We start from the raw sequence: 57,364 nt of genomic DNA on the forward strand, positions 1-57,364 counted from the left end.
TTCGCCAAGACCATGCGGAATCCGGCCTCCGGGGTGCTTCCCCTGGAGGCCGCGGCCCTGGAGAAGCTGCGGGCGGTGGCACCCGAGGAGATCAGCGTTCCGGCCGTGCGCTTCGTGTCGGAGGAGGCCCTGGCGCTGGAGTGGATCGAGGAGGCGCACGGGGCTCCGGACCGGGCCACCGAACGCAGCCTCGGCATCGGGCTCGCGGCGGTCCACGCGGCTCCCGCTCCGCACGTGGGCTGGCTGGGCCCGGAGCTGCCGGAGCGCATCGGATCCGCGCCGGTGGACCTCACCCCCACGGACGACTGGGCGGACTTCCTGCTGGAGCGGCGCATCGAGCCCCTCCTGCGGCAGGCCGTGGACGCCGGGAACCTGGACCCGGCGGCGTCGGCGCTGCTGGAGGCGCTGGCTCCGCGCGCGGCCGAGCTGGCGGGTCCCCCCGAGCCCCCGAGCCTGCTGCACGGGGACCTGTGGGCCGGCAACCGCGTGGTGGACGCCTCCGGGGGCAACTGGCTGATCGACCCGTCCTCGTTCTACGGCCACCGCGAGTACGACCTCGCCATGATGCAGCTCTTCGGCGGTTTCGGCCGCGAGTGCTTCGCCGCGTACGACGACGCCCACCCCCTCGCGGACGGCTGGCAGCAACGGGTGCCGTGGTACCAGCTGCCCCCGCTGCTCATCCACGCGATCCGCTTCGGCGGCGGCTACGGGGCGTCCGTGATGAGCGCGCTGCGCCGTCTGGGGTGAGTGCCGCCTCGCGGGCGGGCCCCGTGGCGTTGGACACGGCTCCCGCCCGTACAGCATGATGCTTACTAGATTGTCTAGTTATCGGTGACGCGAGGTGGAGCATGGCGCAGAGTGCTGCGGGGTTGCTGGCCGCCGGGCCCGAGGCCCGTGCTCTGCGCCGGGTGATCACGCTCAACCACGAGATCGACCACCAGCTGCAGCGGATCATGGGCCTGAAGGAGACGGACTTCTCGGCCATGGCCCTTCTGATGCGCCGCCCCATGGGCCCCACGGAGCTGGCGCGGGCGCTGCACATCACCACGGCATCGGCCACGGCCATGGTGGACCGGCTGGTCCGGGCGGGGCACGTGGTGCGTGAACCCCATCCCGAGGACCGACGCCGCATGACAGTGCGGGCCGTTGAGCGGTCCACGGCGGAGGTGGCCGCGCAGGTCGCCCCCATGGTCGCCATGGTCGAGGAGGAGCTCGCGACCCTCGACGAGCCCGGCCGCCGCGCGGTGCTGCAGTTCCTCACGGGGACGGTCACCCGCATGGAGGACCACCTGGAGCGGCTGTGCGGGCGCCCGGCAGCGGCCGCGGAGGGTGGGTCCGTGTGTCCGGTCCACGCGGAGGAGTCCTCGTGACGGGCTCCGCGCGCGATCTTCCCGAGGTCCCCACGGGGGGCGCCCCCGTGACCGCAGGTCCCCGCACCGCCTCCGGCCACGACGCCGCATGGCTCCCTTTCCGCGCCGCCGTCCTGCGCGAGCTGGAGGACTTCTTCGCGTCGCCCGCCCACCGCGTGCCCCGCAGCCCCGGGTTCCCGCTGCTGTGGGAGCGGATCCGGGAGCAGCTGGCGGGCGGCAAGCTCATCCGCCCGCGTCTGACGCTCATCGCGTGGCGCTCCTTCGCCCGGGTTTCCGGCGGGGGCGCCGCCGCCGCGCAGGTTCCGGACGCGTACTGCGTGCGGCTGGCGGCGTCGTTCGAGATGCTGCACGCGGCGCTGCTGGTGCACGACGACGTGGTGGACCGGGACTGGCGCCGCCGGGGCCGCCCCACGGTGGGCGAGCTGTTCCGCCGGGACGCCGTGGCGGCCGGTGCGAGCGCGGAGGAGGCTGAGCACGCGGGGGAGTCCGCGGCGATCCTCGCCGGGGACCTGCTGCTCTCGGGTGCGCTGCGACTGGCCACCACGTGCACCGCCGACCCGCGGCGTTCCCGCGCCGTGGCGGACGTGGTGTTCGAGGCCGTGACCGCCTCCGCGGCCGGAGAGCTGGACGATCTGCTGCTGTCCCTGCGCCGCTACGGTGCGGGGCACCCGGGCGTGCAGGACATCCTGGACATGGAGCGTCTCAAGACCGCCACCTACTCGTTCGAGGCCCCGTTGCGTGCGGGTGCCCTGCTCGCGGGCGCGGCGGCGGAGGACGCGGAGCGGCTGGCCCGCGCGGGTGCGCTGCTGGGCGTGGGCTACCAGGTGGTCGACGACGTCCTGGGCACCTTCGGGGACCCGGAGGTCACGGGCAAGTCCGTGGACGCGGACCTGCGCTCGGGCAAGGCCACCGTGCTCACGGCCCACGGGATGCAGGTCCCGCAGGCCCGCCGGGTGCTCGAGCAGCTCGCGTCGGGCACCGCCACGGTGGAGCGTGCGCGGGAGGCGCTGGCGGCGTCGGGTGCGCGGGAGGCCGCCGTGGAGCTGGCCACCGACCTGGTGGGGCAGGCCCGCGAGCTCCTGGACGGGCTGGCCCTGCCGGAGGATGAACGCGCCCAGCTGGACAGCCTGTGCCACCACGTCCTGAACCGAGACTCGTAGTGAGGACCCCCATGACTGCTCCGGACGCGCAGGCGTTCGCGCCGCTGCGCCTGTACACCGGCACCGCCCTGACGGCCTCCGGGCGGGTGATCGGCGAGTACTCCACCTCGTTCTCCCTGGCCTGCCGCACCCTGCCGGGTCCGGTGCGCCGGGACATCGCCGGGATCTACGCGCTCGTGCGCGTGGCGGACGAGGTGGTGGACGGCACCGCCCGGGCCGCGGGCCTGGACGCCGCGCAGGTGCGCGCCGCGCTGGACGACTACGAGGCGGCCGTGGACCGGGCACTGGACACCGGGTTCGCCACGGACCTGGTGGTCCACGGCTTCGCGGACGTGGCCCGCCGCCACAGCTTCGGGCGCGAGCTGACCGCCCCGTTCTTCGCCTCGATGCGCGCGGACCTGGAGGTCGCGGAGCACGACGGCGCCTCCCTGGAGTCCTACATCTACGGTTCTGCGGAGGTGGTGGGCCTGATGTGCCTGGCCGTGTTCATGGACATGCCCGGAACCCTCGCGGACACCCCCGCCCAGCGCGAGCTGCTGACGGACTGCGCCCGTCGGCTGGGCGCGGCGTTCCAGAAGGTCAACTTCCTGCGGGACCTCGGCGCGGACCACGACCAGCTGGGGCGCACGTACTTCCCCGGTGCGGACCCCGAGCACCTCACCGAGGCGCAGAAGACCGAGCTGCTCGCGGACCTCACCGCGGACCTCGACGCCGCCGTGCCCGGCATCCTCGCCCTGGACCGGCGCGCTCGCCGCGCGGTGGCCATGGCCCACGGGCTGTTCGGGGAGCTCGCGCGCCGGATCGAGCGGGTTCCCGCGCACGAGCTGACGCGGCGCCGGATCAGCGTGCCCACCGCGGTGAAGCTGCGGATCGCCGCGCGCTCGCTCTCGGACACGGGGGTGACGGCGTGAACCGGAAAGACCACGAGCACCAGGGCGGAGCACACACGGCCATGACGAGCACGAACGAGACCACGAGCACGCGCACGGCTCACGGCGGCGGGGGTGCCCCGCGGACGGTCGTGGTCGGTGGCGGGTTCGCGGGGCTCGCCACCGCGGGACTGCTGGCCCGGGACGGGCACCGGGTGACCCTGCTGGAGCAGCGGGACACCCTGGGTGGGCGCTCCGGGCGCTGGTCCGCGGAGGGGTTCACGTTCGACACCGGCCCCAGCTGGTACCTCATGCCCGAGGTCATCGACCGGTGGTTCCGGCTCATGGGCTCGAGCGCCGCCGAGCAGATGGAGCTGCGCCGCCTGGACCCCGGCTACCGCACGTTCTTCGAGCAGCACCTGGACGAGCCGCCCACGGACGTGCGCGCCGGGCACGCGGAAGAGCTGTTCGAGCAGCTCGACCCCGGCTCCTCCGAGGCCCTGCGGGAGTACCTGGACTCGGGTGCGGAGGTGTACGAGCTGGCCAAGAAGCACTTCCTGTACACCAACTTCTCCCGCCCCGCGGACCTCGCGCGCACGGAGGTGATGCGCAACCTGCCGCGGTTGGGCGGGCTGCTGAGCTCGTCCATGAAGAGCTACGTGGCGGCCCGGTTCCGGGACCCGCGGCAGCGCCAGATCCTGGGCTACCCCGCCGTGTTCCTGGGCGCCTCCCCGGACACCGCCCCCGCGATGTACCACCTCATGAGCCACCTGGACCTCACGGACGGGGTGCAGTACCCGGTGGGCGGGTTCGCCGCGCTCGTGGACGCCATGGAACGACTCGTGCGCGCGGCCGGCGTGGAGATCGTCACCGGTGCCGCGGTCAGCGGCATCGAGGTCTCGTCCGCACGACCCTCGCCGCGGTCCCTCGCGCGTGCGGCCCGCGCACGACGCCGCTCGGCCGGCTCCGTGACCGGGGTGACCTACCGCGTGGGGGAGCCGGGCGGCGTCGGCGAGGTCAGGGTCCCCGCGGACGTGGTGATCGGTGCGGCGGACCTGCACCACCTGCAGACCCGGCTGCTGCCGGAGCGGTTCCGGGCACCGGAGTCCCGGTGGAAGCGTCGTGACCCCGGGCCCTCCGGGGTGCTCGTGTGCCTGGGCGTGCGGGGCAGGCTGCCGCAGCTCGTGCACCACAACCTGCTGTTCACCGCGGACTGGGACGACAACTTCGGGCGCATCGCGGACGGCACGCCGCTCGCGGAGCAGACCTCGATCTACGTGTCCATGACCTCGGCCACCGACCCGGGCACCGCCCCGGAGGGGGATGAGAACCTGTTCATCCTGGTGCCCTCGCCCGCCGTGCCGGAGTGGGGGCGGGGCGGGGTGCGCACCCCGGACACGGACGAGCCGGGCTCCCCGCAGGTGGAGCGGGTGGCGGACGCCGCCATCGCGCAGCTGGCGCGCTGGGCGGACATCCCGGACCTTGCCGAGCGGATCGTGGTGCGCCGCACGTACGGCCCCGAGGACTTCGAGGCGCAGTTCAACGCGTGGCGCGGCTCCATGCTGGGCCCGGGCCACACGCTGCGCCAGTCCGCGCTGTTCCGCCCCGGCGTCACGGACCCGGGGATCGCGGGTCTCTACTACGCGGGCTCGTCGGTGCGCCCGGGGATTGGCGTGCCCATGTGCCTGATCTCCTCCGAGGTGGTCCGGGACGCGGTCCGGGGACGCGGGGACCGCTGATGTACCTGGCCGTGCTGCTCGTGCTCCTGGGGTGCTTCGCGCTGATTGACCGGCGCTGGGGCTTGTTCTTCTGGTCCGGGCACCCGCTGCGCGCGTGGCTCGTGCTGCTCGCGGGGACGGTGTTCTTCCTCGCGTGGGACCTGGTGGGGATCGCCAACGGCCTGTTCTGGCACGGCGAGAACTCGCTGACGCTCGGTGTGTTCGTGGCTCCCGAGCTGCCCCTGGAGGAGGTCTTCTTCCTCGCGTTCCTGGGCTACCAGACCATGGTCTACGTGCTGGGCGCGCCCGTGCTGTGGCGCTGGCTGCGGTCCCGCGCGGCGGGGCACCCCAGCGCCGGGGACGCCGTGGCACGTGCGGCAGAGACGAGCCGCACACCACCGACGGGAGAACGCTCATGACGTACTGGGGTGTGAACGCGATCTTCCTGGGGATCGCCGTGGTGGTCCTCGCCGTGGCGGTGCTGCTGCGCCGTCCGGGACGACTGTTCTGGGGTTCGCTCGCGGGGGCCGCGGTGCTGCTCGTGGTCCTCACAGCGGTGTTCGACAACGTCATGATCGCCTCCGGGATCATGACGTACACGGAGCAGAACATCTCCGGGGTGCGGATCGGGCTCGCGCCGCTCGAGGACTTCGCCTACCCCGTGGCGGGTGTGCTGCTGCTGCCCGCGCTGTGGCTGCTGCTGGGCCGGGAACGGGCGGGGGCGGCGTCGTCCCCCGGGGCCCGAGGTGCCGAGGAGGGGAGGGGACGTGCTCACTAGGCTGTTCTGGGCCTCGCGGCCCCTGAGCTGGGTCAACACGGCCTACCCGTTCGCGGCGGCCGTGCTGCTGACCGGCGGGCTGCCGTGGTGGCTCGTGGTGCTGGGCAGCGTGTTCTTCCTGGTGCCCTACAACCTGGCGATGTACGGGATCAACGACGTCTTCGACTACGAGTCGGACCTGCGCAACCCCCGCAAGGGAGGCGTGGAGGGCGCGGTGGTGCACCGGGCGGCGCAGCGGCCCGTGCTGCTGGCGTCCTGCCTGCTGCCGGCGCCGTTCGTCCTGGTGCTCGCGGGCTGGGGCGTGGCCACGGGAAACTGGGTCTCACTCGCGGTGCTCGCGGTGTCCCTGTTCGCGGTGGTCGCCTACTCGTGGGCGGGGCTGCGGTTCAAGGAGCGCCCGTTCCTGGACGCGATGACCTCCGCCACGCACTTCGTCTCCCCGGCCGTGTTCGGGCTCACGCTCGCGGGCGCGGAGTTCACCGGCGGACTGTGGGCTCTGCTGGCCGGGTTCTTCCTGTGGGGCATGGCCTCGCAGATGTTCGGGGCGGTGCAGGACGTGGTCCCGGACCGCGAGGGCGGGCTGGGCTCCGTGGCCACCGTGCTGGGCGCCCGCCCCACGGTGTGGCTCTCCGCGGGGCTGTACGCGCTCGCCGGGATCCTGATGCTGTGCACCGAGTGGCCCGGTCAGCTGGCCGCGCTGCTCGCGGTGCCGTACCTGCTCAATGCCCTGCGCTTCCGCGGCGTCACGGACGCCGACTCCGGGCGCGCGAACGCCGGGTGGAGGACCTTCCTGTGGTTGAACTACCTCACGGGGTTCCTGGTGACCATGCTGCTGATCTGGTGGTCCCAGGTCCGCGGCTGAGAGCGGCCCGCGGCTGAGGACCGCCCGCTGGGCCGTGCAGGCCGTCAGCGCGTGCGGCGCTCCAGGCGCCGGAGCTGCTGCTCCTGGTGGTCGTGGCCGAACCACTCGTAGCCCACCACCGTGGGCAGCGTGGCGGCCGCGACTACCAGCAGGCACCAGCCCATGGGCACGCCCCACCACGCGAGCAGGGGGCCCGTGGCGGCGAGCGCGAGCGTGATCAGGATGAGCACGATGTGGCGCAGGTCCGCCTCCGGCACGAACACCGTGTACAGCCCGTAGAAGCCCAGGTAGAACACCAGCAGCGGCACCCCCACGAACAGCACGGCGAGTGCGGGGGAGGCCTCCTCCGGGTGGGCCAGTGCGGCGCCGGCCACGTGCAGACCGGCGCCCATGGCGGCGATGGCGCCCAGGATCACCAGGTGCAGGACAGTGAAGATCCCCGCCACCGACGGCCGGGCCGCGAGCGCCCTGCCGAAGTCCACACCGAAGTAGCTCCACCACACGCCGAACGTGAGACCGAGCCCGGCGGCGACCACCAGGACGGGCTGCAGCGTCCAGCCGCCCTCCTCGGGCAGGGCGGTCTGCAGCGCGGCAATGGTTCCCACGACGCTCTCGCCGAGGGTGATGATCGCGATGAGCCCGAAGCGCTCCGCGAGGTGGTGGGGGTGCCACGGGGCCTGCTGGCTGCCGCCGGGCAGCAGGTGGCCCAGGAACTCGAAACCCACGAGCACCAGGCCGGCGCCCACGAACACGGGCCACGTGGTGGGGAACACTGCGGTCAGGGTCCAGCCGATTTGAGCCACCACGGTCCAGAGGATCACCACGCCCGCGCGGTGCCGGTGCTCGGGAACCCTGAGGTAGACGCGCACCCACTGCGCCAGCAGCCCCAGGCGCATCACGATGTACCCGGCCACCATGGGTCCGTTGTGCACGTGCTCGTCGTGCAGGGACTCGAAGAACGGGGGGATCCCCAGGGCCAGGATCACCACACCGGCCATCTGCACCATGGTGGACAGCCGCTGCAGCCAGTCGTCGGTGTCGAACGCGGAGGAGAACCACGTGTTGCCCACCCACGCCCACACCACGGCGAACATGGCCACGCTGAACGCAAGCACCCCGCCCGCCACGTTGCCCGTCTCCACCTGGTGCGCGAGCGCCACACCGGCCTGGGAGAAGGCCGCCACGAACACGAGGTCGTACAGCAGCTCCAGGGGTGTTGCGGCCCGGTGGGACTCGGTGCGGTCCCGGGCAGTGATGCGTCGCAGGCCGTGGGGAGCGGGGGTGGTCCCCGCGGGGGTGTGGGTCATGGGAGCCATCGTAGGGTGCCCCGCAGGCGGGCGGGGAAGGCGGCGCAGCGGCGTCGTCGGGGCTGCGCGGCCCCGGGCCGTGCGGTGTGATGCGATGCCTCGAGGTGCGGTGCGGTGCGGTGCGGTGTCGCGCCGTGCGGTGGCGGCGTCGTGCGCGCAGAGCCCCGCCGCGCACGACGCCGCTCTCACGCGCTCGCCGGGCGGCCTCCCCTGGACGCGGGGTTCAGGACCAGTTCCGCGCGAGCAGCTCCATGGACTGCAGGACGTCCGGCTGGCGCGTGGACAGCGGGGAGACCATGAGCTCGTCCGCGTCCGCGTGGTCCGCGAAGCGGTGCAGGTAGTCCACCACGGTGTCCGGGGTGCCCACCCCCATGTAGCTGAGCATGTGCAGCACCTGGGACGCGGCGGGGGAGGCCATGACCATGTCCATCTCCTCGTCCGTGAACTCGCGTCCGCGGCCCACCATGGCCTTGACCCGGCCGCGCTGAGTGGCCTCGAGCTGGCGCGCGGCGTCCTGCGTGTCCTCGGAGACGATCACGTTCACCGCGGCGATCACGTACGGCTCCGCGAGCTGCTCGGAGGGCTGGAACTGGGAGCGGTAGGCGGCCACGGCGTCCACCAAGGCGTCCGGGGCGAAGTGCGAGGCGAACGCGTACGGCAGGCCGTAGGCCGCCGCGAGCTGGGCGCCGAACAGGGACGAGCCGAGGATGGTCAGGGGTACGTTCGTGCCCGCACCCGGCACCGCGCGCACCCCCGGGATGATGGACTCGTCCCGCAGGTAGCCCTGCAGCTCCTTGACGTCCTGCGGGAAGTTCTCCGCGGCCTCCGGGGAGCGGCGCAGCGCCCGCAGGGTGCGCGGGTCCGTGCCGGGGGCGCGTCCCAGTCCCAGGTCGATGCGTCCGGGGTGCAGCTCCGCCAGGGTGCCGAACTGCTCGGCGATCGTCAGGGGCGAGTGGTTGGGCAGCATCACGCCGCCGGAGCCCAACCGGATGCGTTCCGTGTGGGCAGCCACGTGCGCGATCAGCACGGCCGGGGCGGAGGATGCGATGGTGGGCATGTTGTGGTGCTCCGCGTACCAGACGCGGGAGTAGCCCAGCTTCTCGGCGTGCTGGGCGAGGGTCACGGAGTCCGCGAAGCTCTCCCCGAGGGACTGGTCTTTGCGCACGGTGGCGAAATCGATGACGGACAGGGGCAGGGCCATGCCGAATCCTTTCCAGACGAAAACTTGCTGTGGAAATAACGGGGTGGGCGGGCGTGGTATTCCGCAGGGCCGGGGCGGCTGGGTGCGGCCCGTGCAGTGGCGCCGCTGCGCCGCACCGTGGCGGCGCCGAGCGGCTGCAGTGCCTACGAACCGCCGCGCCGTCCCCGCCGTGCCGCCGATTGGCCGCGTGGTCCAGCCGTGCTCTCGAGCGCCCCGCGCTCGTCAGCGGTGATCTTCCCGGCAGGTCGTCGGGGAGTTCGGGTGTGGGTGTCGGAGCGCGGCTCTACGCTCGGGCCATGTCCGACTACGAGGTCGCGGAGCTCTTCACCGTCCCACGCTCACGCCGAGTGCTGGCACCCGGTGCGGTGCACCTGCCCAACTGGCTGGACCACGGGCAGCAGCAGGAGCTGGTGACGGTCTGCCGGGAGTGGGTACGAGCCGCTCCCATGAAGCACCAGGTCATGCCCGGTGGGGGCCGGATGTCCGTGCAGTCGGTCATGCTGGGCACGCGTGAGCCTTACCGCTACGGCGCTGCCGCGGGCCCGCGCCTGCCCGAGCTGCCGGAGTGGCTCATGGCGCTCGGCACGCGCGCGGTGGCGGAGGCCTATGCGCCGGGCACGGACGACGACGCCGCGGGGCCGGGTCGAGGCGCTCGGTCGGGTGGCCCGGCAGATCCGGGCACCGCTGCGGAGAGGGGCGCGACGGCGAGACCAGAGACCCCTGCGGCGCAGGATGCCGCTGCGCAACAGGGCGGACTCAGAGTGCCGAACGGCGCGGCGGGACAAGGCACCGCCGCGCGACCGGGCGGACTCAGGGGGCCGAACGGCACGGCTCCCGTGGACCGGGTGGCCGAGTCCACCCCGGACCCCGTGGCCTTCGACGGCATCGAACGGGTGGTGCGCGAGCACCGCCCGGACTCCGCGCTGGTCAACTTCTACGACGACGACGCCCACATGGGCATGCACCAGGACAAGGACGAGTTCTCTGCGGCGCCCATCGTCTCCCTCTCGCTCGGGGACACGTGCGTGTTCCGCTTCGGCAACACCGAGACCCGCACGGCGCCGTACCAGGACGTGGAGCTGCGGTCCGGGGACCTCTTCGTGTTCGGCGGACCGTCTCGTTACGCGTTCCACGGCGTGCCCAGGGTGCTGCCGGGCACAGGTGGGCGACAGCTGGGGCTCAAGAACGGCGGGCGGCTGAACATCACGCTGCGCATGACGGGTGGCCGCGGCGGCAGGTGACGGGACGCGGGCGCCGTCGTCGGGGAGACCGAGGGCTGGCGCAGGACGGTCGGCTGCGCGCGGACGTGACGAGCTCGACGCGGGATGGCGCGCGCGGTTGCCGGTCCCCGGCGTGGACCGGGCCGGGCGGCGTCGTGTGTGGCGGTGACACACTGGGCCCATGCAGAGCGAACCCGTGGATCCGAACCCCGCCGAGGCCCAGGTGGAGCGGTACCGCACCCTGGCCGCCGAGCACGCCTCGGGAGTGGGAGTGGTGTGCTCCCGGTACCGGGGCAAGGACCATGCGATCACCGTGACGGCCTTCGCGGACGTCTCCTACGACCCGCCCACCATGCTGGTGTGCCTGTACGACATGGGCAGGATGTGCGAGGCCGTGGAGAGCAGCGGCACGTGGACGCTGTCCCTGCTGGCCTCGGGTCAGCGCTCCGTGGCCAACTGGCTCGCGAGTCCCGGCAATCCCGTGGACGGGCTGCTGGACTCCGTCCCGTTCCACCGCACCGAGCGCACGGGCACCCCGGTGCTCGACGGCTGCCTGAGCTGGTTCGAGCTGGACACCGTCTCCGTACACACGGCGGCCACGCACCTGGTGGTGGTGGGCAGGGTCACCGCGATGGGCCGCGGCGCGGGGGCCGGTCCCACGGACCGTCCCCTGATCCACTACGCCAGGGAGTACAAGAGCATCGGATGACATGAAACCGAGCAGTGTCCCCCGACCGCCCGCCCCGGGCCGATCCTTGACAGCGCGCGGACGGAATGGCCCCGAGCGCGTGGCACCTGTGGGGCGAACGGCGGAGTTGCAGGTGCGAATCTGTCCCCCAAGGTGGCGCCGCTCTGCGCCGTGTGGCCCAGAATGTGGACCCTCGGGCGGTGTCATGCGGTGGCCGTCCCTGGCAGGATCGGAGGTGCAGGGAGAGACGAGGGCCGGGCCGACGACCCCGGAGCACCGCGGGAGAGGAACCCATGATCATGTCGGAGCGCGTCAGCGAGAGAACCCCCCAGGACACCACACCACAGAGCGGGGCGGAGTTGGAGGGTGTGCCCGCCACGGGGCGGGAGGCTGAAAGCGTGGCGGCGCACGCCGTGGATCTCGTGGCCCCCACGGAGGCGCTGCAGAGCGATCCCGGACTCACCGAGGGGTTCAAGTCCGCGTTCGGCCAGCACCCCGCGGGCATCGCCATCATCACGGTGGCCGGCCCGGAGGGCCCGGTGGGCCTCACGGCGTCCTCGGTGTCCTCGATCTCCGCGGACCCGCCCATCCTGGGGTTCTCCCTGCAGGCCAAGCGCGGCTCCGCCGCGGTGGTGGCCACCGCGGATTCGTTCATCGTCCACTTCCTGGACTCCGACAACGTGGAGCTGGCCCGTTCCTTCGCGATCTCCGGTGCCCCCCGCTTCGGGGAGGACATGGCCTGGGAGACCCTGCCCACAGGTGAACCCCGGCTCACGGGTGTGCGCCGCGTGCTGCGCGCCATTCCGCTGGCTCGCATCAAGGCCGGGCCCGCGCTGGTGTTCAACGCCGCGGTGGTGGACGTCCTGGGCGAGGAGGGCTCCGGCAGCCCCCTGGTGTACCACCAGCGCCAGTTCCACGGCCTGAGCCACAACTCGGTGCTGGACCTGCACCTCTAGTCCGGCCGGGGAGGTGCTGCGGCCCCTGCTGGGACCCGCGCAGAATGTTTCTGCAACATACATTGACGCATCATCAAAGTGTGCGTAATTTAGTTTCCGAAGCAAGCAAGTGGTCGGCGCAGCGCCGACCCACGAGACGCGGAGGAACGCACCCATGAACACACTCGACGGCATGACCACCGGAACCTGGACTCTCGACCCGGCGCACACCGAGGTGGGGTTCTCGGTCCGCCACGCCGGCATCTCCAAGGTCCGCGGCACGTTCGCAGGGGTCTCCGGCGAACTGACCGTGGCCGAGGACGCCGCCCGGTCCACCGGCCGGGTGGAGATCGAAATGGCCTCGGTGGACACCAAGAACGAGGCCCGCGACAACCACGTGCGCTCCGCGCAGTTCTTCGACGTGGAGACCTTCCCGCAGATGAGCTACGACATCAACGGCGTGCACCTGGACGGCGGGGAGGGCACGGTCACGGGCACCCTGACCCTGCGCGGGGTCTCCCGCGAGGTGGAGCTCGAGACGGAGTTCAACGGCGTGGCCGTGGACGCGTTCGGGACCACCCGGGCGGGCTTCACTGCCGCCACCACGATCTCCCGCAAGGAGTTCGGCATCACCTGGAACGCGGCCCTGGAGGGCGGCGGGGTCATGGTCTCGGACAAGGTCCGGATCGACCTGGACGTGGAGTTCATCGCTCCCGGCTCCGCGGCCTGAGACGCTCAGCAGTCTGAGCGGGTCCCCACCTCAGCGGCTCCGCCCCTGAGCGGTGCTCGTGATGTGCCGGTGCCCCCGATCCTCGACGGGGCGCCGGCACTGCTGCGTCCGGGAACCGCTGCGGTGCGCGGATGCCTCAGCCGTGTCCTGGTGCCGTGGCCCGTGCTCGGGATCGTGCGCCGTGCGAGCTGACGGGTCTCAGCGCAGCGACTGCATGATGAAGTAGATCAGGGGAACCAGTACGAGCCCCAGCAGCGCGATCCGGCGCACCCGCACTTCCATGCGCGCGGGGTTGATCCGAGGGGTGTGCTCGCGGGGGCCGGAACCGTTGTCGGTCTGAGAGCTGCCCTCGAGGTCATCGGCCTCCGTGAGGGGCCCCGGCGGCGTCGTCCCGGGTCCGTCGGGGTCGGAGCGGTCCCCGGGGCGCGGGCCCTGAGGCGTGCTCATCGCCACTGCGTGGTCATGATCAGCCCGGCGAGCATGAACCCGAGACCGATGAAGAGGTTCCACTCGCCGATCCCCGGGATGGGCACCAGGCCCTGGAACAGGTAGTAGGCGATGATCCACAGCAGCCCCACGATCATCAGGCCGATCATGATCACCTTGAACCACATGGGCGTGGGGCGGTACTCGGTGGCGCGGTGCTCGCGGGCCTCGGCCTTGGCGGCCTTCTCCTCGCGGCGCTTGGCCTGCCGGGCGGCCTTGATGCGGGCCTTGGCCTCCGCCGGGGTCTCCTCCGCGGTGTCCTCGGCGCCCACGGTGGCGGCCTGCGGGGCGGCGTCGCCCGCGCCGGTGGTGCTCGCCGCGTCCGACGACGCCGTGGCCGACGTCTGCGCGCTCGTCTTCTTCCTGCGCTTCCTGTGCTTCGTGGAAGGCGTGACAGCAGCGTCGGGCTCGTGGTCGGCCGCGGCGCCCGAGCCGGTTCCGGGGCCCTCGGCGAGCTCGGTGTCCGTCACCGCGTCCCGCGCCGAGACGGAGGTGGAACCGGTCTGGCGGGTGGCCGCACGCTCGAAGGAGGCCGCGGCGCTGTTGCGCGGCAGGATCTCCGCGGCGAGGGCGGCGAGCTCGCGGTCCTCCTCCGTGAGGCTGAACTGCTGTGTTTCGTCCTGGGCGTTGCGGGATCTACCGAAGCGCTTCTTGGGCTGCGACACTGCTGATCATTCCTCCTAGCGCGGGAGCGACCCGGCGCCGTGCGGGTGGGTCCGTGGCTCGCGCGGGCGCCCACCGGTGAACTCCGGGGCGGCGGCCCCGGCGTGACATCGCCGTTCAGTCTATCGCCCGCGCGGGCGTAGACTTGCGCGAGTTCTTTCAACCGGTGAACGCGCAGGAGTTCTTGAGTGTCTGTGAAGATCCTCGTCGTGGACAACTACGACAGCTTTGTCTACACGCTGGTGGGCTACCTCCAGCAGCTGGGTGCCCAGACCACCGTGGTGCGCAACGACGACCTCGACGTCCCCGCCGCCACCGCGCTAGCCGGTGAGCACCAGGGGGTCCTGCTGTCTCCCGGCCCCGGTGCTCCCGCGGACGCCGGGGTGTGCTCGGACCTCATCCTCTGGGCCGAACGCACCCGCACCCCGCTGCTCGGGGTCTGCCTGGGGCACCAGGCCCTGGGCGAGGTCTACGGCGCCCGGGTGGGCCACGCGCAGCAACTCATGCACGGCAAGACCTCCCAGCTGGTGCACCAGGGGGAGAGCGTCTTCGCCGGGGTCCCTTCACCGTTCACCGCCACCCGGTACCACTCGCTCGCCGTGGCCGCGGACACCGTCCCGGACTGCCTGGAGGTCACCGCCACCACGGACGACGGGCAGGTGGTCATGGGGCTGAGGCACCGCACCGCTCCGCTGCACGGCGTGCAGTTCCACCCGGAGTCCGTGCTCACCGAGGGAGGCTACCTCATGCTGGGCAACTGGCTCGAGGAGGTCGGCCAGGACGGTGCAGCCGCTGCTGCCGCGGGACTGTCCCCGCTCATGACGGCCTGACCCGCTGCGCCGAGCGGCGCTCCGTGCGAGAAGACCCGCGGTTCCCTGAGGGGCCGCGGGTCTTCTGCGTCTACCACCGTCTGCCGTTGCGACGAGCCCCCGCGGGAGCGGCCTCAGGGCTGGCAACCGTGGCCGGATGGAGAACAGTGCGACGGTGGAGGCGTCCCGCGGACGTCAGCGGCCGCTGCCGCTCGAGGCCGTGGGCCCGCCCGAGGGCTGCGCCTGGGTGGGCTTCGGAGTGGTCGTGGCTGTCTCCGCGGGCGCCGTGGGCTCCGTGGTCTCCTCCGGGGTCTGTGACGGCGTGGGGGACGGTTCGGTCTTCTTCGCCACCGTGAGCGTGATGGTAGAGCCCTGGCTCACTGACGAACCGGCGGGGGCGGACTGTGCGAGCACCGTTCCCGTCTCCGCGTCCTCCGTCTCGCGGATCTCCACGTTGGAGTTGAGCCGCACGTCCTCGGAGCGCAGGGCGTTCTCGGCGTCCGCGCGGCTGCGGCCCACCACGTCAGGGACCGTCACCTTTCCCGAGGACACCTGCAGCTTCACCGCGCTGTCCCTGACCACGGAGCTGCCGGGTGCGGGGTCCGAGGAGATCACCGCGTCCGCCGGCACGGTGGCACTGTTGACGGTGCTCACGGGGCCCACTGTGAGACCGGCGTGCTGGATGGACTCCCGGGCGTACTCGAGGGACTGGCCCACGATGTCTTCCGGGACCTTCACGTTCTCCGGTCCCTCGGACACCCTCACCACCACGGAGGAGTCCCGGTCCACCTCGGTGCCGGCGGCCGGGGACACTGCGATCACGTGCTTGTCCGGCACGGTGTCACTGTGCTCCGGGGTGAACGTGGGGTTCAGACCCGCGTCCCGCAGGGTGTTCTCGGCGGTGGTGCTGTCCATGCCCTCGACCTGGGGCACGGTCACCCGGGTCACCTGCTCCACCTGCTGGCTCTGCCACCACTGCACGCCCAGCACCGTCCCGGCCCCCAGCAGGGAGAGCAGCAGGACGACGACCAGGACGACGACCCAGCCACGCCGCCCGTGCCGCCGCTCGGGAACGTCGGCACCGGCGTCGTCGTCCGGCTCGAAGGGCCCGGGCCGCGGGGACGGCGTGGGCTCCGTGTCCTCGCTGCGCCCCGCCGCCGTGACGGCCCCGGCGGCGACCGCGGCTCCCACGGCGGGAAGGGTCTTGGTGTGGGAGTCCGCCAGGGCAGCGGCATCCGTGGGACTGATGGGCTGGGTGGCACCCAGATCGGCGGGCAGGGCGGCCCCGAGCTCCCGCAGGGCGCGTCGCATCTGACCGGCGTCCGCGAAGCGGTCCTGCGGGTTCTTGGCCAGGGCCCGTTCCATGAAGCGGTCCACGGCGGGCGGCAGCTGCGGGTTCAGGGCCGACGGCGCGGGCGGTGCGTCCCGCACGTGCTGCGCGGCGATCGCCACGGAGGACTCGCCCACGAAGGGCGCCCGGCCCGTGAGCATCTCGAACAGCACGCACGCCGCAGAGTAGAGGTCCGAGCGGGGGTCCACGGCGGCCCCGCGAGCCTGCTCCGGGGAGAGGTACTGCGCGGTGCCCAGCACCGCCTGGGACTGCGTGAGCGCCGCCTGGGTGTCCTCCACGGCGCGCGCGATGCCGAAGTCCATGACCTTCACGCTGCCGTCCGGGGTGACCTTCACGTTGGCGGGCTTGATGTCCCGGTGCACGATCCCCGCCCGGTGGCTGAAGGACAGCGCGTCCACTATCCCGAGCATGTACTCGACGGCCTCGGAGGGGGCCACCCCGGGACCGTGGATCAGCTCGCGCAGGGTCTCCCCGGGCACGTACTCCATCACGATGTACGGCCGCAGCACGCCGTCCGGGCTCTGCGGCCGGATCTCGCCGGTGTCGTAGATGGCCACGATGGAGTGGTGGTTCAGGGACGCGACCGCGTGCGCCTCGCGCTGGAACCGTTCGTGGAAGGTCTCGTCCGCCGCGAGCTCGGGGCGCAGGATCTTGATGGCCACCTGGCGGCCCAGCCGGACGTCCCGGCCCACGTGCACCGTGGCCATGCCGCCGCGGCCGATGACCTCGCCGACCTGGTAGCGGTCGTTGATCAGCTCGGGAACCGAAGACCCACCCATGCGCTCTACCCGTCCGTACCCGTGCCGGGGGAGGGAGCAACCACGGCACCCGTGTCCTGCGGGGCGGTGGAGTCCGTGGTGCCGTCAGCCTGCACGCCCTGTCCGTTGGTGACGCCGCCGTCCTGCGTGCCGCCGGAGGCACCGTTCTCGGGAGCGGCGCCGTTCGTCGCGCCGTTGCCCTCGGTGTTGGGAGCGGCAGGGGGGACCGAGTTGCCGGGAATCGCGGGCCCCTGGTCCGGGTCCTGCGTGGGCGCGGGCCGCGAGGGGGCAGGGGTGGCTCCGCCACCGGAGCCCTGGGTCGGAGCGGCCGCGGGATCCCATGCCACGTACATGACCACTGTGGAGCCGACCGCAACGTCCGTGCCGCCCGCGGGATCCGAGGAGACCACGGTGTTCGCGGGCCGTCCGGTGTCCCGCTGCAGGCGCTTGTCCACGTTCACGCCCATGGCGGTGATCTCGTTGGAGACCTGGTCCGCGTCCCGGCCCACGATGTTCTGGGGCAGGGTCACGGTGTTCTCCGGCGTGGGTGTCACGGTGGAGGAGGTCACGGTTCCCGGTGCCGGGGATTCTGCAGAGTCCCGTGTGGAGAAGAACCACACGCCCGCGAGCACGAGCACCGCGAGGAGCGCGAGCAGGGGGAGCAGCCACGCCCACACCGACCGTTCGGCCCTCTTCCCGGACGAGCCGTCCGACCCCCGGGTCTGCTCCACCGCGTCGAACTGCGCCGTGGACGGGTGGGCGCTGTACCGGGGGTCCGGGCGGTTCGCGGCCGCCGCGGAACTCGTGACGGCGGCGACCGACCCTGCCGTGCCGGGCATCGCGCGCGTGCTCGGCCCGGAGACCGGGGCCATCGCCTCGGTGGGCTGGTCGTCGGCGGAACCGGTGTCGGACAGCCACGGGCCCATGCCGGGCACCATGGTCACGGCGGAGGCCACGTCCCCGCGGCGCAGGGCGTCCACGGCGTTGGCGAGCTTGCCGGCGTTCTCCGGCCGGTCCTCGGGGTCCTTGGCCAGCATGGACATGATGAGCGCCCGCACCGGTTCCGGAACGGAGTCCGGCAGCGGCGGGGGGTTGTCGTTGACCTGGGCCAGGGCGATCGCGATCTGCGACTCCCCGGTGAAGGGCCGCCGCCCCGCGAGCAGCTCGTAGCCGATGATGCCCAGCGAGTAGATGTCGGAGGAGCCCGTGGCGGTCTGGCCCGTGGCCTGCTCCGGGGCGAGGTACTGGGCGGTGCCCATGACCTGGCCCGTGGCCGTCAGCGGCACCTGGTCCGCGAGGCGCGCGATGCCGAAGTCCGTGACCTTGACCCGGTTGTCCGGGGTGATGATCAGGTTGCCGGGCTTCACGTCCCGGTGCACCAGACCCTGCGCGTGGGCGGCCGCAAGGGCGCGCGCCGTCTGGCCGATGTAGTTGAGCACGGTGTCCGCGTCCAGCGACTTCTGCCGGTCGATGATGTTGGACAGCGGCTCGCCCGGCACGAGCTCCATGACCAGGAACGCGGAGCCCTCGTCCTCGCCGTAGTCGAAGACGTTCGCCACGCCGGGGTGGTTGAGCAGGGCCGTGTGACGGGCCTCGGCCCGGAACCGCTGCAGGAACGTGGGATCCCCGTTGTACTCGTCCTTGAGGATCTTCACGGCCACGATGCGGCCCAGGACCTGGTCCTTGGCCTTCCACACCTCGCCCATGCCACCGATGGCAATTCGTTCCGTGAGCGCGTAGCGACCGCCCAGAATGGTGCTCGACGATGGTCTCACTTGTTCAACACCGCCTCGAAGAGTTGCCGTGCGCTGGGGCTGGTCACGGTGGACCCTGTGGTGACGTCCACGTCCTCGACGACCACGGCCACTGCCAACTGGGGGTCATCGGCGGGCGCGAATCCAGTGAACCACGAATCGTTCAATCCGTCCTCGCCGGTCTCCGCCGTGCCGGTCTTGCCGGCCACCTTCACGCCGGGCACGGCCGCACCGGAAGCGATGCCGTTGTCCACCACGGAGGTCATCAGCTCGGTCACGGTCTGCGCGGTCTCCGCGTCCGTGGAGCGGCGCAGCTGCTCCGCCTTGAACTCGTCGATCACGGAGAGGTCCGAGGAACGGACGTTCTTGACCAGGCTGGGCTTCATCATCACCCCGTCGTTGGCGATCGCCGCGGAGGTCATGGCCACCTGCAGCGGGGTGGTGCGGACGTCGTACTGCCCGATCGAGGACAGGGCGAGCTGCGCCTGGTTCATCTCCTCGGGGAACACCGAGGGGGTCACCTCCAGCGGGATGCTCAGCTCCTGGCCGTAGCCGAAGTTCTCGGCGGTCTTGCGGATCTCGTCCTGCCCGAGTTCCATGGCGATCTGGGCGAACGGCGTGTTGCAGGACTGCTCCAGGGCGAACTGCAGATTCACCTGCGAGCGGGCCGCGCAGCCACCCTGGCGGTAGTTGGGCAGGGTCACGGTGGTGTCCGGCAGCGGCAGCTCGCTGGGGTTCGGGATCGTGGTGTCCGTGGTGTACTTCCCGGACTCCAGGGCTGCCACGGTGTCGATGAGCTTGAACGTGGAGCCGGGCGCGTAGAGGTCGCCGCCGATCGCGCGGTTCACGAGGGGCTGGGCGGGATCCGCGTTGAGCTGGTCCGCCGCGGCCACCACCTCGTCGGTGTTGTGGGAGGACATGGCGTTCGCGTCGTAGCTCTTGCGGGACACCATGGCCTTGATCTCGCCGGTCTTCGGGTCCACGGCCACGATCGAGCCGTTGTGACCCTCGAGCGCGTTGTAGGCCACCTTCTGCAGCTCCGAGTCCAGGGTCAGCTCCACGGACGCGCCCTTGGGCTGGTCGCCCGAGAACAGGGAGACCACGCGGTCGTAGAACTGGTCGTCGGAGGCCCCGGAGAGCTCGTCGCCCATGGCGGACTCCAGCCCCGTGGCGCCGTAGACCAGCGAGAAGTAGCCGGTGAGGTTGGAGTACATCGGGGAGTCCGTGTAGACGCGCTGGTGCTCGAAGTCGTCGCTCGACGGAACGGACTTGGCGATCTCCTGGCCGTCCACCAGGATCGAGCCCCGGTCCTGGCCGAACTGCTCGTAGAGGGTCCGGTTGTTCCAGGGGTTGGCCTGGAGGGCATCGGCCGCGAAGAACTGCACGTACGTCAGGGTCAGCAGCAGCACCATCACGATGCCCGCGACCATGAGCCACATCCTGCGGATCGCCTTGTTCACGGATTCCCTCCTTCCTCGTCGGCCGCGCGTCCGGTGCGCGAGTTCGGTTCTGCGGTCTCGTCGTGCGCCGACGACGCCGGGTGGGCCGTTGCGCCCTCCTCGCCCCGTGTGCCGCGCTCGGCGGCGTCCGTTCGGGTGGTGAGACGGGACATCACCTCGGTGGCCGAGCCCGGCCCCGCGGCGTCGTGCGCGGCGGCGTCGAGGGGCTCGGCGGACGAGGCCAGGGCGGCGGACGGTGTGCGCTGCGTGGCCGACTCCCGCTCGGCGGCGTCCCCGTCCTGGGCGCGCTGCTCCTCGCGGGCGCGGCGGCGTCGTTCGACCGACGCGAGGTCCTCGTCCGTGGCGGGGCCGGTGGCCACCGGGCGCCGGGCGCTGTGGGAGATGGCCAGCAGGATGGCCACGATGATCCAGTTGGAGAGCAGGGACGAACCGCCGGCGGACATGAACGGTGTGGTCAGTCCGGTCAGCGGCAGCAGGCGGGTCACGCCGCCCACCACGATGAACAGCTGCAGCACCATCAGCGCGGACAGCCCGCCCGCGAGCAGCTTGCCGAACGCGTCCCGGGTGCCGAGCGCCGCGCGCAGACCGCGCGAGGCGAAGAGCAGGAACATCACCAGGATGGCCGAGAGCCCGATCAGGCCGAGCTCCTCGCCGAACGCCGTGATGATCATGTCCGAGTTGGCATACGAGACGAGGTCTGGGCGGCCCTGCCCGAGCCCCTGGCCGAAGAGCCCGCCCGAGGCGAGGCCGAAGAGCCCCTGCACGATCTGGGCGGAGCCCCCGGGGGAGCGCGTGTAGACCTCGGGGTCGAACGCGGACAGCCAGGCGTCCAGGCGCAGGCTCACGTGGGAGAAGATGCGGCTCGCAGCGAAGCCGCCCACGAGCATGAGCACGAGGCCCAGCACGATCCAGCCCAGGCGACCGGTGGCCAGGTAGAGCATGGCCAGGAACAGGCCGAAGAACATGATGGCCGTGCCCATGTCCTTCTGCAGCACGAGCACCCCGATCGCGATGAGCCACGCGGCCAGCATGGGCGCGATGTCCTTGAAGCGCGGCAGCCGCACGGGCCCCACCTTGCGCCCCGCGAGCAGGATCAGGTCCCGGTTCATGGACAGGTACCCGGCGAAGAAGATGGCGAGCGTGATCTTGGCGATCTCACCGGGCTGGAACGTGCGTCCCGCCACGGAGATCCACAGCCGGGCGCCGTTGATCTCCACCCCGAGCCCCGGAATCATGGGCAGCAGGAGCAGCACCACGGACAGCAGCAGCATGGTGTAGGTGACGTTGCGCAGCCGGCGGTGGTCCTTGAGGAACCACAGCACCACGCAGCACGTGACCATTGCCACGGCGGTCCACACCACCTGGGTGTTCGCGGCGGTCTGGCCCGTGGAGAGGTCGATGCGGTGGATCATGGCCAGGCCCAGGCCGTTGAGCGCAACGGCAATGGGCAGCAGGTACGGGTCCGCGTACCGGCCTCGGATCCACAGCACCACGTGCACGAGCAGCGCGCCCCCGGCCAGGACGGCCCCGCTCACGATGATGTGGGTGGGGTCCTTCTCCAGCTGCTCGGGGTCCACCAGGATGTTGGCGCCCACGCCGAGGGTCAGGGCCATCAGCAGCAGCATCAGCTCGGTGATGCGCCGGGGTTTGGGCAGCACGGCAGGGTGCTGGGCGGGCGCGGCGGCCGGCGCGGCAAGGGTGCTCACGAGTCGTCACCCCCGGAGGAGCTCCGCCCCGGGCTCGGCGAGCCGCTGGCGCTGCGGGACGGATCGGGGGTGGGTGTGGTGACGGTCACCTTGCCGGTGGGGCGGGGCTCCGGGCTGCTCGAGTTCTTGAGCTCCACCACGATCTCCTCCGCCTCCTCGCGGCTCCCGGCGGGAATCGTGGCGCGCACCCGTTCCTGGGCGTACTGGGACAGGGAGTCCACGGGGATGTCCGTGGTGGAGTCGAGCTCGCTCAGCGCGATGGGACCCAGGCTCTGCGAGACGCCCTGGTAGACGGCCACCTTTCCCTGGTCCTCGCCCACGTAGTACTGCGACGACGTCCAGGCGCGGGCTCCCCAGCCGCCCAGCAGCAGCGCGACCGCCAGCACCACACCGCCGGCAATCCACGCGGCACGACGCCGCCTGGTCCCGGGCTCGGGGTCCTCGCCCTTGCGGCGCAGCAGGCTGCGCACCTCGGCGGGGTCGGTGGTCTCCTCCAGGGTGGAGGTGGAGAGCATGGTGGAGCGGCGCTGCATCGCGGAGTCGGAGACCGTGGGGATCCGGCCCGTCTGGGTGGCGTTGGCCGCCGCGCCCACCAGGAGGTGGGGGCGTTCGGCGAGGTCCTGGCGCAGCGCCGAGGCCGAGGACTGCGGTGGTTCCTGAGCGGCGGGGTCCTGGCGCCCGGGCTCGCGGTAGTCGTGCCCGCCACCGGCCACGGGCGAGTCGATCGGCCCGTTCCAGTGGTCCTCGAGCGCCTCGTAGGTCTCCACGCGCAGCCGCTCGTCCGAGGTGCGGGACTCGTCCGGCACGGCGCCGTGGCCCTCCCCGGTCATGGGGTGCGCCTCGTTGCCGTGGGGGATCTCGTCCACCTGCACGACCACCACGGTCACGTTGTCGGGGGCGCCGCGGTCCAGGGTGAGCTCCACGAGCGAGTTCACGATCTGGTTGAGGTCACCCGTGGAGCGCATCACGCTCTCGATGGTCCTGGCGTTGACCACGGCGTTGAGGCCGTCGGAGCACAGCAGCCAGCGCTCGCCCACGGCGGGGCGCACGGTGCGGACCTCGAGCTCCGGGGAGGCGTCCACGTCCCCGAGCACGCGCATCAGGACGTTCTTGTGGGGGTGGGTCTCGGCCTCCTCGGGGTGCAGCCGGCCCTCGTCGATGAGGCGCTGCACGAAGGTGTGGTCCGTGGTGACCTGCTGGAAGCCCTCGCTCTCGGAGAGCCGGTACGCGCGGGAGTCCCCGATGTGGGCCACGGAGATCTCGTCCCCGTCGATCAGCAGGGAGGTCACGGTGGTGCCCATCCCGCCCAGCCGAGGATTGGACTGCACGAGCTTCGCGAGGTTCTGGTTGGCGTTCTGGATCTCGTCCGCGAGCACGGTCTCGGCGTCGCCGTCGTGGCCCGCGTGGTCCAGGTGCGTGAGGTCGATCACCGCGGAGGCGGAGGCCACGTCGCCGCCCACGTGGCCGCCCATGCCGTCGGCGACGACGGCCAGGTACCGGCCCGCGTAGGCGGAGTCGTCGTTCTTGGAGCGCACGCGCCCCACGTCGGAGCGAGCGGCGTAGCGGAAGGCGATGGGCATGGGCTACGGCCTCAGTTCCATCACGGTGCGTCCCACGCGGAACGGGACACCCGGCTCCACGGCCGCGGCACGGGTCAGCTTCTGGCCCTGCACGAACGTGCCGTTGGTGGAGCCGAGGTCCTCCAGGAACCAGCGTGAGCCCTGCGGGAACAGGCGGGCGTGGCGGCCCGAGGCGTAGTCGTCCTCGAGCGGAACGGTGGCCTCGGGGGAGCGGCCGAGCATCACGGGCGCGGCGCCCAGCTGGTAGCTGCTGCCCGCGAGCGGGCCGTCGAGCACCACGAGCTGCTGGGGCCGGTGCCTGGAACCACCCGTCACGGGAGTGGCGGCAGCGGAGGGCTCAGCGCGACGACCGGAGGGCTCCTCGGTGGCCACGGCGGAGCGGGTGCGGCCGCGGGATCGCGAGCGGGCCTTGCCGCTCACGCTGAGGTCGCGGGCCTGGGAGAAGACCACGGCGGCGATGAACAGCCACAGCAGGGCCAGGAAGCCGAACTGCAGCAGGGTCACGGTCAGTTCGGACACGTCAGCGCCTCTCCTTCGGGACCAGCAGCCGGAAGACCAGCCTGGTGCGTCCCATGGTGATCACGGAGCCGTCCACGAGCTGGGCGCGGCCCTGGATCCTCTGGCCGTCCACGGAGGAGCCGTTGGTGGAGCCGAGGTCCACAGCCAGGTAGTTCTGGCCCTGGCGACGGATCTCCAGGTGCTTGCGGGAGACCCCGGTGTCCTCCACGGTGATGTCCGCCTCCGCGGAACGGCCCACGCTCACGCTCGGGGCGTTGAGGGAGAAGCGCTCGGAGCCCACTTCGATCACGGGCACGGCGTTCGGCGCGGACCGGGGCACCACGGGTTCCGGAGCGGGCGGGACGGGGGCGGCGTCGTCGTGGCCGGGTGCGGCGTACCCCTGGGCGTGCGGCGCGGGCGCCGGGGGCTGCGGGGCTCGCGCGGAGGTCCCCGCGTCCGCGGGTGCCTGCGGGGTGCTGGTGCGCTCGAAGGACGAGAGGATCCGGAACTCGCCGGTCTCCAGCTCGGGCTCGCGCACGAAGCTCACCCGCACCGCGCCCTGGAGGGTGTAGGCCTGGGACCGGGCGTGGCGGATGACCACGTCGCACAGCTCCTCCGCCAGCTGCACGCCCCACTCCTGGGCTCGCGGGAAGTCGTCGTCCGAGAACTCCACGGTGAAGACGTTCGGTGCCATGGTGCGCCCGCCGGAGACTCCGAAGGACTCCTGGTCCAGTTCGCGGCGCAGCGCGCTCGCGATCTCCACGGCCTCGACGCGCTTGCGCGACCCCGCGGTGAAGGCGGTGCGCACGGCCTTCTCGATGCCGTTCTCGAGTCCGGTCCAGAAACCCATTCCGCCTCCTTTCTCGCTCGGCCAGTGGCGGCGTTCTCCGTGCCGCCGCGGGGGTGCGGTGGGGCACACGGTCGTGGGCAGTTCCCAGAATAGTAACCGGCCGGACTGGGCGGGTGGTGACAGCCCGGCCCGTGCACCGCAGTGCGCCCCGCCGTCCGGGGAATTCGACTCCGGGGCCGGGCGCGTCGTCCGGGTGACCCTCCCGGTGTCGCGGTGGCCGGCCCCGAGCCTCGTGGGGCACCCCCGGTCAGGGCAGGGACGCGGCGAGCTCCACGGCCTCCTTGATGGCGCGCTTGGCGTCGAGCTCGGAGGCCACGTGCGCTCCGCCCACCACGTGCACGGGACGCTCGCCCTGCAGCTCGTCCACGAGCTCCGCACGGATCTCCTGGCCCGCGCACAGCACCACGGTGTCCGCGGGCACCAGCAGCTTCCGCAGTGCGGGGGCCTCGGCCACCGCCGTGGTTCCCGCCGCACGCGCCGTGCCACCGGCCCCGGCCCCGGACGACGCCGCACGGCCGGCTTCCGGGGCCGCCGCACCCGGTTCCGGCACAAGCACGTGGACGCCCTGCTCGTCGATCCGCTGGTACTGCACGCCGGTGACGAACTGCACGTCCGCCATGCGCAGCTCGGCGCGGTGGATCCAGCCCGTGGTGGTGCCCAGTCGCGCTCCCGGCTTGCCCGGGGTGCGCTGCAGGACGCTCACGCGGCGCAGGGGCGCGGCGGGGGCGGGGCGCAGCAGTCCGCCGCGCGCTTCGAGGGTGCGGTCCACGCCCCACTCCTCGTAGAAGTCCGCGCGGGGGTCGTGCGTGAGGAAGTGGGCCACGTCGAAGCCGATGCCGCCGCCGCCGATGATCGCCACGCGCTCACCCACCGGCGCTCCGCCCAGGACCTCCTTGTAGCCGAGCACGGTGGGTCCGTCCTCGCCGGGGATCCCGGGCACCCGCGGATTCACCCCCGTGGCCAGCACCACCCGGTCCGCGAACTCCAGGTCCGCGGCGGTGGCGGTGCGGCCCGTGTACACCGTGACACCGAGCTCCGCCAGGCGGGTGCGGAAGTAGCGGATGGTGTGGGCGTAGTCCTCCTTGCCGGGGATGAGCCGGGCCAGCTGGAACTGGCCTCCGATCTCGGTGTGCTCCTCGAACAGGGTCACCCGGTGCCCGCGCTGCGCGGCGGCCTCCGCGAACGCCAGACCGGCGGGGCCCGCGCCCACCACGGCGATCTGCTCGGCCGTGCGGGTGGGCCCCAGGACGAGCTCGGTCTCGCGCATGGCCCGCGGGTTGACCAGGCAGGACATCCGTTTGCCCGAGAAGGTGTGGTCCAGGCACGCCTGGTTGCACGCGATGCACGTGTTGATCTCGTCCGGGCGGTTCTCACGGGCCTTGGACACGAAGGACGGGTCCGCCAGGAACGGGCGGGCCAGGCACACGAGGTCCGCGTCCCCCCGCTCGATCACGGCCTCGCCGATCTCCGGGGTGTTGATGCGGTTGACCGCGGCCACGGGGATCTCCAGGTGCTCACGCAGCGCGCGGCTCACCCACGTGAAGCCGGCGGGCGGGACGCTCGTGGCGATCGTGGGGATCCGCGCCTCGTGCCAGCCGATGCCCGTGTTGACGATCGACGCGCCGGCGGACTCGACCTCCCGCCCCAGCGCGAGCACCTGCTCGAACTCCTGGGCGTCCGGGACCAGGTCCAGGGCGGAGAGCCGGTACATCACGAGGAAGTCCGGGCCGGCGACCTCGCGCACCCGCCGCACGACCTCCACGGCGAAGCGCCGCCGGGCCTCGGGGGAGCCGCCCCAGCGGTCCGTGCGCTGGTTGGTGTGCGCCACCAGGAACTCGTTGATCAGGTAGCCCTCCGAGCCCATGATCTCCACGCCGTCGTAGCCGGCCCGCTGCGCGAGACCCGCGGCGCGCGCGAAGTCCTCCACGGTCCGCTCCACGTCCTCGGTGCTCAGCTCGCGCGGGGTGACCTTGTTGATCGGCGCGCGGAGAGGGGAGGGTGCCACGGCGTCCGCGTGCATGGCGTAGCGGCCGCTGTGCATCAGCTGCAGGGCGATCAGGCCACCCTCCGCGTGCACGGCGTCGGTGACCGTGCGGTGCGGGGGCAGCTGCGACTCCTCGCTCAGGTGCGCCCCGCCCTCGCGGGCGGCACCCTCCCGGTTGGGGGACACGCCGCCCGTGACGATCAGTCCCGCTCCGCCGCGCACCCGCTCCACGTAGAAGTCCGCGAGCTCCTGCTCACCGCCCGGGGTCTCCTCCAGGCCGGTGTGCATGGACCCCATGATCACGCGGTGCGGCAGGGTCAGGGAGCCCACGCGCAGCGGGGACAGAAGGTGGGGGTAGGCAGTCATCCGATACTCCAGGTCTCAGGTATTTTCTCCACCCTAGAGTGCGTGAGCAGGATCACCAATCCCGCGGGAGGCGCGGGCGACGTCGTCCGCACCCTGGTGCGCTCGCCCTCGGCTTGTTATTCTGAATTCATCACAATAAGTCGGGCCCGGTGCTATCCCGCGCTGGCAGCCGCGACTCCACCAGGAGGTTGTCATGGCCAAGAAGTCCACCAGGAACGCCGATTTCACCGTCCCGGGTCTCACCACCGCGCAGGGCCACGCCGTCGCGGAGATCCTGCAGCAGCGCCTGCACGCCCTCAACGACCTGCAGCTGACCCTCAAGCACGCCCACTGGAACGTGGTGGGCCCCAACTTCATCGCGGTGCACGAGATGCTGGACCCGCAGATCGACGAGGTCCGTGGCTACGTGGACGACCTCGCGGAGCGCATGGCCACCATGGGCGTGTCCCCCAACGGTCTGCCCGGCGCCATCGTGGCCGAGCGCACGTGGGACGACTACGACATCAACCGCGCGCCGGGCGTGGAGCACCTCGCCGCGCTGGACCTCGTGTACGACGGCGTCATCTCGGACCACCGCGAGGCGCTGGCCCGCGTGAGCGACGTGGATCCCATCACCGAGGACATGCTGATCGGCCAGGTCCGCGGCCTCGAGCTGTTCCAGTGGTTCATGCGCTCGCACATCGAGTCCGGCACGGGCGTGCTGGACCACGCGGGGGCCCGCACGGAGAAGACCGCGGCGAAGTCCGCCACCGGGGGCAAGGGCGCGGCCAAGTCCTCCCGCACCTCGGCCAAGGGCTCCAAGAAGAAGTAGGCCCACCCGTCCAGGAACCCGCAACGGCCCCGGGGATCGCCCCGCGCGACCCCCGGGGCCTTCGCGTGTGTGCGCGCCCACGGAACGGGCCGCGCGCCCCGCTCTGCCCCGCGGGGCTCTTCTCCCCGCACCCCCTGCCACCATGCGCACGAGCCGGCTGGTCTCCGTGCGTGCCCGGTCGCTGCACGTCCCAGTCCCGGCACGCCTCCCGCGCCCCGTACGACGACGCCGCCGGGCACCCAGGGGTGCGCGGCGGCGTCGTGGGCCCGGCGGAGCGGGTTCAGAAGGTGAGGCCGAAGACCCACACCCCCAGGGTCATGGTGGTGATGGTGATCAGTACCAGGGCGATGAGGTTGAGCCACACGCCGCCCCGGATCATCTGGCTCACCGTCACGTAGCCCGAGCCGAACGCAATGGCGTTGGGCGGGGTGGCCACGGGGAGCATGAACGCGCACGTCGCGGCCAGCGCCACCGGAATGGCCAGCAGCATGGGGTCCACGCCGATGCCCATGGCCACGCCACCCGCCACGGGCAGGAACGTGGCCGCGGTGGCGGTGTTGGAGGTGAGCTCGGTGAGCAGCAGGATGCCGCCCGCCATGAGCAGCACCAGCAGCACCACGGGCAGGCCGCCGAGGCCCTGGACCTGCTGGCCGATCCACTCGGTGAGCCCCGAGGTGGAGAACTGGGCGGAGAGCGCCAGGCCGCCGCCGAACAGCAGCAGCACGCCCCACGGCAGCTTGACCGCGGTCTCCCAGTCCAGCAGCCGGACGCCCGGTGCGGCGCCGGCGGGGCACAGGAACAGCAGCAGGCCCACGGCCACCGCGATCCCGGCGTCCGAGATCATGGGGTCGTCGAAGAGGATGGGCACCAGGATCCACGCCGCGGCGGCCAGCACGAACAGCGCGAGCACGCGCTTCTCACCCGAGGACATGGGGCCGAGCTTGTGCAGCTCCTCGCCGATCAGCTCCTTGCCGCCGGGGATCTCGCTGATCTCGGGCTTGAAGAGCACCTTGGTGAGCAGCAGCCAGCACAGGGCCATGAGCACCACGGCCAGGGGAACGCCCACGAGCATCCACTGCCCGAAGCCGATCGTGATGTCGTGCGCGTCCGAGAGGTAGCCCGCCATGAGCGTGTTGGGAGGGGTGCCGATGATCGTGCCCAGGGAGCCGATGGACGCCGAGTACGCGATGCCGAGCATCAGGGCGGTGCCGAAGTTGGACTTGACCACCTCCTCCTTGAGCTGGTCGTCCTGCAGGTCCACCTCCCCGGTGTCGCGGGAGCCCCCCACCTCTGCGGTGGCCGGGGCGGTCTCCCCGTCACCCGAGCCGATCTTGGTCACCAGCAGCAGCACGGACACGCCGATCGGCAGCATCATCACGGCCGTGGCGGTGTTGGACACCCACATGGACAGGAAGCCCGTGGCCACCATGAACCCGGCGACCATCTGGGAGGGCTTGGTGCCCATGACCTTGACGGTGAGCAGCGCGATGCGCCGGTGCAGGTTCCACCGCTGCATGGCCAGGGCCAGCAGGAACCCGCCCATGAACAGGAAGATGATGTTGTTGCCGTAGGAGGCGCCCACCTTGTCGAGCGTGATGTCCTCGCCCAGCGTGGGGAACACCACCAGGGGGATCAGCGCCGTGGCGGGCAGCGGCAGCGCCTCGGTCATCCACCACACGCCCATGAGCACGGCGGTGGCCGCGGTGAGCTTGGCGTTGTGGGGCACGTCCTGCGGCATCAGCGCGTAGATGGCCGCGGCGAGGGCGAGACCCGCGAGCAGTCCCAGCAGCCGGATCGTGCGGGTGTGCGGCTTCTCGGCCGGAGCCCGCTCACCCGGGGACTGGAAGTTCACCTCCTCGCCGCGGTGCGGATCCGGGTCGAGGTTCTTCAGGTGTGCGCCGGGCACGGCCGGGTGGCTCATGGTGTTCTCCACATCGTCGTGGGAAAGGGGATCCCCTCCAGCGTAGGTGAGGGCGGGGGAGGGGACCCCGGGGCCGCGCCGGGCCGGCCCCGCGTGTCAGGTTGTGAACGCGCCGGACCGGCCGGTCGAGGGGGCGCACCGGCCGGAGACACGGGGCCCACGGCGGTCGCGGACCGCGCGTCCGCGTGCGCGGCCGCCCGAGGCGGGGCCGGCGACGAGCCAGCGCCCTGCCCGCACGAACGGACCCCGCCACCCGGGGCGGGTGACGGGGGCGCGGTGCGCGGGCGGCGTCGTGCGCCGGAACGGCGTCAGGAGACGGTGGCCACCCGGATGGTCTCGGGCAGCGCGCGGATCGCGGTCACCACGTCCTCGGTGACCCCGTTGCCGCAGTCCGTGACCAGGTAGCCCATCTGGGCCTTGGTCACGAGCTGCTGGCGGTCCACGTTGATCCCGTGCTCGCCGAGCACCGAGTTCACGCGCGCCAGCACGCCGGGAACGTTGCTGTGGATGTGCAGCAGGCGCGTGCCGCGGATCTCCGGGTCCAGCTGGACCTCGGGGAAGTTCACGGACAGGCTCGTGGTGCCGTAGCGGCAGTAGTCCACCAGCTTGCCGGACACGAAGCCCCCGATGTTCTCCTGGGCCTCCGCCGTGGAACCGCCCACGTGCGGGGTGAGGATCACGTTGGGCAGTCCCTGCAGCGGGGAGACGAAGGGCTCCCCGGCGGCCTTGGGCTCCGAGGGGTAGACGTCCAGGCCCGCGCCGGCCAGGTGGCCCGAGACGAGCGCCTCGTGCAGCGCCTCGATGTCCACCACGTGGCCGCGCGAGAGGTTGAGGAAGATGGAGCGGGGTCGCATCTGGCGGAACTGCTCCCGGCCGAACATGGCGGTGTTGGACTCGCGCCCGTCCACGTGCAGCGTGACGGTCTCCACGCAGGAGAGCAGCTGCTCCAGGGAGTCGCACCTGGTGGCGTTGCCCATGGCCAGGCGGTCCTCGACGTCGTAGTAGTAGACGTCCATGCCGAAGGTCTCCGCGACCACGGAGAGCTGCTTGCCGATGTTGCCGTAGCCCACGATGCCGAGCGTGCGGCCGCGGACCTCGTGGGAGCCCTCGGCGGACTTGTTCCACACGCCCTGGTGCACGGCGGCGTTCTTGTCCGTGAGGTGGCGGGCCAGGGCGATGATCTCCGCGAGCGCGAGCTCCACCACGGAGCGGGTGTTGGAGAACGGGGCGTTGAACACGGCCGTGGCGGTGTCCGTGGCCGCCGTGAGGTCGATCTGGTTGGTCCCGATGCAGAACGCGCCCACGGCCAGCAGCTGCGGGTGGGCCTCCAGGACCTCACGGGTGACCCGCGTCTTGGACCGGATGCCCAGCAGTTCCACGCCCTCCAGGGCGGTGAGCAGCTCCTCGGGGTCCAGGGCACCCTTGCGGGTCTCGACCTCGAACCCCCGGCTGCGCAGGGCGTCGACGGCGTCGGTGTGGATGTTCTCGAGCAGTAAGGCCTTCACGCTGTCATCCTACGGTCCGGGTTCGTGGCCCTCCGCCCCGTGACCGGGCACGACGCCGCCGGGCCGGGGTGACCTGCGGACGGGCACGACGCCGCGGGGCCGGGGTCGTTGCCCCGGCGCCGGACGTGCAGCGCGGCGGGAAGCCGTGCGGGCGGCGTGGTGACGGCATGCGCGCGGCCCCCGCCGAGAAGCGGGGCCGCGCGGTGCGGATGCGGGATCAGACCTCGCATCCAGGTCTCAGGACCGGAATCAGCCGGCGATGCCGAAGGCCTTGAGGAACTCGAGAACGATGCCGGCAACGGTGCCGAGGGACTGGATGATGGAGGTGAAGATGTCCATGGTGCGTGTCCTTTGCTGTTGAACGTCGGTGACATGTACCGGGCCATCCCCGAGCGGATGCTGATCCGTTCTGACCCGGTGGTAACTACGCTACGGAGCCGCCCCGGTCGGGACCACCGACCACCGGCCAGATCTGGGCTGGACCCCCGGCCAGGCCCGGACTGGCCGATCGGCCAGTCCGCCGTCCCCCGCCCGGGGGACAGGTCCGGAACCTTTTCCTGGTGCGTGTGGCGCTCAGTCCTGGTAGGCCCGCAGCAGCCGCTCGCGGACCGCGTCCATGCCGTACTCCCGGGCAATGGTGTCCCGTGCCGCCCGCCCGGTGCGTTCCCGCAGGTCGGGGTCGGACAGCAGCTCTGCGAGTGCGCGTTCGAGATCCGGCTGCGAGTCGTCCACCACCGCCCCGGAGCCGGTGCGCCGCACCGTGTCCGCCAAACCGCACGTGTCCGTGATGACCACGGGGAGCCCGGAGGACATGGCCTCCAGCACGGACATGGGGTACGGCTCGTCCACCGAGGGCAGCACGTAGAGGTCCGAGTCCCGCATCCACTGCGCGGCACCCGCGGAGTCCACCGGGCCCGCCCAGGTGAGGCGGTCCCCGAGTTCCGCGTCCGTGATCGCGCGGCGCACTGCGTCCCCCTGTCCCTCGTCCGGGCCCACCAGAGTGAACGTGGCGTGCGGGAAGCGCTGCGCGAGCGAGCGGGCCGCGGCCACGAACGCGAGCGGACGCTTGCGCTCCTGCAGGCGGGCGAGGAACAGCACCCGGCAGGTCCCGTCCGTCCTCGCCGTGCGCGACCGTGCGCCCACGGGCATGCCGTTGTGCAGCTCCATGAGGTTCACGGGACCGCGCGCCACCTGTGCCACTTCCCGCTGCTCCCGCGGCGTCAGGTGGAAGATGCGGTGCGCGTCCCGCAGCACGCGCCGGGTCAGGGCGGCGTCCAGCGGACCCGCGAGCGGGTTCTCCGACGGGTCGATCATCCCGTGGGTCTGCACCACCGTCCGGGTGCCCGCGCGCTGCGCGAGCCACGCCGCGGGCAGGGTCAGCAGGTCCCGGGCCATGTGCACGTGCACCACGTCCGCGCTCGGGGCCACCCGGCGCACCCACGAGAGCATCGCGGGGGACGTCAGCCCCGCGAAGCCCGCGCCCGGCAGCACGAAGTGCGGCGGGAACAGGGCCGTGCGCACGCCGTCGCGCTCCGTGGGCAGCGGTGTGCCCAGCTCGGAACCGGTGGCCGCGAGCACGACGTCGTGGCCGGCGTCGGCCAGGGCACGGCACTGGTTGAAGGCCACCGTGGTGGGCCCCCCGTACGCGTTGGTGCCCGAGACGAGGGCCACGATCTGCAGGATCCGCATGCCGCTCACGCCCTCGCGGCCACGGGGGCCAGGACGCGCTCGCCGGCCGGGACGTCCCGGGTGACCAGGGCGGTGGCGCCCACCACGGCGCCCTCGCCCACGGTCACGCCGCGCAGGACCGTGGCGCGCAGGGCGATCCACGCGCCGTCGCCCACGGTGATGGGCGCGTTGTCGAACTCGAACGCGGGGTCGTCCGCGCGGTGGCTGCCCGTGCACAGCATGGCGCCCTGCGAGATGCACACGTCCGAGCCGATCGTGACGGGCTCCAGGTTCAGCAGCCACGCGCCGACGCCGATCCACGAGTTCTCGCCCACGCTCAGCTTCCAGGGCCAGTGGATCCGCACGTCGTGACGGATCAGGGTGCCCTCCCCGATCTGGGCCCCGAACGCGCGCAGGATGCGCGTGCGCACGCGCGGAGGGCACAGCACGGAGCGCTGCAGCGGCTCCGCGACGAGTGCCCACGCCGCGCACTGGAGGGTGCTGCGGCCCTTGTCGTAGCCGCGGCCCGTGAATGTGGCGAGGCGGCGTCGGTGGTGTGTCATGTTCTCTCCCCCTGGTGTGACGAGCAGTCCGTGCTCGTGACTGTTCCTGCGGCCGGGTCCGTGCTCCCCAGCACTCCGCGGCCGCTGCGCCCCAGCTTGGCACACCGCGGCCGGCCCGGGCCGAGGGCTTTGACCCCACAAGAGGGAACACGGGGAGGGTGTCGCACTCGGCAGGAAAGCGGCGCGGACGAGAGGCGTGTGCGCGTGGGCCGTGACTGCGGGACGGGGGCGGGATGGATGAGTACGCATGTGGCGGCGCGAATGCCGCAGGTTTCGAGTACTTGTCGTGAGAATGGGAATTTGTGAGGGGCACCGTGAATCGCCGCGTCTTTCCCGCCCTGATTACCGGGAAAGAGAAAAATAGGATGCCAATTTATCCCCCAATATGGGTACAAAGCCATTCCGCAGAAACTACGGCCGCGTTCATGGACCAGATGGCCCGCGTTAGACTGCGGAATATCACATGGGGAGAGACGGTCGGGCTGAGACCAATCCCTCCGGGCGCTGGGCAGTGCTCGGGGAGCATTCGCCCGGCCGTCGTCACAAGGGGGCTGGGAGGACGCATGACGCTGCGAGATTACGTCGATGTACTGAGGAACTGGTGGAAGGCGATAGCCGCACTCACGCTCGTGGGCGTGCTCGCGGGGGTAGTTCTCGCACTCGTGCTGCCGCCCAAGTACGAGGCCACGTCGGAGCTCTACGTGTCCATTCCCACGAGCGACTCGGCCACCGAGCTCAACCAGGCGGCCACGTACCTGTCCCGGGAGCTGAAGTCCTACGCCACGGTGGCCACGTCGCCCTACGTCCTGGAACCCGTGCGCAAGGCCACCGGCGTGGACAAGACCGTGGCAGAGCTCGAGGAGATGCTCGACGTCACCAATCCGACCGCCACCTCGATCATCCAGATCGACGCCACGGCCGACTCCCCGGAGGAGGCCCAGATCGTGGCCAACGGGGTCGCCGACCAGCTGACCGAAGGAGTTGGCACGCTGTCTCCGGAGGTGGCCAACAGGGAGGGGACCGTCCAGGCCACCGTCCTCAGCAAGGCTCAGGTGCCGGACGAGACCACAGGTCTGCCGGCCTGGAGCTACCCGCTCATCGGCCTGGGCGTGGGGGCGCTGCTGGGAGTGGTCCTTGCCTTCGTGCTGGGCAGCCTCAACAGCCGGCCCCGCACCGTGGAGGAGCTGCGGCGCGTACCGGGTGCCACGCTGGCCGTGTCGGTTCCCAAGCTGAAGCGGCTGAGCGACGCGCGCAGCTTCGAGCCCGGTGCCCTGGAGCGCTCGGCGTCGGACGACGCGGCACCGCACGTGACCGCACTGCGATCGCGCCTGCAGCAGCGCCACGCCTCTGTGCTTCCGCAGACCGACGGCTGCGCCGTCCTCGTGGTCGCGGGCACCCGCGCCGGTGACGGCGCGAGCACCGTGGCGCTCGAACTGGCGCGCAGCTTCGTGGGCCTCGGCAGCCGGGTGGCCCTGGTCGACGCCCACCTCTCCGACCGTGGCGTCACCGAGCTGCTCGAGCAGCAGAACCACCCGGGCCTCTCGGACCTCGTGGAGGACCGTGCCGTGGCACAGCAGGGCGTGGTGCGGCTCGGGCCCGGCCTCACGTTCCTGCCCGCCGGCCCGCCCACGTCCCGCTCCAGCGACCTGGTGTGCTCCGAGCCCATGGAGTCCCTGATCCGCGACCTGCGGTCGGAGTTCGACGTGGTCATCCTCGACTGTCCGCCGCTGAGCGAGTCCGCCGATGCCGCGGTGCTCGGTGAGCTCTCCGACGAGATCCTGCTGGTCGCCGTTCCGGGACGCGTCTCCGCGGAACAGCTGCAGACCTCGGTGGACGCCTTCCGCGGCGCTCCCGTGTCCCTCGTGGCCAACAAGGTGCGGGCCTCGCGCGGTCGTCCCGGTCTGGTCTGAGCACCGTGGGCGCGATGAATCCCGTCGCGGTCGCCGTGCTTCTCCTGACGGCCTCCGCAGTGGTGGGTGTGCTGGCGATCATCCACGTCCGCACCCGGCAGATCGACGGGGTGAACCTGCGGATGTGGATGATGCTCAACTTCCTGCTGGCCAACGTGCTCTCGGGCTTCGCCCACGTGCTCGAGTGGTCCAAGGAGCGTGGCTTCTACGAGGTCCTCTCGGGTGATCCCGTGGGCTCCACGTCGGGGCTCACGGAGGCCGCATGGGCCACGTTCCTGGGCAGCTGCGCGCTGTGGGCTGGGCTCGTGCTGCCTCGACCCCGACTGTTTCCCGCCCGAGCGGGAGCCCGTACGATGCCCCGCCGACCGCTCGCCCCGGAGAACCTCTACTCGTTCGCCGCAGCGCACCGGGTGGCCGTGGGGGGTGTCGCGCTCGCGCTCGCGGGCGCGGGTGCTTTCGGACTGGTGCGCGTCATGGGGGCCACGACCGACCAGACCGGTGGGCGCATCATCGCGGTGGACGACGGCAACGCGAGGTTCGCGTTCCTGGCCGGATGGCTGCCCTGGGCTGTGACGCTGCTGGTGCTGGTGCTGGCCTGCCGACGTCGTTCGCCGGGACCCGCCGTGTGGAACACCATCCTGCTCGTGGTGGGCCTGGGAGCCTTGGCCGTCAGTGCCTCCTGGAACGGCGGCCGCTCCGAGATCGTCTACGTGGCGTTCCCGCTGCTCGCGCTGATGCTCCCCAGGATCAACGTGCTGCGCTGGCCGTTCATGGTGGCGGGGGCAGCTCTGCTGGCCGGCTACATCGTCTACACCACGATGCAGCGGGTGGGAGCCACCACGGACCCCTGGTCCTTCGTGGACTGGCAGTGGGGGCGGTTCTCCATGGCCGCGTGGGCCGCCAACCACACGGAGCTCCACGGCGCCCTCCACGGCGAGACGGTGTGGAGCGCCCTGCTCAACGTCCCCCTCTCGCTCCTGCACCTCGTGGGCATCGACGTGGACAACCCGTTCCGCTCCATGGTGGAGGTCTCGGGCTACGACCTGCTGGGCGGGGAGGACCAGATCTACGTGGTGCCCGGTTTCACCGCCGAGATGATCCTGAACTTCGGGGTGCTCGGGGCTGTGGGGGGATACTTCCTCCTCGGGCTGGTCTCCGCAGTGGTGTCGGACGCCTACAGCCGCAGCCGCAGCGAGACCAACAGGGTGCTTCTGGCCACAATCGGCTCCACCCTCGTGTTCCAGGGGATCGTGGGGCAGCTGGAGTCCTTCGAGGTGTTCGTGACGCTCTCGATCCTGCCGCTGTGGGGGCTGTGGGTGGCCGAGCGGATCTTCGCGAGACCGTACGACACGGGCCAGCCGCTCGACCCCGAGCCGTCCGAGACGGTCGAGGCCCCGTGGCAGCGCAGCACTGCCCGCCTCTGAGACACCATCCACCGACCGCGGGGCAGGGGAGCCCACGCATCGGACCATCATCACCGGGAAGAGAACCATGCCACAGCTGACCGTCATCATGCCCGCGTACCGCGCGGGTGCCACCGTGGAGAGCGCCATGCGCTCCACGCTGCGGGCCATGCCCCGCGACTCCGAGCTCGTGGTCTCCGTGGACGGCCCGGACGCCGAGACCGAGCGAGCCGCCCATCGGGTGGCGGACCGCCGCGTCGTCGTGCGGGAGAACGCCGTGAACGTGGGGACCGTGGCGCGCATGCGGGACGCGCTGGACACCACCGACAGCGCGTTCGTGGCGCGCACCGACGCGGACGACCTCTCGCTGCCGTGGCGGTTCACCGCCAGCATGCGGGCACTGGGCCACGCGGACATCGTGTGCGGCGGCGGCGTCCGGTTCGGGCAGGGAATGCTCCCTCGGCTTTCCTACCCCCGGAGCCTCACGAGCACGGAGCTCGGACTGCTGCTGCCGTTCGTGAACCCGCTGTTCCACTCGAGCATGCTCGCGCGCCGGGAGACGCTCGAACTCGCGGACGCCTACGCGCGGCCCAACACCGCCGAGGACTACGTCCTGTGGCTCGACGCCCTGTGCCAGGGCGCCCGGATCCACAAACTGGCCATGCCCCTGATCGCCTACCGGCTGAGCCCGGGGCAGCTGTCGAGCGCGCCGGACTACCACGCCCGCATCGCTCAGGACCCCGAGGTCCGGCGCGCCTGGGACGCGTGGGCCCGGACGAGCGGCATGACGTGGCTCGTGGACAACGGGGGCGGTCCCGGCAGTCCCGTGGGCACCGCCGAGCAGCTGCGGGCGGTTGTGGCCGGGGTCCGTCCCGGAACACGGCCCTACACGCGGCGGCACCTGGCGCAGGTCGCGGGCGTGGCGAGGGAACCCGCATGCTGAACCAGATCAAGTCACTCATCGAGCGGGCCCTGCCCCGGGTGTCCTCGGCGCTGGTCATCCTGACCCTCGCGGCGTTCACCAACCCGCACTACGTGGGCATCTACAACGTGGTCACGCTGTGCTACACGGCCATCCAGGTGACCATCGACTCCGGCGCCAGGTTCGCGGTGATCCGGGTGCTGACCGAGCCCGGCGGCATGCGGATCATGAACCGCTACCGCACCGTCATGCCCGTGCTGGCGTTCACGATCCTCGTGGGGCTCATGCTCTTCCTGCGCTCCAACGGGACCCTGGAGACCTGGGGCGAGTTCCTCCAGGTGCTCCCCGTCGCGTTCGCTCCGGGTTTCGGCGCCCTGGGGCTGCTCTACGTGGGCACCCTGCAGGCCACCAACCAGTGGGGGACCCTGGCGCGGATGCAGCTGCGTGCCTCCGTTGCGGGACTGGCCGTGGGCGGTGCGGTGCTCGTCATGACCCACTCGCTGCTGGGGCCCTCCCTGCAGCTGGCCGTCACGGAGGGCACCTTCGCCCTGCTGTGCTGGCGGGCCGCACGACGCAGCACGGAACCGCTGCCGCGGTCCACCCCCGGGGAGAAGTCGATCCTCTCGGACATGACCACGATGTCCGGCTACGCGCTCATGGCCTGGCTGCAGGGCCAGGCCGAGCGGCTGTTCATGACGGTCTTCGCCGGGACAGCGGTGCTGGGCACCTACACCGCGGGCAGCGCCGTGGGCCGTGCGCCGGGAGACGCGCTCGCGGCGTCGACTGCCAACATGGTGCGTGTGGGGGTGGCGGACAAGGAGACCCCCGACGAGATCCGGGACGCCAGCGACCACTACCTGTTCCGGGCGCTCATCCTGGCCGTTGCAGGGGTGGTCGTCTCGCAGGTCGCCGCCATCGTCCTCACACCGGTTCTGGGGGAGGAGTGGCGCCCGGCGATGGCCATGGTGCCGTTCATCGCCATGGTGTCCTTCCCCGGCGTGCTGTCCTGGGCGGCGTCGGTGCTGCTCGTGCGCACGGGTGCGGCGTGGAAGACGTTCGTGGGGCCGGTCATCGGCATCGTCTTCGGTGCCGTGATCGCGTGGGTGGCGTCGTTCAACCTGCAGCTCGCGGCCACGGTGCTGGTGCTGCGCGAGTTCGCCGTGGTGCTCACCGCGTACCTGCTCGTGGGCAGGGCCGCACCGTGGCGGTCTTTCTGGTTCGGGGCGGGGCTCAGCGCCGTGGGTCTCACGGTCTGCTGGCTGGGAGTGCTCTGACACGTTCCACGGGTCCCCGCCCCTGAGCGGGCGGGGCCTGCGGCGCAGGACGACGCCGCCCGTCAGCTCTCGGGCTCCCTCGCGCCGTCACCTGCAGGCCGGCTGATGCTCAGCCGCAGACCGGCCACGCCTGCAGGTGCGGGCAGGGTCCGGGATGCCGTCTCCTGGGCGGAACCCGCCACCACGCGGGACCGTGACGGTGCGGAGCACGAGAACGGCGGGCGGCCCCGTGAAGGACCGCCCGCCGTCGTGTGCTCGCCGGGAGTGTGTCAGGTGCCCCGCGCCGAGTCCCGGTGCGCGCGGTACCAGGCCACGGCGTCGTCGAGCCCCGTGGGCAGGTCGATGGACGCGGTCCAGCCCAGCGCGCTCAGGTGCGAGACGTCCATGAGCTTGCGGGGGGTGCCGTCCGGCTTGGACGCGTCCCAGTGCGTGGTGCCCTCGAATCCGGTGGCCGCGGCCACGAGCTCCGAGAGCTCCTTGATCGAGACGTCCTCGCCCACTCCCACGTTGACCTGCTGGGGGCCGTCGTAGTGCTCCAGCAGGAACAGGCACGCCGAGGCGAGGTCGTCCACGTGGAGGAACTCGCGGCGCGGTGACCCGGAACCCCAGTTGGTGATCTCCGTGTCGCCGTCCCGCACCGCCTGGTCGTAGCGGCGGATCATGGCCGGGAGCACGTGCGAGCCTGTGGGGGAGAAGTTGTCCCCGGGCCCGTACAGGTTGGTGGGCATGGCCGAGATCCAGGGCAGCCCGTACTGGCGGCGCACCGACTGCACGTGCAGGATGCCGGCGATCTTGGCGATCGCGTAGGCGTCGTTCGTGGGCTCCAGGTACCCGGTCAGCAGCGCATCTTCCCGCAGCGGCTGCTCCGCGAGCTTGGGGTAGATGCAGGACGAGCCCAGGAACAGGACCCGTTCCACGTCCACCGCGCGCGCGGCGTCCAGGAGGTTGAGCTGGATGCGCAGGTTGTCGGAGAGAAAGTCCACCGGGCGGGTGCTGTTCGCCCCGATGCCGCCGACCTTGGCCGCCGCGAGCACCATGTACTGGGGCTTCTGCTCCGCCATGAAGGCCTCGACCGCCTCGCGGTCCCGCAGGTCCAGCTCCGCGGACGTGGCGCCCACCAGGTTCTCGAACCCTGCGGACTCCAGGTGCCGCCAGATGGCGGAGCCCACGAGGCCCCGGTGCCCGGCCACGTAGAACGGTGCCGAGCGGTCCAGGGGCCCCGGCGTGTAGCGGACGTCGTCCGTGGTGCGGGCGTCGGCCGGATCGCTGACGGTGCGGGGCCAGTCGGCACCCGGTGCGGTGGCGTCCACCATCTCCTCCTCGTGCAGTTCGGTGCTCATGCGGCCTTCCCCGGGGCCCAGATGTGCTGGGAGACGGTGTCGATCCACGGGGTGCCCGCGCACTCGAGGGCCGCGCGGTCCGCGTCCACCATGATGCGGGCGAGTTCGGGGGCGTGCACGGTGGCCTTCCACCCGAGCTTCTCCTCGGCCTTGGACGGATCACCGATCAGGGCGTCCACCTCGGTGGGTCGCAGGTAGCGCTCGTCGAAGCGCACGTGCTTCTCCCAGTCCAGCCCGGCGTGCTCGAACGAGGTCTCGAGGAACTCGCGCACCGTGCTGGGCCGGCCGGTGGCCAGCACGAAGTCCTCGGGCTCGTCCACCTGCAGCATGCGCCACATGCCCTCCACGTACTCGGCGGCGTAGCCCCAGTCGCGGATGGCATCCAGGTTGCCCATGTACAGGTGCTCCTGCTTGCCCGCGGCGATCGCGGCCACGGCGCGCGTGATCTTGCGGGTCACGAAGGTCTCGCCGCGGCGCGGGGACTCGTGGTTGAAGAGGATCCCGTTCACCGCGAACATGTCGTACGCCTCGCGGTAGTTCTTGGTGATCCAGTACGAGTAGATCTTGGCCGCGCCGTACGGCGAGCGCGGGTAGAACGGGGTGTTCTCGTCCTGCGGGGGCGGCGTGGCACCGAACAGTTCTGATGTGGAGGCCTGGTAGAAACGGCACTTCACGCCGGCGCGGCGCACGGCCTCGAGCAGCCGCACGGTGCCCAGCCCGGTGGTGTCACCGGTGTGCTCGGGCTCGTCGAAGGACACGCGCACGTGGGACTGCGCGGCCAGGTTGTAGACCTCGTCCGGGTCGATCTCCCCCATGAGGGTGACCAGCCGTGCTGCGTCCGAGAGGTCCCCGTAGTGCAGGAACAGCTGCGCGTCCGGGTTGTGGGGGTCCTGGTACAGGTGGTCGATCCGGGACGTGTTGAACGTGGACGCGCGGCGGATCAGGCCGTGGACCTCGTAGCCCTTGGACAGCAGCAGCTCCGCGAGGTACGAGCCGTCCTGGCCGGTGATGCCGGTGATGAGTGCTTTCTTCTGGTTCATGGTGGTCTCTCCCCTGGTGGATCAGTGCGGTGGGCCGGTGCGGCCCGGTGTGTCAGGAATGGGCGGTGACGGGTGCCCTGTGCTCCGCTGCGATGCCCGGGCGCAGCTTGTGCAGGGCGGTGGTGAAGGAGCGCACGGCGGCACCGCGGCTCAGCACGTCACGGACGTAGCCGCGTCCGCCCCGGTGGGTGGCGCCCCCGGTGGTGATCCACTCCTCGTGCAGTGTCATGGCCCCCGCCACGAGCGCCTCGGGATCACCGGGTTCCACACGGATGCCCGCGTCCGCCGCCGCCAGCTCCGCGGCGGAGGGGCCCTCGGCCTCGACGGCCGCGAGGACGGGGCGGTCAGCCGTGAAGTAGCTGGTCAGTTTGCTGGGCACGCACATCTCGGTGAGCCCGGGACGCTCGTTGACCAGCAGGATGTCCGCGGCCCGCAGCAGCCCGGCGTACGTGTCGTTGTCCACGCTGGGCAGCACCTCGAAGCGCGGGGTGCGTTCCGCGAGCGCCTCGAGCTGCGGGCGCTGGTGCCCGCCGCCCACGAGCACGAACCGCAGCGGCGCACCCGTGCGCTCGGCCACCTGTGCGGCGGCAGCCACGTTGCCGAGGTCCTGCTTGGCGCCCATGTTGCCGGTGTGCAGCACCACCACGTCCTCCGGCTCCCAGCCGAAGCGCCGCCGCAGGGCGGCGGTGTCCACGCTGGGTGCCTCGGAGATGTGGGTCCAGTTGCGCACGGTGGTCACCCTGTCCGCCGCCACTCCCATGTGGCGGCGGAGGTACTCGGAGAACCGGTCGTGGATCACGACGACGCCGTCGCACGAGCGCAGGAACGTCCCCTCCACCGCTCGCATCAGGCGCGTGACCGGTCCACTGGCCGCGCCCGTCTCCGAGAGGCCAGCCGTGTAGATGTCGTGGACCCAGGCGACCACCGGGGTCCGGGTCAACGCCGCGCGCACCCGCACGATCGCGGAGGCGAACAGCGCCGGCGTGACGACCACGACGACGTCCGGGTCCCCCCATGCGGCGGTGGCGGCGCGCAGGCCGAAGACGACCTCCATGCCCAACCGGCGCAGCTGCCCGGCGTCGTGCGGCACGGGGTGTGGCACGCGGAGCACCGGCACTCCGTCGATGACCTCGTACCCGTCACCGCGCTTCGGATACCCCTCGTGGATGCTCCACTGCGGGTAGTGCGGCAGGCCGGTGATGACGTCGGTGTCCCACCCGGCATCGCGTAGCGCCCGGGCCATGCCCGCGGTGTACGGAGCGATGCCCGTGTGCTCCGGTGAATAGTTGAGACCTACGATCAGGACGCGTGGTGCCACGCTCTCTCCTCCCCCTGAATAGCAGGGGCGCCGCCCCTGCTCTCCCCCAGTTGCGGTGGGCCTCCCCAGGCCCACCTGCCGCTTCCCGTGACGGTTCACGGGGAACGGCGGTCGGTGCCGGTGCTCGTTCTCTCCCTGGAACACCGGCGTTTGCCATCATAATCACGCCGCCAAGTATTCGACTCCGCAATGACGACAATTCTGTGTGGGCCCATGTAGGTACAACCCGGTAAATGCGCTGGTCGGACCGGGGAAAATAGTCGCTTCAATGGAAAACCACACATTAGGGGACACTGTTTCCCGGCCCGCTGATGCGTGTCCTGGCTATGCTTTGTGAGTGCAAACCTGCACGGCATCCGCGGGGGCAATGCGGTGCTCGGGGCAGGGACACGCCGTCGGCGGTGGGGAACACGCCGGCAGAACGGCGCTCGTCGTGGCGGCGGGGGCAGAGCAACGGTGTACGGCTGAGGTGCATCCGGAGCAGAACTGGGGAGAATTCATGCGTATTGCCGGGCAGGCAGGTTTTTTGACGGGGGACGACCACACCATTCACGCGTGGGTCCACGGACCGCAGAGCGGTCAGGTGCGCGGCGCCGTCGTCGTGGCGCCCGCACTGGCACGCGAGGAAGTGGTCAGCCACCGCAGCATGCGGCTGGTTGCGGCGCGGGCGGCGCAGGCGGGCTGGCTGGTCGTCCGAATGGCCTGGAGCGGGACCTCGGAGTCGGGTGAGCGCCCGCCCGGGAGCGACCCCGTGCAGGTGTGGCACCGGGACCTCGCGGTGGCGTACGGCGCCGCCCGGGAGCTCGTGGGCCCGGAGCTGCCGGTCCACGGGATCGGGCTGCGCATCGGGGCGTCGGTGCTGGCAACCTCTGGGCTGCCGTTCGAGAAGCGGCTGCTGTGGGAGCCGGTCTCCGGGGCCGTGTACATGCGCCAGTACACCGGGCTGCGCCGCGCCAGCGGACTCGACCTGCCGCCGGAGGTGGACTCCGGCGTGGAGATTGGCGGAGCGCACTTCACGGGGGAGGAGGCCGCCGCCATCCGCGCGCTCCCGGATCCCCGCAAACTCGCAACTCCCGGGCTCGAGCCGGTGCGCGAGGAGGACCGCGCGGTGGCCAAGAAGCTCTACGGGGTGGCGGCGATCTACGCGAAGTCCAGCCCGGAGGCGATCGCCTCGCTCGTGGCCCGCCTGGACGGCCCCCGGGAGGATGCCTCCGAGCGGGCGGACGTGAGCTCCTGGCAGCCACGGACCACCGCGCGATTCCACGTGGCCGAGTTCGGGGTGGATGTTGCCGAGGAGCTCCTCGAGCTCGGGGAGGATCTGCTGCCTGCCTCCTACACCCATCCCGTGGGCCGCGACGGGACCGGTGCCGGCGCCGTTCTGCTGGCTCCGCCCTCCGCGGACCCCAAGGACGGCCCCACGGGTCTGTGGACCGTGCAGGCCCGTCGGCTCGCGGCCCGCGGCGTGCCCGCCATCCGCGTGGAGCGTCACCACTGCGGTGACGCGGCCGGTCTGGACGAGCTCAAGGACATCAACCCCTACACCGGGCAGGGCGTCGCGGACCTGGACCTGGGCGCCGCCTGGCTTAAGGAGCGCACGGGGGAGGAGATCACGGGTGTCGGCCTGTGCGTGGGGGGCTGGCTCGTGGCCATGGCCCCGCCCACGAGCGCCATGACCAGCCGCGTGGTGCTCAACAACGTGGCATGGCGTGCCGGGGAGACGTACTACGACAAGCTCTACCGCAACTGGGACGTGGACGCCGTGCTGGAGCAGCTGCGGACCATGGCCGATGTGGAGGTCAGCGCCAGCTGGCGCACCCGGGCCAAGAACAGAGTGCGTCGCCGCATGCCGTACCCGGTGTGGCTTGCGCTGGGCAGGCGCAACATCCCGAACGTCCCCGAGGTGGTCATGGAGTACGCCTCGCGAGGTGCCGAGGTCCTGTTCTGCTTCGGCCCCGAGGACGGCCTGCTGTTCCGGCAGGAGCGCGGGGAGGAGGGGCTGGCCCGGCTCACCCGTCAGGGGCGGCGGATCCGGGTGGCCCAGGTTCCTGCGCTCGACCACTCGCTCCAGGCGTGCGCCTCACGCCGCACCGCCCTGCAGATCGTGGACGCGGCGCTCGGGCTGAGCGCCTTCCCCCAGGAGGAGGTGGCGCCGTGCGCCGTGTGAGAAGAGACCGCAGCACCGCGCGCGCCGCCTCGGTGCGGGTCGTCGCCGGCTGCGCGGCGGCCGCACTGCTGCTCACCGGCTGCGGTGGGGGCGGCACGCCGGACGCCACCACCGGCACGAGCTCGATCGCGGGGTTCGACGCCCAGGCGGTGGCGCAGGTGGGCTTCCAGGACCCCGAGGCGATCACCACGCAGGACCACGGGATCACGGTCACCTCTGCGCGGGGTCTCTCCCCGCGTGCGGTGGAGCTCGGGGTCAGCACCGACGCCGTGTCCCCGGAGGCGCCCGGCGGGCGCAACTCGATGGTGGTGATCACCCCGGAGGGCTACGACCCCGCCAAGAAGTACCCGGTGGTCTACATGCTGCCGGGCAGCGGAGCGGTCGACGCCCCCGCCCTGCAGTGGTACGAGGCGGGCCAGGCGGAGCAGGTCACCCAGGGCCTGCCGGTGATCACGGTGATCGTCAGCGGCGGCAAGCAGGGGTGGTACACCGACTGGGCCACGCAGGACGAGCTGACGCAGAACTGGGAGACCTTCCACCTGGAGCAGGTGGTCCCGTGGGTGGACTCCCACCTCTCCACCGCAACGGACCGGGAGCACCGGCTGGTGATGGGCAACTCCATGGGAGGCTACGGGGCCGTCCGCTACGCCGAGGACCGCCCGGACCTCTTCGGGGAGGCCGTGAGCTTGTCCGGGGTCCTGGACCTGTCCTCCAAGGACGTGCGCCAGAACTTCTCGGCCGCGTCCCACGAGTCCACGGGGCAGTGGGAGGCGGTGTTCGGTGACGGGGACTTCACCACCGAGGAGCAGTGGAAGGCCCACGACCCCATGACGCACAGCGCGTCGCTTGAGGACGTCCACGTGCAGCTCTTCGCGGGGCAGGGCAACGGCGCGGACGGGGACATCGAGCCCGCTCTGCGGGACACCACCGCCACGTTCGCGCGGGAGCTCGACACCCGCGGCGTCCCCTACCAGTACACGGAGTACGGACAGGTGGGTGAGTGCGACGGCGGACACGTGTTCCAGTGCTGGCGCCCCGCCGCCGTCGTCGCCCTGGGCCGGTGGTCCGAGCGCGTGGGGATCGAGCGCACCGCGGGCGAGCCGTCGGTCGCCCCCGAGTTCAAGGCGGTCACCTCCGGGGAGGGGTCGTGAGCGCCGCGCACGACGCCGCCCGCGGGGCTCGCGTGGGCTGCGACCTGCAGGGTGTCGCACCGGTCGCGGAGGCCCTCGCCCAGCGGGGCGAACGCTACCTGCGCGCGGTGTTCGCGCCGGAGGAGATCGCGGAGCTCACGAGCTCGTCCGAGCTTCCGGCCGCGGAGTCCGTGGCCGGGCGGTTCGCCGCCAAGGAGGCCGTGCTGAAGGTGCTGCGCCCCGGGGTCGAGGACGCCGTGGCGTGGCCCCAGATCATGATCCGCACCGGGCCCGGGGGCGTTCCCGAGGTGCGGCTGCGGGGGACCGCCGCGCGGGTCGCGGAGCGTGGCGGGGTGCGGGACTGGAGCGTGAGCACCTCGCACGACGCAGGTTTCGCCATGGCCGTGGCGTGCGCCACGGCGCCCTGACAGCACCCGTCGAAGACCACAAGATCACCGCTGGGACCGCAGAGAGGGCGGTACCGCGGAGCACGAGAAGCATCAGATCAACCGAAAGAGGTTCACACCATGGATTCCACCGCCATCGAGACCACCGTCCGCTCCGTCCTGGCGGACCAGGGCAAGCTCTCCGAGGACGCCCAGAGCATCGCCGTGGACGCGGACCTGTACCGCGCCGGGATGACCTCGCACGCGTCCGTGAACGTGATGCTCGGGCTGGAGGACGAGTTCGACATCGAGTTCCCCGAGGAGCGCCTGACCAAGGCCACGTTCACGTCCGTCCAGTCCATCACCGAGGCCGTGGAGGCGATCCAGAATGACTGAGACCACTGTCCTGAGCGACACCCCCCGCGCGCAGCGGGAGGAACCGGAGAACGAGGACCGCACGCAGCGCAACGCCGCCCGCGCGGAGGCCGTGGCCGCGGTGGCCCGCGAGTTCGCGGCCGCCGTGGACGAGGAGGGTCGTTTCCCCCGGGAGGCGATCGACGAGGCCCGCACCCAGGGACTGCTGGGTGCGCCCATGTCCGAGGCGGACGGCGGGCTGGGGTGGAGCATCACCGAGTTGTGCCGCATGCTGGAGCGCGTGGGGCGTGAGTGCACCTCCACCGCCATGATCCTGGCCATGCACCACTCGCAGACGCTGTGCCTGACCCGGCACGCGGACACGGAGTACCTGCGTGACTTCACCCGCCGGGTGGCCACCGAGGGTCTGCTGCTGGCCTCGGCGACCACCGAGGTGAACATCGGCGGCAACACCCGCTCGTCCACGTGCGCGGTGCGCCCGGCCGGCGACGGCCGCGTGCACCTGCACAAGACGTGCCCCGTGATCTCCTACGGCGCGTACGCGGACGCCATCCTGGTGACGGCCCGCGCGAGCGAGGAAGCGGCGTCGAGCGACCAGGTGCTGCTCGTGGTCGAGGCCGCGGACCTGCAGCTCGAGCGCCAGCGCGGCTGGGACGCCCTGGGGATGCGGGGCACGTGCTCCGAATCATTCGAGCTGGACGCCACCACCCGTGCCGACGCCGTGTTCACGGCACTGTTCGAGACCATCTCCGCGCAGACCATGCTGCCCGGCGCGCACTGCCTCTGGGCTTCCGCGTGGCTCGGCATGGCCACCCAGGCCGGGCTGACCGCCCGCTCCGTGGTGCAGAAGGCCGCGCGCAAGACCCCGGGAACCACTCCGCCGTCGGCCCTGCGCCTGGCCGAGCTGGAAGTCCAGCTGCAGGCCATGACGGACGTGGTCCGTGCCTCCGTGGCACGCTATGAGGCCGCGTACGACGATCCCGCCGCGTGCGAGTCCATGCAGTTCGCGATCGCCATGAACACCCTGAAGGTCTCCGGCGCGGAGGCCGTGCGGCGGATCGTGGGGGACGCCCTGGTGATCGTGGGGATCACGGGCTTCGCCAACCGCTCGCCCGTGAGCCTGGCCCGGCTGTACCGGGACAGCATCGGGCCGTCCGTCATGGTCAACAACGACCGCATCCTGCAGCACACCGCCACCATGCAACTCGTCTCGAGGGGACAACGATGACCATCATGGACACCCACCAGGACCTCGCCACCCAGCAGGACACGTTCCGCGCGGGGCTCGAGGCCAACGACTGGCTGCTGCCCACCCTGGGCGACGGCGTCACGGGCCTGGGCCCGCAGGCCGAGGACGTGGTGCAGGGCATCGCGGCCGCCGCCCGGAAGATCGCCGGGGAGCTCTCGCCGGAGACGGGAACCCGCCGGCTGCGCTTCCCACCGGTCAACGGCACCCGGCTGCTGGAGCGCACCGACTACGTGGCGTCCTTCCCGCAGCTGCTGGGCACGATCTCCGCCTTCGAGGGGGACAACAAGGCCCACCGTCAGCTGCTGGCCACGTACGAGGACAAGGGCGACTGGTCCTCCCAGCTCACCCCGGCCGGACACGCGCTGGTCCCGGCCGTGTGCCACCCGCTGTACGCGTACCTGGAAGGATCGCAGGTGGACGGCACCGTGTTCGAGCTGATGGGCGAGTGCTACCGCCACGAGCCCAGTCCGGACCCCATGCGCTTCGTGACGTTCCGGATGTTCGAGGCGGTGCGGATCGGCACGCCCCAGCAGGCGCAGGAGCACCGCGAGAGGTGGCTCGCGGCGGGCACCGAGCTGCTGCGCGCGCTGGGGCTCACCGTGGAGGCGGACACCGCGAACGACCCGTTCTTCGGCCGCGCGGGCAAGCTGCTCAGCGCGGGTCAGCGCGAGGCGCAGCTGAAGTTCGAGATCCTCACGGAGGTCTACCCGGGCCACCCCACGGCCATCGCCTCCGCGAACCTGCACGAGGACCACTTCGGTGAGGCCTTCGGCATGCGCACCGCCGACGGCGCCGTGGCCCACTCCGCGTGCTTCGGCTTCGGTCTGGAGCGTGTGGCGCTGGCTCTGGCCTCCGTCCACGGCTTCGACGTGGCCGCGTGGCCGGCCTCCGTGCGCCAGGAGCTGGGTCTGTCATGACCACCGTGACCGAGAACCGCGGTGGCCCGGCGGGGCGGGAGGTCGCCGAGGCACCGTTCGGCACCGACGTCCTGGCGGTGCGGGGGTGCGAGTCGCTCACCGCGGCGAACGCCCCCCGCTCCGCGCTGCACGATCCTGCGGAGCCGTGGTCACCAACCAACTGCTACATGGACGTGTGGATCGGGCTCACCACGGTCCTCGGGCTGGACCCGGTCCCCATGCTGGGAGCCGCGTTCAGCGCGGACTTCCTGGGTGACCAGTGGGAGTTCCTCAAGCCCCGCCAGGAGGACATCGAGGCCCTCTACGGGCTGACCGTGGGGGAGTACGACACGTGGCGCCCGCTGGGCGAGCACCTGCAGCGCGCCATGTCCCGAGGGGACGCCCTGGTGGTGGAGGTGGACGCGTTCCACCTCCCGGACACCGCGGGCGTCTCCTACCGCGCGGCCCACACCAAGACGTCCATCGTGCCGCTGCGGCTGGACCCCGTGGCGGGGGAGCTCGTGTACCTGCACAACGACGGCGTGCACGTGCTCTCCGGGGAGGACCTGGAGAACACGCTGGGCCCGGGGGCACGCGCCGGCACGGTGCCGTTCCCATACGTGGAGCTCGTGCGGACGCAGGACGTGCACCGGCTCGAGCCGCGCGAGCTCTGGCAGTGCGCCACGGGGCTGGCGCGGGCCCACGTCCGCCGGGCCCCGGACACGAGTCCGGCCCAGCGGCTCGTGGCCGCCATCCGCGCGGAGCTGCCCGCGCTCGCGGGGCGCGGCATGGACTACTTCCACGTCTACTCCTTCGCCACCACGCGCCAGGCCGGCCTCACGGCGGGGCTCGCGGCGCACGCGTGCCGCTATCTCGCCGAGGGAGCGGAGCAGTGGCCGAGCGACCTCGACGCCCTGCAGCTGCGGGCCGCCGCGGAGTCCCTGGACGCGGCCGCGGCCGCCGCCAAGACCCTGCAGTTCCAGCTGGCCCGGGCGGCGTCGGGCCGCACCCCGCGGGTGGACGCGTCCGCGCAGGCCTTCGTCTCCGGCTACGACACCGGGATGCGGAGCGTGCGGGACGCCGTGGGCATGGGCGAGTGATGCCTGCCGCGCAGGACGTCCTGGCCCGGGCCACGTGGACGCTGCACCGCGTGGACCCGGCCGCTGAGGCGGATGCTCCCCACGGGGTGGCCGCCACGCCGGGGGAGGACGTCCTGCCCGGCGAGGCGGTTCCGGCCACGGAGGACGATTCCGCCGCGTGGGCCTCGGTGCTGACGAGGGGCGTCGCGGCACGGGTCCCGGGCACCGTGACCGGTGCGCTGCGCGATGCGCTCGGTGAGCAGGCCGTGGACCAGATCCTGCGCTCGGGTGCGCCCGACGCCGTGTGGGAGTACCGCACCAGCCTCACCACCGAGGGCGGTCCCCACCGCTTCACCTCGACGGGCGTGGCCACCGTGGCCCGCCTGCTCGTGGCCGGGGACGAGGTCCACGCCTCGGACACGGCCTTCCTGCCGTGGGACGTCACGGTGGAGCTGCCGCCCGGCCGGTGCGACATCACTCTCCGGCTGCCGCCGCTGAGCACGGTCCCGGTACCGCGGAAGCCGCGCGCCCGCTGGCTCTCGCCGCTGGTCCCCGACCGCTCGGTGCGCTGGCGCCGCACCCCTCTCGTGGGCTCGATCGACTGGCCGGGAGCCCGTCCCGTGATCGGTCCGTGGGGCGGGCTGAGTGCGCGTCCGGTCGGCGCGCCCCACGTCACACTCCGGGACGAGTCGGACCCTGGCGACGACGCCGCCTCCGCACCCGCGGCTGCACGCGCACTGCCTGCGGAGCCGTTCGCGGTGCGCACCCGCGTGGACGAGCACGGTGACGGGGTGGTGGGCGTGCGGTGCGCCGTGGCGGACCTGCTGAGGGGACGCGAGGCAGCCCGCGTGCGCGTGGAGGTCGCGGCGGTAGGAGACGCCGCCGACGCCCCGGTGTCCTGCGAGCAGGAGGTCTCGACGGCGGACGCCGACAGCGACGGATGCATCACCCTGCGGCTCACGGTGCCCCGACCCCAGCTGTGGTGGCCCCACGGCATGGGCCGGCAGTCCCGCTACACGGTGCGGGTGCGTGCCGCGGGCGCGGAGCACACGGCCACCGTGGGTTTCCGCACGCTGGAGGCCGAACCCCGCGATGCCGAGCACCGCGGACTGGCCCTGACGATCAACCGCATTCCGTTGTTCGTGCGCGGTGCGGTGTGGACGGGTGCCGACCCGTACGAGGTGGCGGCATCCCCCGAGTGCGTTCGTGCGGTCCTCGCGCGGCTGCGGGACGCGGGCACCACCATGGTCCGCATCCCGGGAACCGGCTGCTACGAGAGGGAGGAGTTCCACCGGGCGTGCGACGAGCTGGGAATCCTGGTATGGCAGGACGTGGCTCTCGGTCCCCTGGACCCTCCGGACGAGCCGATCTGGCGCGCGGGGCTGCGTGCCGAGGTGGGTGCCCTGGCGTCCCGGCTGGCCGCGCACCCCTCCACGGCGGTGCTCTCCGGCGGCACGGAGGTCATCCAGGCGCCGGTGCTCGCGGGGCGGCCCGCCGAGCAGTGGACTCCGCCGGTGCTGGTGCGGGACATCCCCACAGCGGTGGGGGAGGTGGGGGCGGACGTGGTCGTCGTACCGTCCTCACCGTGCTCGGACGCTGACCTGGACGCGGCGCGCCACGCCCAGGAGGCCGCCCGGCAGCGGGCGCACAGGCTCTGGTTCCCGTCCCTGCCCGCTGCCGGCGGGCGGGAGGGCGGCCGGGCGCCGTCGCGCGGGGCCACCTCCGGAACCGCGGTGGTCGCTGCCCAGAGCACGACGAGCGGGACAGCGGCCTCGCACGGGCCCGGTCCGTCGGGCGGGACGGGGCCAGCGGTGGCAGCTCAGACGGACAGCGCGGATCGCGTCCCGGCTGCACGGGCGGCGTCGGAGGCGCAACGTCCGGCGCGCTCCCCGGTGGACGCGGCGGACGGTGTCTGCCACTACTTCGGCGTGGGGGCGTACGGGCGTCCGGTCGAGGACGCCGTGACCCGCGGGGTACGCTTCGCCGCGGAGTCCCTCGCGTTCGCGGTGCCTCCCGAACCGGCCGTGGTGCGGGCGCAGTTCGGCACGGACGCACCGTTGGACGGCGCCGACTCCGCCCACGCGTGGCGGCAGGGGGTGGCCCACGATCCCGGGGCCGGGTGGACGTTCGAGGACACCACGCGGCTATACGTCCACCGGCTCTTCCTGGACCGGGACAGCGATCCCGACGCCGGCCTCGCGCGTCCCGCGCGGCCGGCACCGCAGGGCGCCCCGGCGGATCACGGCGCGCGGCTCGATCTTGAGCGTGCCGCCCTCGCCCACGTGTTCCAGCGGACCTTCGCGCAGTGGCGCGCGGCCACGTCCGCGTGCCGGGGGGCTTTCGTGCTCTCGGCGATGTCCACGGCACCCGGGGCGGGGTGGGGCGTGCTGGACGTGACCGGCTGGCCCACCGCCGCGTGGTACGGGATGCGGCGCGCGTGCGCGCCCGTGGCCCTGTGCTTCGTGCCCGCGGGCGGGGACGGCCTGCCCCTGCACGTCTTCAACGATGCCGCCCACCCCCTCACCGCGACCGTGCGGCTGACCGTGGCCACGGTCCGCGGGGGCTGCCAGGCGCCGCTGGAGATCCCCGTGGAGGTGCCCGCGCACGGCGAGCTCACGCTGCGCGCGGACCTCGCGGACGGCACGTTCCGGGACCTGGACCACGCCTACGGCTTCGGGGAGCGCGAGTACGAGGCGGTCTCCGCAGTTCTGCTCGATGACGCCGGCCGCGTGCTCGCCCGGGACACGCACCTCAGCGGCGGGCCACGCAGGGACGCCCCCGGTGATCCGGGCCTCGCCGCACGGTGGGAGCGTGCGGAGGACGGTGCCTGGCGGATCGCGGTCACGGCCACGGGGCTGGCCCGGTTCGTGGCGCTGGACCTCCCGGCCTCCGGCGCGTTCTCGGAGGGGGAGGCGGTGGCCGAGGACGGCTACGTGCACGTGCTGCCCAGTGAGACGGTGCACCTGCCGGTGCGCGGTGCCGTCACGGCTGCCGTGCGGCGGGACGCACGCGTGCGGGCACTGGGTGCCGCGCCCGTGGTCGTGGAGGGCGGCTGAGGCGGCACGGTGGGGGCGGCACTCGTCGGGCGGCGGTGCTCACGGCGGAGACCGCGGGGCTGCCCCACGTCCGCGCACGCTCCGGGGTGATCTCCACGGCCTTGAGCCGCTTGCAGGGGACCGCCCCGCGTCCGGGGACGCTCTCAGGAAGCTCATGCCGCACGGCGCCCGGAGCCCGTCCGGACATGCCCCGCAGTGCCCGGACGGCGGAACCCTGCAGGGTCCCGCCGTTCGTTGTCTGCACGTCCGGCGCGGGCGGTGGTGCCGCCCGCGCCCCGGTCAGTGCCCGGTGGACCCCAGCGCCGTGGTCTCGTCCACGATGTAGCGGGCCAGGGTGTCCCGGGAGGCCGTGGCGAACACCGAGTGGTCCAGCGGCTCCAGCAGCACCAGGGCGGACCGCCCGTCCTGCTGCGCGGCGGTGACGTGGCAGTGCGCGGCGTCGGCGGGCCCGAAGACCGCCTTGACGGTGAGACCCGGAATCCGGGCCAGCCGCCGCAGCGCGGGCTGCGGGACGTCGATGATGCCCACGGTGGCGGCGAGCGAGTTGATCCGGGGCGACGCCGCGTGGGCCCTGGCCCGCGTGCCCCGCACCACGGTGCGGCCCACGCTGCCCGCGCGGGAGATGAGCACCCGTCCCGGCGAACGGGTGGCGGGTGCGCCCTGCTCCGCGGCGGCCTCGGGCGCGGGTGTCTCCTCCCCCGGGAGCCGGGGTGCCAGGGGCCCGCTGCGCAGACCCTGGCGCCAGTACCGCCACGGCTCCCGCTGCCACGCCACGTTGTTGACCACGTGCAAGGTCAGCCGCTCGGCGACCGCCCGCGGGAGCTCCGGGGCCGCCGCCACGAGGCCCCACGCGCCCAGGCAGATGCCCGCCGCCACGAGGGGCCCGTCCGTGAGGTCCGCGAGCCGCGTGACGAGTTCGCGGCACTCCACCACGGTGTGCCGGGCGTAGGGGTTCGAGTTGCGGGCCAGGGTGGCGTCCACCAGCTCGCCGGTGTCCGTGCGCTCGGCCAGCAGGCACACGGCACCGCGACCCGAGGACAGCAGCGCGGTGCGCAACCACAACCCGCTCGCGGTCTCCATGGCGTCCGAACCAGGGGAGACCAGAGCGAGGCCCGGTGCCTCGGTCGCCCGCTCCACGGGTTCCGTGAGGATCGCGGGGCGCTCGCCGTGTCCCACAGTGGCGCGGGACACACGGACCGCGGTGCCGTGGACGTCCAGTGTGAGGCACCGGGCGGGTTCACCCCCGGCGTCGTTCTGCCGGGTGGACGCACCGCGCTCCGGCGCGTGCTCGGCCAGAGTCCGGGTCACCGTGCTCGTCAGACCCTCCGGCACCGTGGCTGCTCGGGGGTGGACGTCGAGGGGGAGGGGGCCGGTGAGATCCTCGCCCAGCACGCGGAGGCCTCGCGCGGAATCCTCGGCGGGGGCGGGCACGGCCTTCACCGCTGAGGCGCCTTCAGAGGTCAGCTGCAGGTCCAGCAGCTCCGTTCCCTCCGTGACGCGCGGGGGCAGGTCCGCGCCGGCCATCCGCCGCAGCGCGCTCTGGTGGCGCAGCCACTGCTTCCCGGACACGGGTGCCAGCAGGATCCGCTGGGCCCAGCCGTGGTCCTCGTCCGCGGCCATGAGAGCCCCCGCCACGCTGAAGGCCACACCGTGCACCGGGTGCCCGCCGCCCGCCCACTCCCGCACCGCGCGCACGTCCTCGGCCCAGCACCGGGCATCGCAGGCCTCGTCCAGGCAGGGGCTCTGCCCGGTCCCGGACCAGTCGAAGCGCACCACTCGCCAGCCGTCCGCCGCGAGAGCCCGCGCCGTGTGGAGCACCGTGCGGGTCATCGTGACCCGTTCCCGGCCCGGAGGGGCGGCCACCACGACCGTGGCACCGCGCGCGGGGGCCGAGGGCTCGTGGACGTCCACCGCGAGCCAGCGCTCCCCTGCAGGGATCCAGCCGTGGCCCACGCCCTCGTCCGGGCTGCTCGCGCGGGCGGTGGCTGCGCGGGACGACGTGCCGATCATGGACCGCAACGGGCGGCCCGGACCTGAGAAGCTGAACAATGAACTCTCCCCCGAAAGACGTGCGGCGCTGCGCCCCGTGGGCGTCCACCGTCTCTCCCCTGAGCGGTGCCGCGGGCGCCACGCCGTGTGTACTGTGCCAGCCTAACTTCCCCGCCCCGGCACGGGCCCAGGAGCACTCGCCCACACTTTGGTGAAGTGGTCCCCCGAAGTGGGGTCAGGACCTCCAGGTGCGCGCGGTGGCCGGAAGGGGCCAATGAGCTCGCTGCGCCCCGTGGCCTAGGATCGCGGCCAGGACGCGGTGCCCAGACCGGGAGGTTCCCGGGGCGCCAGAACAGCTTGAGCGCGGCCGGTCGGCGGAAGCCGCCATGTGCCCGGGACGGAGACCACATGAAGCACTACGACTCGCCGCGGCGGCCCGCCGAGTACCGGCACCCGCCCGAGAAGGTCCAGGACCGGCGGTCCGGGCTCGGGATGGAGGTGGTGGAGAACGTCTTCTTCGGCATCGTGATGGTGCTGGTCTTCGTGTTCGCGGTGGTGATCCTGCGCAGCGTGGACGACGGGTGGACGCTGCTGGGCTACAGCATCGTCTTCTGGGGGATCATGGCGTACCTGGCGCTTCCCCGGCTGCACCGCACGCTCACGGCCATCTACGTGCCCTCCTACTTCATCGGGCGCACCGTGACCCCGGACGGGCTGCTCGGAGATCCCGTGAACCTCGCGGTCAACGGTTCACGGGATCAGATCCACACGGCCATGCGGGCGGCCGGGTGGACGCTCGCGGATCCCATCACGATCGGGTCGAGCTGGGGGATCGTGAAGTCGTCCGTGACCCGCAAGAGCTATCCCGAGGCGCCGGTGAGCCCCCTGCTGCTGTTCGGGAAGGTCCAGGAGTTCGCGTACCAGCAGGAAGTGGACGGCAACGCCGCCCAGCGCCACCACATCCGCTTCTGGCCCTGCCCCGAGGGGTGGCCGTTGCCGGGTGGCCACCGCGTGCAGTGGCTCGCCGCCGGGACGTACGACCGTGCGGTGGGGCTCTCACTGTTCACCCTGCAGGTGACGCACAAGATCGACGCGGACATCGACGTGGAGCGCGACTACGTGGTGGACACCGTGCTGCACGCCGTGCCGGAGGCCGAGGTGGCGGTGATCGAGGACTTCTCTACCGGCTACCACAGCCGCAACGGCGGCGGGGACGCCGTCCGCACGGACGGCGACCTGCCCGTGCTGCTGCTCGAGGACGTGCCCGCCACGGTGGGGCCCACCACGCCGGCGCAGGCAGGGCGGGCCACCGACCGTGCGACCTCTGCGGAGGACGTGCTCCAGGACGTCGCCCGCAGGCCCTTCTCGATCGTTGCCGCCTGGGCGCTCACCGTGCTCTCCGCCCTGGCCCTCGTGCTGGATCTGGTGCTGCACCCCGGTGAGCTCACGAGCGACCTCGAACTGGACGGCGAGCCGCAGGGACTGGGCGTGGCCGTGGTGACGTTCATGGTGGTCCTCCTGGCGCTGATGCTGGGAGCCATCCTGTTCCTCGGGTGGCGCACGTTCCAGGGCAGCCAGCGCTCGCGGCTCATCATGATTGCGCTGGTCACCTTCTCCCAGATCTTCCAGATGATCGCGTTCTTCCAGGGCGGCCGTCCCACCGCGGGAGCACTGCTGTCCGCGTCCGTGGACCTGCTCACGGTGTACGCGCTCACGAGTCTCTCCGCACGGGCCTGGACCCGCGGTGGGGCCGAGCGCGCCCGGGCCGAGGCCGCCGGCTGAGCCCGGGAGCGCTGTCGACGCGGTGCACCACAGGTGTTCCGCGCCACTCTCGAAAAACAATTCAGCAGTTTCCGTAAAGCCGACCTGGGCTTTTACCGTTGTTTAGTTCCCCTGCGTAAACAAAATGTTTGACGGGGGTCACAGAAAAACAATTCGTCGCATATTTCCGTGGTATCGTCACGTGTCCTTGTTGTGAGGGAGAAAGATACACGGAAATGAAAGTGACGCACAGAACATCCGCCGCGGTGCTCGCCGTCATGACGGCGTGCACGTGGGCGGTTCCCGCAGCGGTCTCGCATGCCGTGCCCGCACCGCAGCTGACCGTGGGGGCCCACGAGCAGGGTGCCCTGGATAGCACGGCGGGCACCACGGTGACGTTCCGGGCGCCCGAGGGGTGGAGCACGAGCCCGTCCACGAGCCGCACCTCGGTGACGTTCACCCGGGCGGAGCAGGACCAGGAGCTGACGCTGTCCGTGGTGG

At 72.0% G+C, this 57,364-nt stretch carries 48 protein-coding genes (2 of these 48 cut by a window edge); 28 read left to right on the forward strand and 20 right to left on the reverse strand.

Annotated elements, in window-relative coordinates:
* The 8 genes from P8S73_RS08635 to P8S73_RS08670 all read left to right on the forward strand — a co-directional run.
* Positions 1 to 747, forward strand: partial view of a fructosamine kinase family protein gene (locus tag P8S73_RS08635; RefSeq protein WP_047979195.1) — the 3' portion only. The gene continues 123 nt to the left of window position 1, outside the view; 747 of the gene's 870 nt are visible here — the last part of the coding sequence; the start codon falls outside the window, past its left edge; the stop codon is at positions 745 to 747.
* Between the two features lie 101 nt (positions 748 to 848).
* Positions 849 to 1,370 carry a MarR family winged helix-turn-helix transcriptional regulator gene (locus P8S73_RS08640; RefSeq protein ID WP_047979194.1) on the forward strand — a complete coding sequence of 174 codons (522 nt, stop codon included), beginning with the start codon at positions 849 to 851 and terminating at the stop codon, positions 1,368 to 1,370.
* The gene (locus P8S73_RS08645) at positions 1,367 to 2,530 is read left to right on the forward strand and encodes a polyprenyl synthetase family protein (RefSeq protein ID WP_047979193.1); all 1,164 of its coding nucleotides are present in this window, start codon (positions 1,367 to 1,369) and stop codon (positions 2,528 to 2,530) included. Before P8S73_RS08640 ends, P8S73_RS08645 begins: the two co-directional genes overlap by 4 nt.
* Positions 2,531 to 2,541: 11 nt before the next feature.
* Entirely contained in the window at positions 2,542 to 3,441 is a 900-nt protein-coding gene (locus tag P8S73_RS08650; protein ID WP_039101331.1) for a squalene/phytoene synthase family protein, read from the forward strand.
* A 41-nt stretch (positions 3,442 to 3,482) separates the two neighbouring features.
* Positions 3,483 to 5,138, forward strand: coding sequence for a phytoene desaturase family protein (gene crtI / locus P8S73_RS08655; protein ID WP_135010918.1), 1,656 nt, complete (start codon positions 3,483 to 3,485; stop codon positions 5,136 to 5,138).
* Positions 5,138 to 5,536 (forward strand): lycopene cyclase domain-containing protein, encoded by a 399-nt coding sequence (locus P8S73_RS08660; RefSeq protein WP_019311294.1) that lies wholly within the window; start codon positions 5,138 to 5,140, stop codon positions 5,534 to 5,536. Before crtI ends, P8S73_RS08660 begins: the two co-directional genes overlap by 1 nt.
* Positions 5,533 to 5,895 (forward strand): lycopene cyclase domain-containing protein, encoded by a 363-nt coding sequence (locus tag P8S73_RS08665; RefSeq protein WP_019311295.1) that lies wholly within the window; start codon positions 5,533 to 5,535, stop codon positions 5,893 to 5,895. Before P8S73_RS08660 ends, P8S73_RS08665 begins: the two co-directional genes overlap by 4 nt.
* Positions 5,885 to 6,757 carry a prenyltransferase gene (locus tag P8S73_RS08670; protein WP_047979192.1) on the forward strand — a complete coding sequence of 291 codons (873 nt, stop codon included), beginning with the start codon at positions 5,885 to 5,887 and terminating at the stop codon, positions 6,755 to 6,757. Before P8S73_RS08665 ends, P8S73_RS08670 begins: the two co-directional genes overlap by 11 nt.
* 44 nt (positions 6,758 to 6,801) lie before the next feature.
* Here the strand turns inward: P8S73_RS08670 and P8S73_RS08675 are convergent, their stop codons facing one another.
* Both P8S73_RS08675 and P8S73_RS08680 read right to left on the reverse strand, forming a co-directional pair.
* The gene (locus P8S73_RS08675; protein WP_047979191.1) at positions 6,802 to 8,064 is read right to left on the reverse strand and encodes a low temperature requirement protein A; all 1,263 of its coding nucleotides are present in this window, start codon (positions 8,062 to 8,064) and stop codon (positions 6,802 to 6,804) included.
* Between the two features lie 223 nt (positions 8,065 to 8,287).
* Complete coding sequence (locus tag P8S73_RS08680) at positions 8,288 to 9,265, reverse strand: LLM class flavin-dependent oxidoreductase (RefSeq protein WP_039101333.1); 978 nt, start codon at positions 9,263 to 9,265, stop codon at positions 8,288 to 8,290.
* Positions 9,266 to 9,561: 296 nt separating this feature from the next.
* Here P8S73_RS08680 and P8S73_RS08685 point away from each other — a divergent pair, with 296 nt between their 5' ends.
* From P8S73_RS08685 to P8S73_RS08700, 4 genes are all read left to right on the forward strand, one after another.
* Entirely contained in the window at positions 9,562 to 10,506 is a 945-nt protein-coding gene (locus tag P8S73_RS08685; RefSeq protein ID WP_039101389.1) for an alpha-ketoglutarate-dependent dioxygenase AlkB, read from the forward strand.
* Between the two features lie 160 nt (positions 10,507 to 10,666).
* Positions 10,667 to 11,194 (forward strand): flavin reductase family protein, encoded by a 528-nt coding sequence (locus tag P8S73_RS08690; RefSeq protein ID WP_039101334.1) that lies wholly within the window; start codon positions 10,667 to 10,669, stop codon positions 11,192 to 11,194.
* 272 nt (positions 11,195 to 11,466) lie between these two features.
* Positions 11,467 to 12,129 carry a flavin reductase family protein gene (locus tag P8S73_RS08695; RefSeq protein ID WP_019311019.1) on the forward strand — a complete coding sequence of 221 codons (663 nt, stop codon included), beginning with the start codon at positions 11,467 to 11,469 and terminating at the stop codon, positions 12,127 to 12,129.
* 154 nt (positions 12,130 to 12,283) lie between these two features.
* A complete protein-coding gene (locus P8S73_RS08700) occupies positions 12,284 to 12,838 on the forward strand; it encodes a YceI family protein (protein WP_039101336.1) in 555 nt (184 codons plus the stop codon).
* Positions 12,839 to 13,036: 198 nt separating this feature from the next.
* Here P8S73_RS08700 and P8S73_RS08705 read toward each other — a convergent pair whose 3' ends face one another.
* Both P8S73_RS08705 and P8S73_RS08710 read right to left on the reverse strand, forming a co-directional pair.
* On the reverse strand, positions 13,037 to 13,285 hold the full coding sequence (locus P8S73_RS08705) for a hypothetical protein (protein ID WP_124109503.1): 249 nt from the start codon (positions 13,283 to 13,285) through the stop codon (positions 13,037 to 13,039).
* Positions 13,282 to 13,989 (reverse strand): cell division protein CrgA, encoded by a 708-nt coding sequence (locus P8S73_RS08710; protein ID WP_052239279.1) that lies wholly within the window; start codon positions 13,987 to 13,989, stop codon positions 13,282 to 13,284. The genes P8S73_RS08705 and P8S73_RS08710 overlap by 4 nt, the downstream gene beginning before the upstream one ends.
* Positions 13,990 to 14,175: 186 nt before the next feature.
* On the opposite strand from P8S73_RS08710, the gene P8S73_RS08715 reads away from it, so the two are divergent.
* The gene (locus P8S73_RS08715; protein WP_059281469.1) at positions 14,176 to 14,817 is read left to right on the forward strand and encodes an aminodeoxychorismate/anthranilate synthase component II; all 642 of its coding nucleotides are present in this window, start codon (positions 14,176 to 14,178) and stop codon (positions 14,815 to 14,817) included.
* Positions 14,818 to 14,991: 174 nt separating this feature from the next.
* On the opposite strand, the gene pknB is transcribed toward P8S73_RS08715, so the two are convergent.
* From pknB to P8S73_RS08755, 8 genes are all read right to left on the reverse strand, one after another.
* Positions 14,992 to 16,926 carry a Stk1 family PASTA domain-containing Ser/Thr kinase gene (gene pknB / locus P8S73_RS08720; RefSeq protein WP_124109504.1) on the reverse strand — a complete coding sequence of 645 codons (1,935 nt, stop codon included), beginning with the start codon at positions 16,924 to 16,926 and terminating at the stop codon, positions 14,992 to 14,994.
* 5 nt (positions 16,927 to 16,931) lie between these two features.
* Positions 16,932 to 18,680: a protein kinase gene (locus tag P8S73_RS08725; protein ID WP_059281467.1), complete on the reverse strand. Its 1,749-nt coding sequence runs from the start codon at positions 18,678 to 18,680 to the stop codon at positions 16,932 to 16,934.
* Positions 18,677 to 20,119: a penicillin-binding protein 2 gene (locus P8S73_RS08730; RefSeq protein WP_039101341.1), complete on the reverse strand. Its 1,443-nt coding sequence runs from the start codon at positions 20,117 to 20,119 to the stop codon at positions 18,677 to 18,679. The genes P8S73_RS08725 and P8S73_RS08730 overlap by 4 nt, the downstream gene beginning before the upstream one ends.
* Positions 20,116 to 21,825, reverse strand: a complete 1,710-nt coding sequence (locus P8S73_RS08735; RefSeq protein WP_059281466.1) for an FtsW/RodA/SpoVE family cell cycle protein — start codon at positions 21,823 to 21,825, stop codon at positions 20,116 to 20,118. Before P8S73_RS08735 ends, P8S73_RS08730 begins: the two co-directional genes overlap by 4 nt.
* A complete protein-coding gene (locus P8S73_RS08740; protein ID WP_047979307.1) occupies positions 21,822 to 23,405 on the reverse strand; it encodes a PP2C family serine/threonine-protein phosphatase in 1,584 nt (527 codons plus the stop codon). The genes P8S73_RS08735 and P8S73_RS08740 overlap by 4 nt, the downstream gene beginning before the upstream one ends.
* Positions 23,406 to 23,408: 3 nt before the next feature.
* Positions 23,409 to 23,924 carry an FHA domain-containing protein gene (locus tag P8S73_RS08745; protein WP_047979306.1) on the reverse strand — a complete coding sequence of 172 codons (516 nt, stop codon included), beginning with the start codon at positions 23,922 to 23,924 and terminating at the stop codon, positions 23,409 to 23,411.
* Position 23,925: 1 nt separating this feature from the next.
* The gene (locus P8S73_RS08750; RefSeq protein WP_019311030.1) at positions 23,926 to 24,753 is read right to left on the reverse strand and encodes a DUF3662 and FHA domain-containing protein; all 828 of its coding nucleotides are present in this window, start codon (positions 24,751 to 24,753) and stop codon (positions 23,926 to 23,928) included.
* A gap of 247 nt (positions 24,754 to 25,000) precedes the next feature.
* Entirely contained in the window at positions 25,001 to 27,103 is a 2,103-nt protein-coding gene (locus P8S73_RS08755) for an NADPH-dependent 2,4-dienoyl-CoA reductase (RefSeq protein WP_124109507.1), read from the reverse strand.
* 193 nt (positions 27,104 to 27,296) lie between these two features.
* Here P8S73_RS08755 and P8S73_RS08760 point away from each other — a divergent pair, with 193 nt between their 5' ends.
* Positions 27,297 to 27,914, forward strand: coding sequence for a Dps family protein (locus P8S73_RS08760; RefSeq protein ID WP_047979305.1), 618 nt, complete (start codon positions 27,297 to 27,299; stop codon positions 27,912 to 27,914).
* Between the two features lie 280 nt (positions 27,915 to 28,194).
* Here the strand turns inward: P8S73_RS08760 and P8S73_RS08765 are convergent, their stop codons facing one another.
* From P8S73_RS08765 to P8S73_RS08780, 4 genes are all read right to left on the reverse strand, one after another.
* The gene (locus P8S73_RS08765) at positions 28,195 to 29,835 is read right to left on the reverse strand and encodes a DASS family sodium-coupled anion symporter (RefSeq protein ID WP_050899526.1); all 1,641 of its coding nucleotides are present in this window, start codon (positions 29,833 to 29,835) and stop codon (positions 28,195 to 28,197) included.
* Positions 29,836 to 30,143: 308 nt separating this feature from the next.
* Positions 30,144 to 31,340, reverse strand: a complete 1,197-nt coding sequence (gene serA / locus P8S73_RS08770) for a phosphoglycerate dehydrogenase (RefSeq protein ID WP_019311034.1) — start codon at positions 31,338 to 31,340, stop codon at positions 30,144 to 30,146.
* A 573-nt stretch (positions 31,341 to 31,913) separates the two neighbouring features.
* Positions 31,914 to 33,029, reverse strand: coding sequence for a glycosyltransferase (locus P8S73_RS08775; RefSeq protein WP_135010688.1), 1,116 nt, complete (start codon positions 33,027 to 33,029; stop codon positions 31,914 to 31,916).
* A 5-nt stretch (positions 33,030 to 33,034) separates the two neighbouring features.
* Positions 33,035 to 33,571: a DapH/DapD/GlmU-related protein gene (locus tag P8S73_RS08780; protein ID WP_019311037.1), complete on the reverse strand. Its 537-nt coding sequence runs from the start codon at positions 33,569 to 33,571 to the stop codon at positions 33,035 to 33,037.
* A 563-nt stretch (positions 33,572 to 34,134) separates the two neighbouring features.
* On the opposite strand from P8S73_RS08780, the gene P8S73_RS08785 reads away from it, so the two are divergent.
* The 4 genes from P8S73_RS08785 (at position 34,135) to P8S73_RS08800 (ending at position 39,080) form a co-directional block, all read left to right on the forward strand.
* On the forward strand, positions 34,135 to 35,481 hold the full coding sequence (locus P8S73_RS08785; protein ID WP_158217872.1) for a polysaccharide biosynthesis tyrosine autokinase: 1,347 nt from the start codon (positions 34,135 to 34,137) through the stop codon (positions 35,479 to 35,481).
* A 14-nt stretch (positions 35,482 to 35,495) separates the two neighbouring features.
* The gene (locus P8S73_RS08790; protein ID WP_135010687.1) at positions 35,496 to 36,905 is read left to right on the forward strand and encodes an O-antigen polymerase; all 1,410 of its coding nucleotides are present in this window, start codon (positions 35,496 to 35,498) and stop codon (positions 36,903 to 36,905) included.
* A gap of 67 nt (positions 36,906 to 36,972) precedes the next feature.
* Positions 36,973 to 37,827 (forward strand): glycosyltransferase family 2 protein, encoded by an 855-nt coding sequence (locus tag P8S73_RS08795; RefSeq protein WP_070636601.1) that lies wholly within the window; start codon positions 36,973 to 36,975, stop codon positions 37,825 to 37,827.
* Positions 37,821 to 39,080 carry a lipopolysaccharide biosynthesis protein gene (locus P8S73_RS08800; protein WP_019311041.1) on the forward strand — a complete coding sequence of 420 codons (1,260 nt, stop codon included), beginning with the start codon at positions 37,821 to 37,823 and terminating at the stop codon, positions 39,078 to 39,080. The genes P8S73_RS08795 and P8S73_RS08800 overlap by 7 nt, the downstream gene beginning before the upstream one ends.
* A gap of 269 nt (positions 39,081 to 39,349) precedes the next feature.
* Here the strand turns inward: P8S73_RS08800 and P8S73_RS08805 are convergent, their stop codons facing one another.
* From P8S73_RS08805 to P8S73_RS08815, 3 genes are read right to left on the reverse strand one after another with little or no spacing between them, the layout of a single operon-like run.
* Positions 39,350 to 40,420 carry a GDP-L-fucose synthase gene (locus tag P8S73_RS08805; protein ID WP_019311042.1) on the reverse strand — a complete coding sequence of 357 codons (1,071 nt, stop codon included), beginning with the start codon at positions 40,418 to 40,420 and terminating at the stop codon, positions 39,350 to 39,352.
* Entirely contained in the window at positions 40,417 to 41,460 is a 1,044-nt protein-coding gene (gene gmd / locus P8S73_RS08810) for a GDP-mannose 4,6-dehydratase (RefSeq protein WP_019311043.1), read from the reverse strand. The genes P8S73_RS08805 and gmd overlap by 4 nt, the downstream gene beginning before the upstream one ends.
* Positions 41,461 to 41,512: 52 nt before the next feature.
* The gene (locus P8S73_RS08815) at positions 41,513 to 42,778 is read right to left on the reverse strand and encodes a glycosyltransferase family 4 protein (protein ID WP_019311044.1); all 1,266 of its coding nucleotides are present in this window, start codon (positions 42,776 to 42,778) and stop codon (positions 41,513 to 41,515) included.
* 499 nt (positions 42,779 to 43,277) lie between these two features.
* Here P8S73_RS08815 and P8S73_RS08820 point away from each other — a divergent pair, with 499 nt between their 5' ends.
* From P8S73_RS08820 to P8S73_RS08855, 8 genes are all read left to right on the forward strand, one after another.
* The gene (locus P8S73_RS08820; RefSeq protein ID WP_235005120.1) at positions 43,278 to 44,942 is read left to right on the forward strand and encodes a hypothetical protein; all 1,665 of its coding nucleotides are present in this window, start codon (positions 43,278 to 43,280) and stop codon (positions 44,940 to 44,942) included.
* A complete protein-coding gene (locus P8S73_RS08825) occupies positions 44,939 to 46,093 on the forward strand; it encodes an alpha/beta hydrolase family protein (RefSeq protein ID WP_235005119.1) in 1,155 nt (384 codons plus the stop codon). Before P8S73_RS08820 ends, P8S73_RS08825 begins: the two co-directional genes overlap by 4 nt.
* Positions 46,090 to 46,500, forward strand: coding sequence for a holo-ACP synthase (locus P8S73_RS08830; RefSeq protein ID WP_047978976.1), 411 nt, complete (start codon positions 46,090 to 46,092; stop codon positions 46,498 to 46,500). Before P8S73_RS08825 ends, P8S73_RS08830 begins: the two co-directional genes overlap by 4 nt.
* A 99-nt stretch (positions 46,501 to 46,599) precedes the next feature.
* Positions 46,600 to 46,854 carry an acyl carrier protein gene (locus tag P8S73_RS08835; RefSeq protein ID WP_019311048.1) on the forward strand — a complete coding sequence of 85 codons (255 nt, stop codon included), beginning with the start codon at positions 46,600 to 46,602 and terminating at the stop codon, positions 46,852 to 46,854.
* Positions 46,847 to 48,061: an acyl-CoA dehydrogenase family protein gene (locus P8S73_RS08840; RefSeq protein WP_019311049.1), complete on the forward strand. Its 1,215-nt coding sequence runs from the start codon at positions 46,847 to 46,849 to the stop codon at positions 48,059 to 48,061. The genes P8S73_RS08835 and P8S73_RS08840 overlap by 8 nt, the downstream gene beginning before the upstream one ends.
* Entirely contained in the window at positions 48,058 to 48,999 is a 942-nt protein-coding gene (locus P8S73_RS08845) for a hypothetical protein (RefSeq protein WP_070636602.1), read from the forward strand. The genes P8S73_RS08840 and P8S73_RS08845 overlap by 4 nt, the downstream gene beginning before the upstream one ends.
* On the forward strand, positions 48,996 to 50,078 hold the full coding sequence (locus tag P8S73_RS08850) for a DUF1839 family protein (protein ID WP_135010685.1): 1,083 nt from the start codon (positions 48,996 to 48,998) through the stop codon (positions 50,076 to 50,078). Before P8S73_RS08845 ends, P8S73_RS08850 begins: the two co-directional genes overlap by 4 nt.
* A complete protein-coding gene (locus tag P8S73_RS08855) occupies positions 50,078 to 53,113 on the forward strand; it encodes a glycoside hydrolase family 2 protein (RefSeq protein ID WP_135010684.1) in 3,036 nt (1,011 codons plus the stop codon). The genes P8S73_RS08850 and P8S73_RS08855 overlap by 1 nt, the downstream gene beginning before the upstream one ends.
* 279 nt (positions 53,114 to 53,392) lie before the next feature.
* On the opposite strand, the gene P8S73_RS08860 is transcribed toward P8S73_RS08855, so the two are convergent.
* Entirely contained in the window at positions 53,393 to 55,162 is a 1,770-nt protein-coding gene (locus P8S73_RS08860) for a hypothetical protein (RefSeq protein ID WP_235005118.1), read from the reverse strand.
* 348 nt (positions 55,163 to 55,510) lie between these two features.
* On the opposite strand from P8S73_RS08860, the gene P8S73_RS08865 reads away from it, so the two are divergent.
* Both P8S73_RS08865 and P8S73_RS08870 read left to right on the forward strand, forming a co-directional pair.
* Positions 55,511 to 56,884 (forward strand): LssY C-terminal domain-containing protein, encoded by a 1,374-nt coding sequence (locus P8S73_RS08865; protein ID WP_135010683.1) that lies wholly within the window; start codon positions 55,511 to 55,513, stop codon positions 56,882 to 56,884.
* A gap of 221 nt (positions 56,885 to 57,105) precedes the next feature.
* A protein-coding gene (locus P8S73_RS08870; protein WP_135010682.1) for a hypothetical protein crosses the window boundary here: on the forward strand, positions 57,106 to 57,364 show its 5' end (the start). It continues 287 nt past the right edge of the window; only the first 259 of its 546 coding nucleotides appear in the window; it begins with the start codon at positions 57,106 to 57,108; its stop codon lies off the right edge, out of view.

It is taken from the genome of Kocuria sp. ChxB (genome assembly GCF_044359605.1).
In the GTDB taxonomy this organism is placed as follows: domain Bacteria; phylum Actinomycetota; class Actinomycetes; order Actinomycetales; family Micrococcaceae; genus Kocuria; species Kocuria rhizophila.

Coding starts and splice junctions, on each gene's coding strand:
- pknB (WP_124109504.1), bottom strand. CDS start 16,926: ATGGGTGGGTCTTCGGTTCCCGAGCTGATCAACGACCGCTACCAGGTC.
- P8S73_RS08650 (WP_039101331.1), top strand. CDS start 2,542: ATGACTGCTCCGGACGCGCAGGCGTTCGCGCCGCTGCGCCTGTACACC.
- P8S73_RS08800 (WP_019311041.1), top strand. CDS start 37,821: ATGCTGAACCAGATCAAGTCACTCATCGAGCGGGCCCTGCCCCGGGTG.
- P8S73_RS08760 (WP_047979305.1), top strand. CDS start 27,297: ATGGCCAAGAAGTCCACCAGGAACGCCGATTTCACCGTCCCGGGTCTC.
- P8S73_RS08785 (WP_158217872.1), top strand. CDS start 34,135: ATGACGCTGCGAGATTACGTCGATGTACTGAGGAACTGGTGGAAGGCG.
- P8S73_RS08835 (WP_019311048.1), top strand. CDS start 46,600: ATGGATTCCACCGCCATCGAGACCACCGTCCGCTCCGTCCTGGCGGAC.
- P8S73_RS08865 (WP_135010683.1), top strand. CDS start 55,511: ATGAAGCACTACGACTCGCCGCGGCGGCCCGCCGAGTACCGGCACCCG.
- P8S73_RS08840 (WP_019311049.1), top strand. CDS start 46,847: ATGACTGAGACCACTGTCCTGAGCGACACCCCCCGCGCGCAGCGGGAG.
- P8S73_RS08780 (WP_019311037.1), bottom strand. CDS start 33,571: ATGACACACCACCGACGCCGCCTCGCCACATTCACGGGCCGCGGCTAC.
- P8S73_RS08665 (WP_019311295.1), top strand. CDS start 5,533: ATGACGTACTGGGGTGTGAACGCGATCTTCCTGGGGATCGCCGTGGTG.
- P8S73_RS08765 (WP_050899526.1), bottom strand. CDS start 29,835: ATGAGCCACCCGGCCGTGCCCGGCGCACACCTGAAGAACCTCGACCCG.
- P8S73_RS08820 (WP_235005120.1), top strand. CDS start 43,278: ATGCGTATTGCCGGGCAGGCAGGTTTTTTGACGGGGGACGACCACACC.
- P8S73_RS08740 (WP_047979307.1), bottom strand. CDS start 23,405: ATGCCCATCGCCTTCCGCTACGCCGCTCGCTCCGACGTGGGGCGCGTG.
- P8S73_RS08690 (WP_039101334.1), top strand. CDS start 10,667: ATGCAGAGCGAACCCGTGGATCCGAACCCCGCCGAGGCCCAGGTGGAG.
- P8S73_RS08750 (WP_019311030.1), bottom strand. CDS start 24,753: ATGGGTTTCTGGACCGGACTCGAGAACGGCATCGAGAAGGCCGTGCGC.
- P8S73_RS08850 (WP_135010685.1), top strand. CDS start 48,996: ATGACCACCGTGACCGAGAACCGCGGTGGCCCGGCGGGGCGGGAGGTC.
- P8S73_RS08790 (WP_135010687.1), top strand. CDS start 35,496: ATGAATCCCGTCGCGGTCGCCGTGCTTCTCCTGACGGCCTCCGCAGTG.
- P8S73_RS08685 (WP_039101389.1), top strand. CDS start 9,562: ATGTCCGACTACGAGGTCGCGGAGCTCTTCACCGTCCCACGCTCACGC.
- P8S73_RS08805 (WP_019311042.1), bottom strand. CDS start 40,420: ATGAGCACCGAACTGCACGAGGAGGAGATGGTGGACGCCACCGCACCG.
- P8S73_RS08775 (WP_135010688.1), bottom strand. CDS start 33,029: ATGCGGATCCTGCAGATCGTGGCCCTCGTCTCGGGCACCAACGCGTAC.
- P8S73_RS08755 (WP_124109507.1), bottom strand. CDS start 27,103: ATGACTGCCTACCCCCACCTTCTGTCCCCGCTGCGCGTGGGCTCCCTG.
- P8S73_RS08700 (WP_039101336.1), top strand. CDS start 12,284: ATGAACACACTCGACGGCATGACCACCGGAACCTGGACTCTCGACCCG.
- P8S73_RS08675 (WP_047979191.1), bottom strand. CDS start 8,064: ATGACCCACACCCCCGCGGGGACCACCCCCGCTCCCCACGGCCTGCGA.
- P8S73_RS08640 (WP_047979194.1), top strand. CDS start 849: ATGGCGCAGAGTGCTGCGGGGTTGCTGGCCGCCGGGCCCGAGGCCCGT.
- P8S73_RS08845 (WP_070636602.1), top strand. CDS start 48,058: ATGACCATCATGGACACCCACCAGGACCTCGCCACCCAGCAGGACACG.
- P8S73_RS08660 (WP_019311294.1), top strand. CDS start 5,138: ATGTACCTGGCCGTGCTGCTCGTGCTCCTGGGGTGCTTCGCGCTGATT.
- gmd (WP_019311043.1), bottom strand. CDS start 41,460: ATGAACCAGAAGAAAGCACTCATCACCGGCATCACCGGCCAGGACGGC.
- P8S73_RS08705 (WP_124109503.1), bottom strand. CDS start 13,285: ATGAGCACGCCTCAGGGCCCGCGCCCCGGGGACCGCTCCGACCCCGAC.
- P8S73_RS08795 (WP_070636601.1), top strand. CDS start 36,973: ATGCCACAGCTGACCGTCATCATGCCCGCGTACCGCGCGGGTGCCACC.
- P8S73_RS08680 (WP_039101333.1), bottom strand. CDS start 9,265: ATGGCCCTGCCCCTGTCCGTCATCGATTTCGCCACCGTGCGCAAAGAC.
- crtI (WP_135010918.1), top strand. CDS start 3,483: ATGACGAGCACGAACGAGACCACGAGCACGCGCACGGCTCACGGCGGC.
- P8S73_RS08855 (WP_135010684.1), top strand. CDS start 50,078: ATGCCTGCCGCGCAGGACGTCCTGGCCCGGGCCACGTGGACGCTGCAC.
- P8S73_RS08695 (WP_019311019.1), top strand. CDS start 11,467: ATGATCATGTCGGAGCGCGTCAGCGAGAGAACCCCCCAGGACACCACA.